The sequence below is a fragment of the Microbulbifer mixtoriginis (SeqCode) genome (genome assembly GCF_052466715.1).
Window position 1 is genome coordinate 4650929 of record NZ_CP174288.1, and the last position, 56217, is coordinate 4707145.

The 56217-nt window shown below is 54.3% G+C and carries 59 protein-coding genes (2 of these 59 only partly in view); 34 read left to right on the top strand and 25 right to left on the bottom strand.

Features of this window, described 5'->3' with window-relative positions; all coding sequences use genetic code 11:
* From mutM to ACJJH9_RS20605, 4 genes are all read left to right on the top strand, one after another.
* Positions 1 to 238: the end of a bifunctional DNA-formamidopyrimidine glycosylase/DNA-(apurinic or apyrimidinic site) lyase gene (gene mutM / locus ACJJH9_RS20590; protein WP_444923855.1), read on the top strand. It extends 578 nt beyond the left edge of the window; only the last 238 of its 816 coding nucleotides appear in the window; the start codon falls outside the window, past its left edge; the stop codon is at positions 236 to 238.
* Between the two features lie 73 nt (positions 239 to 311).
* A complete protein-coding gene (locus tag ACJJH9_RS20595; RefSeq protein WP_444903461.1) occupies positions 312 to 470 on the top strand; it encodes a DUF5993 family protein in 159 nt (52 codons plus the stop codon).
* A gap of 13 nt (positions 471 to 483) precedes the next feature.
* A complete protein-coding gene (locus tag ACJJH9_RS20600; RefSeq protein ID WP_252083874.1) occupies positions 484 to 1023 on the top strand; it encodes a disulfide bond formation protein B in 540 nt (179 codons plus the stop codon).
* Positions 1024 to 1104: 81 nt separating this feature from the next.
* A complete protein-coding gene (locus tag ACJJH9_RS20605; RefSeq protein ID WP_444923856.1) occupies positions 1105 to 2772 on the top strand; it encodes an amidohydrolase in 1668 nt (555 codons plus the stop codon).
* A 22-nt stretch (positions 2773 to 2794) separates the two neighbouring features.
* On the opposite strand, the gene ACJJH9_RS20610 is transcribed toward ACJJH9_RS20605, so the two are convergent.
* The 4 genes from ACJJH9_RS20610 to rsmD form a co-directional block, all read right to left on the bottom strand.
* Complete coding sequence (locus ACJJH9_RS20610; RefSeq protein WP_444923857.1) at positions 2795 to 4432, bottom strand: NAD-dependent malic enzyme; 1638 nt, start codon at positions 4430 to 4432, stop codon at positions 2795 to 2797.
* 148 nt (positions 4433 to 4580) lie between these two features.
* Positions 4581 to 6299, bottom strand: a complete 1719-nt coding sequence (ggt, locus tag ACJJH9_RS20615; protein WP_444923858.1) for a gamma-glutamyltransferase — start codon at positions 6297 to 6299, stop codon at positions 4581 to 4583.
* Positions 6300 to 6361: 62 nt separating this feature from the next.
* Complete coding sequence (gene coaD, locus ACJJH9_RS20620; protein WP_252083870.1) at positions 6362 to 6838, bottom strand: pantetheine-phosphate adenylyltransferase; 477 nt, start codon at positions 6836 to 6838, stop codon at positions 6362 to 6364.
* A gap of 96 nt (positions 6839 to 6934) precedes the next feature.
* Complete coding sequence (gene rsmD, locus ACJJH9_RS20625; protein ID WP_444899485.1) at positions 6935 to 7534, bottom strand: 16S rRNA (guanine(966)-N(2))-methyltransferase RsmD; 600 nt, start codon at positions 7532 to 7534, stop codon at positions 6935 to 6937.
* 268 nt (positions 7535 to 7802) lie between these two features.
* On the opposite strand from rsmD, the gene ftsY reads away from it, so the two are divergent.
* The 6 genes from ftsY (at position 7803) to trmB (ending at position 13096) form a co-directional block, all read left to right on the top strand.
* Positions 7803 to 8945, top strand: a complete 1143-nt coding sequence (gene ftsY, locus ACJJH9_RS20630) for a signal recognition particle-docking protein FtsY (RefSeq protein ID WP_444885937.1) — start codon at positions 7803 to 7805, stop codon at positions 8943 to 8945.
* A gap of 40 nt (positions 8946 to 8985) precedes the next feature.
* A complete protein-coding gene (gene ftsE, locus ACJJH9_RS20635; protein ID WP_252083868.1) occupies positions 8986 to 9672 on the top strand; it encodes a cell division ATP-binding protein FtsE in 687 nt (228 codons plus the stop codon).
* On the top strand, positions 9653 to 10669 hold the full coding sequence (ftsX, locus tag ACJJH9_RS20640; RefSeq protein WP_444923859.1) for a permease-like cell division protein FtsX: 1017 nt from the start codon (positions 9653 to 9655) through the stop codon (positions 10667 to 10669). The genes ftsE and ftsX overlap by 20 nt, the downstream gene beginning before the upstream one ends.
* Positions 10670 to 10906: 237 nt before the next feature.
* Entirely contained in the window at positions 10907 to 11761 is an 855-nt protein-coding gene (gene rpoH / locus ACJJH9_RS20645) for an RNA polymerase sigma factor RpoH (protein ID WP_252083866.1), read from the top strand.
* Positions 11762 to 11863: 102 nt separating this feature from the next.
* Positions 11864 to 12241 (top strand): DUF423 domain-containing protein, encoded by a 378-nt coding sequence (locus tag ACJJH9_RS20650; protein ID WP_444923860.1) that lies wholly within the window; start codon positions 11864 to 11866, stop codon positions 12239 to 12241.
* A gap of 63 nt (positions 12242 to 12304) precedes the next feature.
* Complete coding sequence (trmB, locus tag ACJJH9_RS20655; protein WP_444923861.1) at positions 12305 to 13096, top strand: tRNA (guanosine(46)-N7)-methyltransferase TrmB; 792 nt, start codon at positions 12305 to 12307, stop codon at positions 13094 to 13096.
* A gap of 90 nt (positions 13097 to 13186) precedes the next feature.
* Here the strand turns inward: trmB and ACJJH9_RS20660 are convergent, their stop codons facing one another.
* The gene (locus tag ACJJH9_RS20660; protein ID WP_444923862.1) at positions 13187 to 14191 is read right to left on the bottom strand and encodes a hypothetical protein; all 1005 of its coding nucleotides are present in this window, start codon (positions 14189 to 14191) and stop codon (positions 13187 to 13189) included.
* A gap of 202 nt (positions 14192 to 14393) precedes the next feature.
* On the opposite strand from ACJJH9_RS20660, the gene ACJJH9_RS20665 reads away from it, so the two are divergent.
* A complete protein-coding gene (locus ACJJH9_RS20665; RefSeq protein WP_444883185.1) occupies positions 14394 to 15290 on the top strand; it encodes an outer membrane beta-barrel protein in 897 nt (298 codons plus the stop codon).
* Between the two features lie 89 nt (positions 15291 to 15379).
* Here the strand turns inward: ACJJH9_RS20665 and ACJJH9_RS20670 are convergent, their stop codons facing one another.
* Positions 15380 to 17296, bottom strand: a complete 1917-nt coding sequence (locus ACJJH9_RS20670; protein WP_444923863.1) for an ABC-F family ATP-binding cassette domain-containing protein — start codon at positions 17294 to 17296, stop codon at positions 15380 to 15382.
* 109 nt (positions 17297 to 17405) lie between these two features.
* On the opposite strand from ACJJH9_RS20670, the gene ACJJH9_RS20675 reads away from it, so the two are divergent.
* The gene (locus ACJJH9_RS20675; protein ID WP_252083860.1) at positions 17406 to 17906 is read left to right on the top strand and encodes a TIGR02444 family protein; all 501 of its coding nucleotides are present in this window, start codon (positions 17406 to 17408) and stop codon (positions 17904 to 17906) included.
* A 179-nt stretch (positions 17907 to 18085) separates the two neighbouring features.
* Here the strand turns inward: ACJJH9_RS20675 and ACJJH9_RS20680 are convergent, their stop codons facing one another.
* On the bottom strand, positions 18086 to 19024 hold the full coding sequence (locus ACJJH9_RS20680; RefSeq protein WP_444923864.1) for a hypothetical protein: 939 nt from the start codon (positions 19022 to 19024) through the stop codon (positions 18086 to 18088).
* 455 nt (positions 19025 to 19479) lie between these two features.
* On the opposite strand from ACJJH9_RS20680, the gene bamJ reads away from it, so the two are divergent.
* Complete coding sequence (gene bamJ / locus ACJJH9_RS20685) at positions 19480 to 20268, top strand: FKBP-type peptidyl-prolyl cis-trans isomerase (protein WP_252083858.1); 789 nt, start codon at positions 19480 to 19482, stop codon at positions 20266 to 20268.
* Between the two features lie 212 nt (positions 20269 to 20480).
* On the opposite strand, the gene rsd is transcribed toward bamJ, so the two are convergent.
* The 11 genes from rsd to ACJJH9_RS20740 form a co-directional block, all read right to left on the bottom strand.
* Positions 20481 to 20948 carry a sigma D regulator gene (gene rsd, locus ACJJH9_RS20690; protein WP_252083857.1) on the bottom strand — a complete coding sequence of 156 codons (468 nt, stop codon included), beginning with the start codon at positions 20946 to 20948 and terminating at the stop codon, positions 20481 to 20483.
* A 176-nt stretch (positions 20949 to 21124) separates the two neighbouring features.
* Positions 21125 to 21814: an LrgB family protein gene (locus tag ACJJH9_RS20695; RefSeq protein ID WP_444923865.1), complete on the bottom strand. Its 690-nt coding sequence runs from the start codon at positions 21812 to 21814 to the stop codon at positions 21125 to 21127.
* Positions 21804 to 22199 (bottom strand): CidA/LrgA family protein, encoded by a 396-nt coding sequence (locus ACJJH9_RS20700; protein ID WP_444923866.1) that lies wholly within the window; start codon positions 22197 to 22199, stop codon positions 21804 to 21806. The genes ACJJH9_RS20695 and ACJJH9_RS20700 overlap by 11 nt, the downstream gene beginning before the upstream one ends.
* A 46-nt stretch (positions 22200 to 22245) precedes the next feature.
* Positions 22246 to 22737: a disulfide bond formation protein B gene (locus tag ACJJH9_RS20705; protein WP_252083854.1), complete on the bottom strand. Its 492-nt coding sequence runs from the start codon at positions 22735 to 22737 to the stop codon at positions 22246 to 22248.
* Positions 22734 to 23336: an acyl carrier protein phosphodiesterase gene (locus ACJJH9_RS20710; RefSeq protein ID WP_444923867.1), complete on the bottom strand. Its 603-nt coding sequence runs from the start codon at positions 23334 to 23336 to the stop codon at positions 22734 to 22736. The genes ACJJH9_RS20705 and ACJJH9_RS20710 overlap by 4 nt, the downstream gene beginning before the upstream one ends.
* Before the next feature lie 62 nt (positions 23337 to 23398).
* The gene (gene gshA, locus ACJJH9_RS20715; protein ID WP_444923868.1) at positions 23399 to 24982 is read right to left on the bottom strand and encodes a glutamate--cysteine ligase; all 1584 of its coding nucleotides are present in this window, start codon (positions 24980 to 24982) and stop codon (positions 23399 to 23401) included.
* Positions 24983 to 25063: 81 nt separating this feature from the next.
* On the bottom strand, positions 25064 to 25495 hold the full coding sequence (locus ACJJH9_RS20720; RefSeq protein WP_252083851.1) for a hypothetical protein: 432 nt from the start codon (positions 25493 to 25495) through the stop codon (positions 25064 to 25066).
* A gap of 141 nt (positions 25496 to 25636) precedes the next feature.
* Entirely contained in the window at positions 25637 to 26890 is a 1254-nt protein-coding gene (locus ACJJH9_RS20725) for a malic enzyme-like NAD(P)-binding protein (protein ID WP_444887560.1), read from the bottom strand.
* A gap of 354 nt (positions 26891 to 27244) precedes the next feature.
* Positions 27245 to 27457, bottom strand: coding sequence for a 50S ribosomal protein L31 (rpmE, locus tag ACJJH9_RS20730; protein ID WP_083922744.1), 213 nt, complete (start codon positions 27455 to 27457; stop codon positions 27245 to 27247).
* Positions 27458 to 27612: 155 nt separating this feature from the next.
* Positions 27613 to 27909, bottom strand: coding sequence for a winged helix-turn-helix domain-containing protein (locus tag ACJJH9_RS20735; protein ID WP_444923869.1), 297 nt, complete (start codon positions 27907 to 27909; stop codon positions 27613 to 27615).
* Entirely contained in the window at positions 27906 to 28475 is a 570-nt protein-coding gene (locus ACJJH9_RS20740) for a hypothetical protein (RefSeq protein ID WP_444923870.1), read from the bottom strand. Before ACJJH9_RS20740 ends, ACJJH9_RS20735 begins: the two co-directional genes overlap by 4 nt.
* 155 nt (positions 28476 to 28630) lie before the next feature.
* On the opposite strand from ACJJH9_RS20740, the gene ACJJH9_RS20745 reads away from it, so the two are divergent.
* On the top strand, positions 28631 to 30856 hold the full coding sequence (locus ACJJH9_RS20745; RefSeq protein ID WP_444923871.1) for a primosomal protein N': 2226 nt from the start codon (positions 28631 to 28633) through the stop codon (positions 30854 to 30856).
* 82 nt (positions 30857 to 30938) lie between these two features.
* Complete coding sequence (locus tag ACJJH9_RS20750; RefSeq protein WP_252083843.1) at positions 30939 to 31499, top strand: SPOR domain-containing protein; 561 nt, start codon at positions 30939 to 30941, stop codon at positions 31497 to 31499.
* A 1-nt stretch (position 31500) separates the two neighbouring features.
* Here ACJJH9_RS20750 and ACJJH9_RS20755 read toward each other — a convergent pair whose 3' ends face one another.
* Entirely contained in the window at positions 31501 to 31749 is a 249-nt protein-coding gene (locus ACJJH9_RS20755; protein ID WP_252083842.1) for a DUF2798 domain-containing protein, read from the bottom strand.
* A gap of 166 nt (positions 31750 to 31915) precedes the next feature.
* Between ACJJH9_RS20755 and hslV the strand changes: the two genes are divergently transcribed.
* The 5 genes from hslV to ACJJH9_RS20780 all read left to right on the top strand — a co-directional run bounded on the left by hslV (position 31916) and on the right by ACJJH9_RS20780 (position 37593).
* Positions 31916 to 32455: an ATP-dependent protease subunit HslV gene (gene hslV, locus ACJJH9_RS20760; protein ID WP_252083840.1), complete on the top strand. Its 540-nt coding sequence runs from the start codon at positions 31916 to 31918 to the stop codon at positions 32453 to 32455.
* A gap of 76 nt (positions 32456 to 32531) precedes the next feature.
* A complete protein-coding gene (hslU, locus tag ACJJH9_RS20765) occupies positions 32532 to 33848 on the top strand; it encodes an ATP-dependent protease ATPase subunit HslU (protein WP_444923872.1) in 1317 nt (438 codons plus the stop codon).
* Positions 33849 to 34223: a gamma-butyrobetaine hydroxylase family protein gene (locus ACJJH9_RS20770; RefSeq protein ID WP_444923873.1), complete on the top strand. Its 375-nt coding sequence runs from the start codon at positions 33849 to 33851 to the stop codon at positions 34221 to 34223.
* Positions 34224 to 34466: 243 nt separating this feature from the next.
* Complete coding sequence (locus tag ACJJH9_RS20775) at positions 34467 to 36002, top strand: alkaline phosphatase (RefSeq protein WP_444923874.1); 1536 nt, start codon at positions 34467 to 34469, stop codon at positions 36000 to 36002.
* 16 nt (positions 36003 to 36018) lie between these two features.
* A complete protein-coding gene (locus ACJJH9_RS20780; protein WP_444923875.1) occupies positions 36019 to 37593 on the top strand; it encodes an alkaline phosphatase in 1575 nt (524 codons plus the stop codon).
* Positions 37594 to 37688: 95 nt separating this feature from the next.
* On the opposite strand, the gene ACJJH9_RS20785 is transcribed toward ACJJH9_RS20780, so the two are convergent.
* Positions 37689 to 38501, bottom strand: a complete 813-nt coding sequence (locus ACJJH9_RS20785; protein ID WP_444923876.1) for a CHAD domain-containing protein — start codon at positions 38499 to 38501, stop codon at positions 37689 to 37691.
* A 138-nt stretch (positions 38502 to 38639) separates the two neighbouring features.
* Between ACJJH9_RS20785 and ubiE the strand changes: the two genes are divergently transcribed.
* The 8 genes from ubiE (at position 38640) to tatC (ending at position 44206) form a co-directional block, all read left to right on the top strand.
* Positions 38640 to 39389, top strand: coding sequence for a bifunctional demethylmenaquinone methyltransferase/2-methoxy-6-polyprenyl-1,4-benzoquinol methylase UbiE (gene ubiE / locus ACJJH9_RS20790; protein ID WP_444923877.1), 750 nt, complete (start codon positions 38640 to 38642; stop codon positions 39387 to 39389).
* Between the two features lie 53 nt (positions 39390 to 39442).
* Positions 39443 to 40072, top strand: a complete 630-nt coding sequence (locus ACJJH9_RS20795) for a ubiquinone biosynthesis accessory factor UbiJ (protein WP_444923878.1) — start codon at positions 39443 to 39445, stop codon at positions 40070 to 40072.
* A gap of 2 nt (positions 40073 to 40074) precedes the next feature.
* Positions 40075 to 41685, top strand: a complete 1611-nt coding sequence (gene ubiB / locus ACJJH9_RS20800) for a ubiquinone biosynthesis regulatory protein kinase UbiB (protein WP_444923879.1) — start codon at positions 40075 to 40077, stop codon at positions 41683 to 41685.
* A gap of 55 nt (positions 41686 to 41740) precedes the next feature.
* A complete protein-coding gene (gene hisI, locus ACJJH9_RS20805) occupies positions 41741 to 42154 on the top strand; it encodes a phosphoribosyl-AMP cyclohydrolase (protein WP_444887548.1) in 414 nt (137 codons plus the stop codon).
* Positions 42155 to 42162: 8 nt separating this feature from the next.
* Entirely contained in the window at positions 42163 to 42501 is a 339-nt protein-coding gene (locus tag ACJJH9_RS20810; RefSeq protein WP_252083830.1) for a phosphoribosyl-ATP diphosphatase, read from the top strand.
* A 111-nt stretch (positions 42502 to 42612) separates the two neighbouring features.
* Positions 42613 to 42876, top strand: coding sequence for a twin-arginine translocase TatA/TatE family subunit (gene tatA / locus ACJJH9_RS20815; protein WP_252083828.1), 264 nt, complete (start codon positions 42613 to 42615; stop codon positions 42874 to 42876).
* Positions 42877 to 42905: 29 nt separating this feature from the next.
* Entirely contained in the window at positions 42906 to 43454 is a 549-nt protein-coding gene (tatB, locus tag ACJJH9_RS20820) for a Sec-independent protein translocase protein TatB (protein WP_444923880.1), read from the top strand.
* Positions 43451 to 44206 (top strand): twin-arginine translocase subunit TatC, encoded by a 756-nt coding sequence (gene tatC, locus ACJJH9_RS20825; RefSeq protein WP_252083825.1) that lies wholly within the window; start codon positions 43451 to 43453, stop codon positions 44204 to 44206. The genes tatB and tatC overlap by 4 nt, the downstream gene beginning before the upstream one ends.
* 384 nt (positions 44207 to 44590) lie before the next feature.
* On the opposite strand, the gene ACJJH9_RS20830 is transcribed toward tatC, so the two are convergent.
* Positions 44591 to 44785 (bottom strand): DUF3149 domain-containing protein, encoded by a 195-nt coding sequence (locus ACJJH9_RS20830; RefSeq protein WP_252083824.1) that lies wholly within the window; start codon positions 44783 to 44785, stop codon positions 44591 to 44593.
* A gap of 270 nt (positions 44786 to 45055) precedes the next feature.
* Entirely contained in the window at positions 45056 to 45289 is a 234-nt protein-coding gene (locus ACJJH9_RS20835) for a hypothetical protein (RefSeq protein WP_152455765.1), read from the bottom strand.
* A gap of 77 nt (positions 45290 to 45366) precedes the next feature.
* On the opposite strand from ACJJH9_RS20835, the gene ACJJH9_RS20840 reads away from it, so the two are divergent.
* Positions 45367 to 46503, top strand: coding sequence for an aminopeptidase (locus tag ACJJH9_RS20840; RefSeq protein ID WP_444923881.1), 1137 nt, complete (start codon positions 45367 to 45369; stop codon positions 46501 to 46503).
* A 255-nt stretch (positions 46504 to 46758) separates the two neighbouring features.
* Here the strand turns inward: ACJJH9_RS20840 and gap are convergent, their stop codons facing one another.
* Together gap and tkt are read right to left on the bottom strand one after the other, a co-directional pair.
* Complete coding sequence (gene gap, locus ACJJH9_RS20845) at positions 46759 to 47784, bottom strand: type I glyceraldehyde-3-phosphate dehydrogenase (RefSeq protein WP_444923882.1); 1026 nt, start codon at positions 47782 to 47784, stop codon at positions 46759 to 46761.
* Positions 47785 to 47873: 89 nt separating this feature from the next.
* Positions 47874 to 49874 carry a transketolase gene (gene tkt, locus ACJJH9_RS20850; RefSeq protein ID WP_444923883.1) on the bottom strand — a complete coding sequence of 667 codons (2001 nt, stop codon included), beginning with the start codon at positions 49872 to 49874 and terminating at the stop codon, positions 47874 to 47876.
* 255 nt (positions 49875 to 50129) lie between these two features.
* On the opposite strand from tkt, the gene ACJJH9_RS20855 reads away from it, so the two are divergent.
* The 5 genes from ACJJH9_RS20855 to ACJJH9_RS20875 all read left to right on the top strand — a co-directional run bounded on the left by ACJJH9_RS20855 (position 50130) and on the right by ACJJH9_RS20875 (position 55493).
* Positions 50130 to 51086, top strand: coding sequence for a metalloregulator ArsR/SmtB family transcription factor (locus tag ACJJH9_RS20855; RefSeq protein WP_444889066.1), 957 nt, complete (start codon positions 50130 to 50132; stop codon positions 51084 to 51086).
* A 69-nt stretch (positions 51087 to 51155) separates the two neighbouring features.
* On the top strand, positions 51156 to 52376 hold the full coding sequence (metK, locus tag ACJJH9_RS20860; protein WP_252083816.1) for a methionine adenosyltransferase: 1221 nt from the start codon (positions 51156 to 51158) through the stop codon (positions 52374 to 52376).
* Between the two features lie 95 nt (positions 52377 to 52471).
* Positions 52472 to 53857, top strand: a complete 1386-nt coding sequence (gene ahcY, locus ACJJH9_RS20865; RefSeq protein WP_444923884.1) for an adenosylhomocysteinase — start codon at positions 52472 to 52474, stop codon at positions 53855 to 53857.
* A gap of 61 nt (positions 53858 to 53918) precedes the next feature.
* The gene (gene metF / locus ACJJH9_RS20870) at positions 53919 to 54758 is read left to right on the top strand and encodes a methylenetetrahydrofolate reductase [NAD(P)H] (protein ID WP_444923885.1); all 840 of its coding nucleotides are present in this window, start codon (positions 53919 to 53921) and stop codon (positions 54756 to 54758) included.
* Positions 54759 to 54827: 69 nt separating this feature from the next.
* Complete coding sequence (locus ACJJH9_RS20875) at positions 54828 to 55493, top strand: RluA family pseudouridine synthase (protein ID WP_444923886.1); 666 nt, start codon at positions 54828 to 54830, stop codon at positions 55491 to 55493.
* A gap of 91 nt (positions 55494 to 55584) precedes the next feature.
* Here ACJJH9_RS20875 and ACJJH9_RS20880 read toward each other — a convergent pair whose 3' ends face one another.
* Positions 55585 to 56217, bottom strand: the final stretch of a protein-coding gene (locus ACJJH9_RS20880; protein WP_444923887.1) for a Tex family protein. 1722 nt of this gene lie beyond the right edge of the window; only the last 633 of its 2355 coding nucleotides appear in the window; its start codon lies off the right edge, out of view; it ends in the stop codon at positions 55585 to 55587.

The window sequence follows — 56217 nt, forward strand, 5'->3', positions numbered from 1 at the left end:
AAAAGCCCGCTATCTGCGCCTTGCAGAGGCGATCAAAAAGGTATTGAGTCGTGCCATTGCCCAAGGTGGCACTACCCTGCGGGACTTTATCGGAGGTGATGGCAAGCCGGGATATTTCGCCCAGGAACTCAATGTCTACGGCCGCGCGGGAGCACCTTGCCCCAGTTGTGGGAGCCCGGTGCGGGATATGGTTCTGGGCCAGCGCAGTACCTTCTTTTGCACTCGTTGCCAGCGTTGAGTTTACTTTGCGGTAGGGCATTGGCGGGAATTTACTACTAATCTCAGAGTATTGCTGTCTGTGGAGATGGCCCGTGGTATTGGTACTGCCTTTTCTTACCGTTCTGATTGCAGCCTGGTATATATGGAAGCGCCGCCAGCGCGCGGCCACCGTGTGGTGGTTGTTGACTATGGTGATTTACATCATCTGGTTGATTTATCACTCGAACACAACGCTGGACCTCTCCTTCTAGCCGGGGTGCCGCTATGGTGTATATGGTCCGAAGGCTTGATGCCCTGGCTCTTCTCGGCCTCTCTGCGGTTCTCTGGGCGGCTTTTATCATCGAGCTTTACGAGCACCAACTGCCCTGCCCCATATGCCTGCTTCAGCGTGTAGCCTTTACCATGGCTGGCTTGGGCTTGCTGATGAACCTGCGATTTGGTGTACGTCCCGCTCACTACGGAATTGTTATTCTCTCGAGTATTGCCGGGCTGGCTGCTGCCGGGCGCCAGGTGTTGTTGCATATTCTGCCCAATAACCCCGGATTTGGAGAGCCCTTTCTCGGCTTGCATCTCTATACCTGGGCGGCCGTGGCTTTTTTTGGGCTGCTTACTTATTGCGGGGTCGCAATGATGTTGGGCTTCTTGCGGCGGAACCTGTCACCGCGTCGATTCACCTTTCCCGAGAAATTTATCGCGGTGCTGTTTCTCACCATTGCCATGGCGAACCTGGCCAGCACCCTATTGGAGTGCGGTCTAGGTCCCTGTACGAGAGGCTCTTTCGGCTATCACTGGCTGTGGCCTTGAAAAAATCGTTGAATTGCTAGTCTCGCTGAATTTTTCCACAGTGGAAAATTGAGGGGATAGGGCAAATCCGTGGGAAGCTATATGCGTTTATTCAGTTTGCTATCGATTCTTTTGCTCCTCTCCTGTGATCCTCTAGAAAAGAGCGTGGGCTTCATTCCCACCCCAAGCAAGCCCGCTCAGTTAATTGTCCGTAACGCCACTATTTATACCGCGGATAAAGCCCGATCTATTGCTGCGGCGATGGCAATCAGGGGTGGGCGCATTGTCTTTGTCGGCACTGAAGCAGGTGTTGAAGCTTATATTGGCGGGGATACTGAAATTGTAGATCTGAATGGTAAGCTGGTTTTACCTGGCTTTTTCCAAAGGGCAAAAATTCGGGGGGCGGCATCCAGAATCAACTTATTTTCTGGAGGCTCCATTGAAGATTACCGTTTGGCGGTAGCGCGTTATATTCGAGAGAATCCGCAACAGCAAGTGATTGTGGGTGATGGTTGGAATTTGCAGGCATTTTCTGCTGAGCCTCCGCACAAAGGAATTCTCGATCAAATCAATGACCTGATCCCGATTATTTTATTTTCTTCAGATCGAAACAATATCTGGACAAATTCAGAAGGTCTGGCTGCCGCAGGAATTAATAACGATAGTGTGAATCCTCCTAATGGATTTATAGAAAAAAACGAACACGGCATTGCTACTGGTTGGTTGCGGGGTCCTGGCGCTGTCACATTAATAGAGAAATTGATCCCGCAGGACATAAACGGAGATTACCGAAAAGACTTGCTCAGTATGCAAGATTTAGCGGTTAGTAATGGTGTGACAAGTCTCTATGATTCCGTTGTTGTATTAAAAGATGAGGAAGGCCAAAAGCGTTATTTTGATCAAATATTCAAAATTGAACCCATGGGTTTTCGCGTGCTGGCCTCAATGGCGGTTAGTACAGATTTTGCCGACAGAGATTTTAGTTCGTTGCAGCAAAAGGTTAGTCAAATAGCAATCGATGACTTTAGGCTGACTTCGATAAGTTATATTGGATGGTTGCCGGAAAATTTAAGGGTGTGGATCACTACAGAACCAATCTCAAGGACTTCTGGTTCGATTAAAGAGGTTATTAGCTTGGCGCAAAGGGCTAATGCTCACCAATTTCCCATACAGATTTTAGTCTCTGGAGAAGAGGAAACTGATAAAGCTTTAAATATACTGGAAAAGTTGGAGGGGGACGACACCAAAATACGCAATGCAATTGTTAATGCTTTTTTAGATAAAGAGTCCACTCTGGATCAGCTTTCCCAGATGCATAGTGCTGTATTTATGCAACCAAAAAATATTTTCCTCTTGCATAGGGGCCGAGAAGGTTCAACGGAGGGCAGAAGTTTAAAGGGCGGAGAAAAATATATTCCCATGAGTGTATCTTTATTATCTTCTGACCCCTCTCAGATTAGTGGCATGTTGGATCCAATGGCGGTTATTTATCGGGGGTTAAATCTAGGAATTTCTATTTATGACCTAGTTGAGGCTTTTACAATTAATGCTGCCTATTCCGGGGGCTTGGAAAAGGAAACGGGCAGTATCGAAAAGGGTAAGTGGGCTGATTTTATTGTTTTAGATAGAAATATATTTAATGTTTCTAAAAATCAGGTTGGTGAAGCCAAAGTGATAAAGACTTTTTATAAGGGACGCTCGGTATTTGATCGAAAATCTTTAAGAAATTTAGGTGATGAACCAAGATCAATACAGCTAGACACCTTCTGAACTTTGTTGCATTTGGTTAAATTCAAATATAAGAAAGATATTCAGCTTTATAAGTATGTTTTTCTATAAATTCTAAAAAATCTTTTGGCGGCTCCAGTACACTGAGCCCAAGTTCAAAGATTTTCTTGCTGACTTTTGCGGCTGTATTTTGGGATATTTCTAAAATTTTTGACTGTGGTGGAAACAGACAGCCCTGCTGCAGCAGATCTTGACCGACTTGCTCAGCAACTCCACGGGCGGCCTCAATAAATAGTGAGTCGGGCACACGTTTAGCACTTGTTGCATAAATTGCCATTGCTACCGCGGGGAATATATATAAATTATTCGCTTGGCCTGGCAAATAGGTTTTTCCATGCAGTGTGACCTTGGGGAATTGTACGCCGGCGGCATAGATGGCTCGGCCCTGGCTCCAACTGTAGGCCTGCTCCGCACTGCATTCGGCATGTTTGGTTGGGTTGGACAGAGCAAAAATAATGGGTCGCGGGTTGTGTGCGGCCATAGTTTCCACGACTTCCTGGGTAAATAATTGGCCAATAGTACTGACGCCAATCAAGGTGGTTGGCTTGTGAGTTTTTATGGCCTCCAATAATTGTGAAGTTGGGGATTGGTCGTGTGCGTAGGGGCGCTGGAAGTCGAAAAGGTCTTCGCGACTTTTTACCAGTAGTCCCTTTTCATCGAACATAATAATGCGGGCTTGGGCCTCTTCCCTACTGAGCCCCTCATTGACCAGTTCACTCACAAATAAATCCGCAAGCCCTATGCCGGCAGAGCCGGCACCGGCGAAGAAGATTTTTTCATCCTTTAACGAGCCCTGTTTGATTTTCAGGGCGTTGATCATGCCGGCCAGGGCAATGCCCGCAGTGCCTTGGATATCATCGTTATAGCAGCAGGCCTTGTCTCGATATCGTTGCAGCAGGTGGACGGCGTCACTACCGGTCCAGTCCTCAAAGTGCAGACAGCAGTGTGGATAGCGCTGCTGAACAGTGTCCACAAATTCATCCACAAAACGGTAAAGCGTCTCAGTATCCGGGCGTTTACGACGCAGGCCTACATAGAGAGGGTCTGTGAGTACTTGTTCATTATCGGTGCCGGCATCTAAAAAGAGTGGCAGTAAATGCTCTGGCGGTACGCCCCCGGCGGCAGTGTAAAGCTGCAGTTTACCAATGGGGATACCCATGCCATTCGCGCCGATATCCCCGAGCCCCAGAATTCGTCCGCCATTGGTGACACAAATAAATCGAATGTCCCGGTCCGGCCAGTGAGACAGGGAGTCGGCGATACTGCCCTTCTGTGCAATAGACAGATAGACACCCCTGACCCTGCGCATGATATGGCTGAACTTGGTACAGGCTTCGCCGATAGTGGGGTCGTAAATGATTGGAAGGAAACGCACCGGATCGGACATCACCACTCGGTAAAAGAGCGTCTCGTTGGTATCCAGCAGACCGGTCAGGTAGACAAATCGATCGATATCGGAATGTTTGTGGCTCAGCTGCATCATCACCCGCTCTACCTGGGTTTCGATGGTTTCCAGAGCGTAGGGAATCAGGCCGTTAAGGCCAAACTTGTTGCGTTCCACTTCTGTAAAAGCAGTGCCCTTATTGGTGCTGGGGTCGTGTAGGAGTTCGATGCCAGTGGCATCTACTTTGCGGTGGTCCAAGAGGGGCCCTCCAGTTGCTTACGCTAGCTAGGGGGAAGTATGGACCACTCTAAAGAAGGGGCACGCTATCCGGAAAGCTGGTTTATGAATGGCAGCTTTCTAGGGGGGATGGTTTTGAGGAGGCATGCAATATGCCTCCTCCAGAAAATCAGTGCCCCAGCGCACTGCCTTCCCGACGGGGGTCGGCACCGCCGTGGAGTGCATTGTTTTTTACCGCGATTGCATGAATGCCACTGTTGAGATCGCGCTCGACGACCTCGTGCCCGCGTGCCCTGAGTTTATTGATGGTGTCTTGGCTAAAGAAACCGGGTTCAAGTTCGACACGCCGCCCGATAGCGCCAATGTTGCCGGCTGCGATGGCATCGGCAATGGGCATGTTCAGCCCCAGGTGGTAGAGAATGGTGCGGGCGGTGTAGTCGATAATACGTGACCCCCCGGGTGAGCCCACCAGTAGGCGCAGGCTGCCATCTTTATTAAATACCACCGTTGGCGACATGGAAGAGCGAGGTCGTTTGCCGGCCTGGATACGATTCGCCACCAACTGCCCTTTGGCTGTTTTTGGGGTAAAGGAAAAATCGGTCAACTGGTTATTCAGCAGAAAACCCTTTACCAGCAGGCGAGAGCCAAAGCCCGTTTCGATGCTGCTGGTCATGCTGACGCCATTGCCGTAGCGATCCACAACGACCAAATGGCTGGTGTTGGGCATCTCAGGTGATTGGGCCGTGAGGCGCTTGGTCGCCCCAGTGTTCGGATTGCCGGGCTTGGCTATGTTGGCTATGTCAGGGTCAATTAGGGTCGCACGTTCGCTCAAGTAAGCGGTGGATACCAAAGCCTTACTGGGCACTTTGATAAAATCTGAGTCGGCCGAATAGGTGTTGCGATCGGCAAAGGCCAGTTCTGAGGCTTCGATAAACAAATGGGTGAGCAGGTCGTCCCCGGCTTCCATTTCAGCGATGGGAAAAGCTTGCAGCATGCCCAAAATGCCGCCCACGGTGGTGCCGCCCGATGAGGGGGCATCCGCACCACAGATCTGGTATTCGAGAAAAGCGGAACAGAGGGGCTGGCGCTGTTTGGCCCGATAATTGGCCATATCCTCAAGGCTGAGCAGACCGGGGTTTTCAGTGTCGCCGCGAACGGCCTTGACGACCGCTTCGGCGATCTCTCCTTTATAAAAAGCGTCCGCACCATCGCTGGCAATCATGCGCAGGGTGCGGGCATATTCCGGATTCCTCAGCCGGTGGCCCACCGGCAGGGGCCTGCCGTCGCTGTCAAAGAAATAACTGGCGATCGCCGGTCTTGCATCTACATGGGGTAGCCTGCTCAACAATTTGTGCAGACGTGGAGAGACTTCAAAGCCGCTTTCGGCTAGCTGGATGGCTGGCTGGAATAAAACTTCCCATGGCAGTTTGCCATCGCGCTGGTGCGCCATTTCCAACATGCGGATGACGCCAGGGACGCCCACTGAGTAGCCGCCAATAACCGCCTGCATAAATGAACGCGGTCTACCGTCGTGCATAAAGTAGTTTTCATCCACCTCTGCCGGAGCGGTTTCCCGGCCATCGTAATAGCGCAGCTGTTTATCTTTGGCGTCGTAGCTCAGCATAAAGGCGCCACCGCCAATACCCGATGACTGGGGCTCCACCAACCCGAGCACCAACTGAGCGGTGATGGCTGCATCCACGGCACTACCGCCCTGCGCGAGGATTTGTTCGGCGGCGCGACTCGCGTGGGGGTTGGCGGTCACCGCCATATAGGATTTGGCCGTGGCAGACTTGATTGCACTGCGGCCGGTATCGACTTCCGGTTGCGGCTCATCGGCCATGGCCGGAGATAGAACAAGGGCGAGAGCGAGGAGAATGTGACGCACGAAACACTCCGCGGATTGTGGAAAAATCCGCTCGAGTGTATCAGAAATAACCAATTCGGGAGTTAGCGGAATTTCTCTTCCAGTGCCGCTTGTACAGCACTTGGAACAAATTTTGTGACATCTCCACCGAGAGAGGCAATTTCTCTAACTAAAGAGGAAGAAATATAGGACAAGTGTTCTGCTGGGGTCAGGAACAGGCTTTCCATATTCGGCGCCAGTTGGCGGTTCATATTAGCCAGCTGAAACTCGTATTCGAAGTCGGATACTGCGCGCAGGCCGCGTAGAACCCCGTAGGCATCCACCTGGCGCACCAGGTCAGCCAGTAGGATATCGAAGCCGATGACTTCCACATTGGGCAGATGGCCGAGTACGCGCTGGGAGAGCTCCACCCGCTCATCCAGGGTAAACAGAGGATTCTTTCGATTACTGGCGGCTACGGCCACGATGACGTGGTCAAACAGGCGACAGGCCCGCTCCACCAAATCGAGATGACCATTGGTGATTGGGTCGAAAGTTCCGGGGTAGACAACTTTTTTCATACGCCAAGGATAAATGCGGGCTGAAAGGGATGCGAATGGTAAACAATTTACGGCTAAGGCTCAAAACCGAATGCGTTAACCTGACCCGCTGACCGGTCAGTGTTCAGTGGTTGCATCGGAGTTATTACGAAACAGTCGCATACAGACCTGACCAGCGCGCTTTTCCTTGATTAACGACCAGTCGTTCGCAGCAGAAATAACAATGTCTCGGGGTGTCTCGATATAAATCAGAGCACCTTCTGAGAGCCTGCCAGTGAGAGCGCCGAGACTCTCCTGCCACAAATCGTCTGCAAAGGGCGGATCGATAAAGACAATATCGTAAGGCTTGCCGCCACCGACCAAAAAATCTGCTGCCCGGCAGTTATGCACCTCGCCATCTGTGGCTTCGAGTAGCTGGAGTTGCTGGTTTAGGGTGCGTGCAGCCTGGGGATTCAGTTCGACGAAATCCACTGAGGCCGCGCCACGGGATAGAGATTCCAGACCCAGGGCGCCGGAGCCGGCGAAGAGGTCGAGGCATTGTGCGCCAGGTAGGTGAAACTGCAACCAGTTGAACAGGGTTTCGCGCAGGCGATCGCCGGTAGGTCTCAATCCCTCAACCGGCGCAAATTGCAATTTGCGCCCGCGCCACTGCCCTCCGATGATACGCAATTGGGAAAGGGGCTGTGTGCTTTGCTTGCGCGATGAACTTCTGGCCAAGGTAACTCTCTACTGGGGGCTTAGCGATGCTAAGATTAGCGTCTTTCTGCAAGCGGTACACCCGGATAAACGAATGATCTTTGATTTCCTGCGCAAAAAGAAAAAGCGCAAGCCCGAACAAAGCGAGCCCCAAGGGGAGCAGGCCGAAGCGGTTGGCTCACCAGAGGAGGCCCCGGCGGAAGAGTGGCAGGAGCCATCTGTCACCGATAAAGAGCCCGCTGCACCCCAGGAGGCCGCTGCCGAGTCAGCAGAGGCGCTCGCTCCAGAGATGGAACAAGCGACTGCTGATGTGCAGGAACCTTCCACAGAAGCTGTTGAGCCGTCGCCCGCTAGTACAGCCAATGCGCAGCCCGAAATTCCGTCTAGCCCTGAATCTGAGTTGCCAGCCGATACTGCAGCAGCAGCGTCAGAACCGGCTCCTCGGGTTCAGGAGCCAGCGCCCAAGCCCACCCCCGTGCAGGAAAAACCCGTAGCGAAAAAGAAAGAGGGTTTCTTTGCACGTATTCGCCGCGGGCTCAGCCGCACCAGCAATCAGTTTGTCGAGGGCATGGGCAACCTGTTCCTCGGAGCCAAAGAAATCGATGAAGATCTGCTGGAAGAGCTGGAAACCCAGCTGCTGATGGCAGATGTGGGTGTCGAGGCCACCAGTGAAATTGTTGAGCGCCTCACTGAGCGCGTCTCACGTCGCGAGCTGGCCGATGGGGATGCGCTCTATAAAGCGCTGCAGCAAGAGTTGGCAGAGCTGCTCGACAGTGTCGACGCGCCTTTAGTGTTGGATACCAGTAAAAAGCCCTATGTGATTTTGGTAGTCGGCGTTAACGGCGTTGGTAAGACCACCACTATTGGCAAGCTGGCGCACCGTTTCCTCGGCGAAGGCAAATCGGTGATGCTTGCCGCCGGCGACACTTTCCGCGCCGCTGCGGTAGAGCAGTTACAGGTTTGGGGACAGCGCCACGATGTGCCGGTGGTGGCTCAGCATACCGGTGCGGACAGCGCCTCGGTAATTTTTGATGCCGTGCAGTCGGCCCAGGCCCGTGGTATTGATGTGGTGATCGCCGATACAGCCGGCCGCCTGCACACCAAGTCCAACCTGATGGAAGAGTTGACCAAGGTGCGCCGCGTAATGGGCAAGCTGGATCCCAGCGCTCCCCACGAGGTGCTATTGGTGCTGGATGCCGGCACCGGCCAGAATGCAATTAACCAGGCTGCGCAATTCCGTGAGGCGGCCGGTGTCACCGGCCTGGTACTCACTAAGCTTGACGGCACCGCCAAGGGTGGCGTGATCTTTGCTCTGGCGCGGCGTTTCGGTATTCCTGTGCGCTTTATCGGTGTGGGTGAACAGGCTGAGGATTTGCAGCCGTTCCGCGCGCGCGAATTTGTCTCGGCGCTGTTTGGCCGCGATACCGCTTGATCGCCACTAAACCCTCTTAGGGAATAACAAGAACAAAATCGTGATCACCTTTGACAATGTGAATAAGCGCTATGCATCGGGGCAGGACGCCCTGGTGCGTATCAGCTTGGAAGTCCCCCGCGGGGATATGGTGTTTCTCACCGGCCATTCAGGTGCGGGTAAGAGCACACTTTTGCGGCTGTTGACCGCCATCGAGCGCCCCACTAAAGGCTCGATTTTGGTCGCAGGGCAGAATCTCAACCGCCTGCGAAATAGCCAGATCCCCTATTATCGCCGCAACCTGGGTATCGTTTTTCAAAACCACCAGCTGCTGTTTGATCGCAGTGTGTTCGACAATATCGCTCTGCCACTGGCAGTGGCCGGCTGCAGCAAACGCGAAGTGGGCCGTCGGGTGCGCGCCGCTCTAGACAAGGTAGGCCTCCTGGACAAGGAGAAACACAATCCCATTACCCTGTCTGGAGGGGAGCAGCAGCGGGTGGGTATCGCCCGCGCAGTAGTGAACAAGCCGGCGATCCTGGTAGCGGATGAGCCTACAGGTAATCTGGACCCTCAGCTGTCACAGGAGATCATGCAACTGTTTTCCGACTTTAATGCTGTGGGCGTCACTGTACTGGTGGCAAGCCACGACCTGGAATTGATAGCGCGCATGCGCCGGCGGGTATTGACCCTGCAAGCCGGTCAGTTGATCTACGACGGAGTCCCGAGCCGTGAAGCACACCCAGTCTAGAGCCCAGCGCCCGGCGAGCAGTGGCATTGAAAAGCGCCCGCGTAGCAGTGGCGCGGTGGCTGCTCGCACCGGTATTTCGGATCGCTGGCAGTCCTGGCTCGACCACCATCGCCAGGTAGCGCGGGAATCCCTGCGTCGTTTTTTCGCTACGCCCATGGCTAGTGCTATGACCGCCCTGGTAATCGCTATCGCCCTGGCTCTGCCCGCCGCTTTGCAACTTGGGTTGGCAAATTTTCAGCGCGCTGTGGCCGGCTGGGATGGCCAGCCGCAGATTTCAGTATTTCTCAATAAGAGAGCGCAGAAAACGGCAGTAGACTCCTTCGCCGCCAAACTGCGCAGCGACCCGGCCATCGCAGAGGTGACTTATATTTCTCCGGAAGCGGCGCTGGCGGAATTCGAGCAGGCATCCGGGCTCGGCGACCTCCTGGTGGGGCTCGATGCCAACCCTCTGCCGGCAGTATTGCTGCTGCGCCCGCGAGATACCCATAACAGCGAAAAATTGCAGCGCATTGTGGATAACCTACAGGAGCACGCCCTGAGTGACTCGGTGGTGCTCGATCTGGCCTGGGTACAGCGCCTAACCCAGCTGACGGAGCTGGGGCAACGGATGTCCGCAGGGCTCGCGCTGCTGTTGGCGCTGGGGGTTATCCTGGTGGTGATCAATACGATTCGCCTGCACATTGAGAGCCGCCGGGAGGAAATCCTGGTGGTAAAGCTTGTAGGTGGCACAAATGCTTTTGTGCGCAGACCTTTCCTCTACAGTGGTCTCTGTTATGGGGCTTTTGGCGGACTGCTGGCATGGGCTCTGTTACTGGGGGCGGTGTTGCTATTGTCCGGGCCGATCTCAGGCCTCTCCTCCAGCTACGGCAGTAATTACAGCCTAGTGGGGCCCGGTTTCAGCTATTTTGTTGGCCTTATCGGTGGCGCTGCTTTGCTTGGGCTGCTGGGGGCCTGGTTGGCGGCGGGCCGTCACTTGCGCGAGATCGAACCCAGCTGAGATGAGTGTTTACACGCCTTGGTTTAGCCAAGAAGCGTAAAGCTGTAGCGAATTGGGGAACCTAGGTGGGATTTGGTCCCTCTAAACGGCTGCAATACAAGGGAATACGGCAGTTGGCGGCGGACTTTCTTAACCGCTCGTGCAAGTGCTACACTGAGTCCAGCCTGTTGCCGGATAAAGTGTCCGACGACAGCGGCCGCTGGAATCGGCCGACTAATAATGAGAGGAGAAACCTGAATGGGAACCAGCCTACAGCCAGTGCATACGCTGTCTCCGGGCGCCAACCTGGGAGCTTACATCCAGACCGTCAGCAGCTTCGATGTGCTGTCCGCGGAGGAAGAAAAGCGCCTGGCAGAAGACCTCTATTATCGCGAAGATATTAACGCGGCCCGCCAACTGGTCATGTCTCACCTGCGCTTTGTCGTACATATTGCCAAGTCTTATTCTGGCTATGGACTCAACCAGTCGGATCTGGTGCAGGAAGGCAATGTTGGTCTGATGAAGGCGGTTAAACGCTTTAACCCCGAGAAAGGGGTGCGTTTGGTCTCCTTTGCGGTGCACTGGATCAAAGCGGAAATTCACGAATTTATCCTGCGCAACTGGCGCATCGTAAAGATCGCTACCACCAAGGCACAGCGCAAGTTGTTCTTCAACCTGCGTGGTCAGAAGAAGAAACTGGCCTGGCTGAGCAACGATGAAGCCAAGGCGGTGGCTAAAGATTTGAATGTAGATGTCGCCCAGGTCCATGAGATGGAGGGCCGCCTTGCCGCTCATGATGCCGCATTTGATGCGGGGGTGGACGACGATGACGACACCGCCTGGCAAGCGCCGGCACACTACCTGGAAGACCGCAGTTATGACCCGGCAGCTCAATTGGAGCGGGATAACTGGCAGGAAACCAGCTTCAACAGTCTGGCCAATGCTATGGAGCAGCTCGACGAGCGCAGCCGCGATATTATCCAGGCACGCTGGCTGAGCGAGGAGAAATCCACTCTGCACGAGTTGGCAGATAAATACGGAGTCTCCGCCGAACGTATCCGTCAGCTGGAGAAGAACGCCATGAAAAAAGTGCGTGCGGCTATGGAGGCCTGATAGCGCACTTTGGCAGTTCGGAAAAAACCGCGCAGCAGCGCGGTTTTTTTATTTCTGCGATGCATGGACCCGCTTCGTCGGGCGCAAAAAAAGGGATAAGCCATGGCTAAAGTTTACCTTCTACTCGCCGCATTATTTGGCGCCAGTGGCGTTGCTCTCGGTGCCTTTGGCGCACACGGCCTGCGTGGCAAGGTCGCCGAGCCGCTATTGGAAGCCTACAAGACCGGTGTGCAGTACCAGATGATCCACGCCCTGGCGCTATTGGCTGTGGCGCTGCTGATACAGAATTGGGGAGAACGTCTGTCACTCACTCTGAGCGGCGCTTTCTTTGTATTTGGCTTGGTGTTTTTTTCCGGTAGTCTCTACGCCCTTACCCTGGGTGGGCCGCGTTGGCTGGGGCCGATTACACCGATTGGTGGGTTATTGATGATCGCCGGCTGGGTGATACTGTTTATTGCCGCCGTGAATGCCCCTAAATAGCCGGGCTGTCGCCTATCAAAACCCGAATAAGAGAAAACCGATTCGCATAAGAGGTCGCGAACAATGCAAGACGAATCCGCGGAAGAGTTTCCCTACCGCACCGAGTACAAGAAAAAATCTATCCGCAGCTACGTGATTCGTGCGGGGCGGATGACTGAGGGGCAGCGCCGCGCCTTTGATACTTACTGGGGAAAATATGGTCTGTCGCTCTTCGATGGCCCTCTGAATCCAGTTGAGGCATTTGGCCGTGAGGCTCCGCTTGTGTTGGAGATCGGTTTTGGTATGGGCGACTCACTGCTCGCCATGGCCCAGGCCGAACCGGATAAGAATTTTATTGGTATTGAGGTGCATCCTCCCGGTGTGGGTCGGCTGATTAACAATGCCGGTAAAGCCAGGATTGATAATCTCAAAATTTATATGGCCGATGCGGTGGATGTTTTGAATGACTGCATTGGGGATGGCATTCTGGACAGGTTCCAATTGTATTTTCCCGATCCCTGGCATAAGAAGAAGCACCATAAGCGCCGCATCGTGCAGCCGCAGTTTGTGCGCCTGATTTGCAGCAAGCTGAAAACCGGCGGTGTTATGCATATGGCTACGGACTGGCAGAATTATGCCGAGCATATGCTGGAAGTGTTGCAAGCGGAGTCGCTGCTGGAAAATACCTCCTCCAATGATGACTATGTCGAGCGTCCAGAGTGGCGCCCGGAAACCAAGTTTGAGCGCCGCGGCCAGCGCCTTGGGCACGGTGTCTGGGATCTGGTGTACCGCCGCCTGCCCGGAGAAGCTCCCGCCCTGGCGTCGAGCGAAGAGACAGTTGAAAAGCCTTCCAAGCCGGCACCGGAGGTCGAATAACATCCAATTTTCCACTTGGAGAGTTTTAGCAATAAGCGCCGACTGTAAGTCGGCGTTCTCCCCCACCTACGGCAGTACCCCACCCTTTCTTTAAACGTACAGCTGCCAGTTCTTCTTGAAAGATTCCCAGCGCTGTTTGTCTGCGGTGATACGGATATTTCTTACCGAGTTTTCGTTGTAGTACATCCAATCCGATAACACGATATTGTTTTGGCTGCCGGCGTAGTAGCGCATGCGGAAGCGGCGAATATATTGGTTGGGTATTGCCAGGAAGGCTACCTCACGACCGGGGGTGACGTTGGCGACCTCAACGCATTCATGTCCAGTTTTGTCGAACTCATAGACAAATCCGGCGATGGCTTTATCCACCCTGTCGGTTTGGTGCAGGTAGTAGTAACGCACCGGACAGTAAGTTTTGTTGTGCCAGGCAAAGCGCGCTACCACGTTGGGATCGTCAGTACTGGATATCACCTGGCAGGAAGCGCCGCTACCGAGATGGGGGTCGTGGCGGTTGTTGTTATCCATTTTTGGAAAAAATCCCCCTGACTGCCACAGCATTTGCGGCGGCCGGGTATCCCCCCGGTACAGGCGCCCCGGTGTCATATGCAGGTTGAAACCCGAGCGGCTAAAGCGATAACGATACAGATTGAAAGGGATGTCATTGTGGTTCTGAATATTGCCCAGAGCCAAAGGTTCTGACAATGCGGCTTCACTGGCCTGGCGATACCAGCAATAGGCGCCGCCCAGCAATGTGGTAATGGCGTTTTGACGTCGCTGTATTCCATCCGAGGTGAGCTGTTGTACCGGGTTAGAGGGATTGAAGCCGGTCAACCAGGTATACATTGCCTCTATAAGGCTTTGGGATGTGTTGGATATGCGGGTGTAATCCAGAGTCTGGATCAATGCAGCCTGAGTCACTAACTGATCAATTCGGGTTAGTCCATCTTTACTGCGGCTGTACTTCCAACTGCAGCGAGAATTCCGTTGAAAATCGGTGGCGTATTCTCGAATAGTTTTTGGTGGGCGGCACGAAGTTTGAATCAACTCTGGGCGAACCAGGTTTCTTACGTAGTTATCTATGTTTGGCGCCAGCATCGGTTAACTCTCCGCTGTTTATAAGTATATTTTTTATTTCCCGTCTATGATTTTCATATTGGGCGCGGCATTAAATAGTAGTTTTATTAAAAATGCAGAACAAATAACACAAAGATAATAGAATTAATTTGAATTTAAAGTAGTTAATCAAATTAATAAAAATTGAAAGGGGGGTAGTTTTAAAAAGATTTCGGTGTCAGTAATGGGTAAATGCCATACTTCCATTTCAATCCTCTGCGGTGTTGTATTGCTTTTTTCCGTCAGCAATGTTTCGGCCGATTTTGTCGGTACCCTCAATCTCTATGCCAATGGCGGTAAATACTGGTTTAACAGTGACCGTTTAAACGGAACTCCTTTTCACGGATTGACTTTGCAGGATACCACCGGTGGTGGTGGCGGCCTGGGATTTAATATGACCAATTACTGGGCGATGGAGGGGGTGGTCGATTACTTTATTGTTGGAGTGGATGATTTTCCCGAAAAACTCGAGATTTACAATTACCACCTGGACCTCCTCTACCAATTTGGTGGGCAATTCTGTGGTGATTTTTGTTGGCAGCCATATGTGGCTTTTGGCGTTGGCGAGATGCGCATTAATTATGATAAAGCGCCGAAAAAACGTTACAGGAGATATTACACGGACGAGGATGGGATAGAACGTTACGACTGTAAATATCGGTATAAACACGGTTATAAATATCCTGACTGGCACCCCTACCGGAGATATCTGTGCAACTGGCATGATCGCCAAACCATGGTCAATCTCGGTCTGGGGATAAAATATAGCCTCGGTCCCCGCTGGCAGGCCCGTGCGGATGTGCGACTTTTTCAGGGGGTGGATCACGGTGGGTTGGATGGTTTTGCCAGCGTTGCGATTGGCTACCAGTGGATCGAGTACCCGGACTTTTGGTACGACGAGGATGCGGACGGGATTATCGATGCAACCGATCAGTGCCCACAGACCCCGGTAGGTGTGGATGTTGGCCCCGATGGCTGCCCCATGGATATCGACTTTGATGGCGTGCCGGCCTATATCGATCAATGCCCGAATACACCGGTCGGTACCGCCGTGGATGAATATGGCTGTATTCGCAGATAGCTAATGCCTTTTTATAGGCTTTCTGGGTAGGAGCCTGGAGGGCAGTGAAGATGCCCTCCAGGAGCTACTTTGATAGACAAACGGTCGAATTACTCCCCGCGCAACTGCTCAAGTTGCTCAGAAATTTCCAACCACTCCATTTCCAGAAGGTCGAGAGCTTCGCGATATTCGGTTTGCTCTTTATTGAGACGTGCAATTTCATCTTGCTGACCTCCCATGTAGAGTTGCTCATCGGCCAACTTGCCTTGAACTTTTTGAAATTTTTCCTCTGTTGCAGCCATTTGCCGCTCAATATTTTTTAATTTATTGGTTAGGGGTTTTAGTTGTTCTCGCAAGGCGGCAGCGGCACGGCGTTGGGCCTTTTTATCTTCTGCAGGTTTTTCCTGATTATCACCGCTTTCTACTGATTTTTCCTCACGTCGCTTTTCCCGGTTAAAACCCAGTAGCCACTGTTTGTAGTCATCGAGGTCACCGCTATAGGGTTCCGCACGACCATTTGCGACCAGAATAAATTCATCGGCGGTATTGGCGAGTAGATGGCGATCATGGGATACCAAAATAACCGCACCGGGGAACTCAGCCAGGGCCATGGTAAGAGCATGGCGCATTTCCAGGTCTAGGTGGTTGGTGGGCTCGTCGAGCAGTAGTAGGTTGGGTTTTTGCCAGGCGAGGATCGCCAATGCCAGGCGGGCCTTCTCTCCACCAGAGAAGCCGGCTACGGTTTCAAAGACCCGGTCGCCAATAAAGCCGTATCCGCCGAGGAAGTCGCGCAGAGATTGCTCACTGGCCTCGGGACTCAGTCGTTGCAGGTGTAATAAAGGAGAGGCCTTGCCATCCAGAGCTTCGAGCTGGTGTTGGGCAAAATAGCCAATAGCCAGATGTTCGCCACACTGGCGCTCACCGCTCTTGGGGGCAAGCTCGCCGGCGAGGGTTTTAATTAGCGATGACTTACCCGCGCCATTGGGACCGAGCAGGCCGATACGGCGGCCGGGCTGAATACCCAGTTGTACTTTCCTCACGACCACTTTGTTGGCATAGCCGATATCAGTTTCGCGCAGATCGATCAGCGGATTGGAAGTTTTATCCGCAGATGGCAGGGTGAAGTGAAAGGGTGAGTCCACATGGGCTGGGGCGATTTGTGCCATGCGGTCCAATGCCTTTAAACGACTCTGAGCCTGTTTGGCCTTGCTGGCTTTGGCGCGAAAGCGCCGCACAAAGTCTTCCATGTGGGCGCGTTCGGATTGCTGTTTTTCGTATTGTATTTGTTGCTGGGCTAAGCGCTCGGCGCGTGTGCGTTCGAAAGCGCTGTAGTTGCCGCTATAAAGCACGAGCTTTTGCTGTTCAAAACTGACAATGCCATCAACCACTGCATCGAGGAAATCGCGATCATGGGAAATAATTAACAGGGTGCCGGGAAAACGCTGCAGCCACTGTTCCAGCCAGAGGGTCGCGTCTAGATCCAAGTGGTTGGTGGGTTCGTCCAGCAGCATCAAATCCGCAGGGCACATCAATGCTCTAGCCAAATTGAGGCGAATGCGCCAGCCACCGGAAAAGCTGCGCACCGGGCGCTGTTGCTCCGCGTGCGCAAAACCCAGGCCGTCGAGTAACTGTGCGGCACGCGCGGGCCCGCTATAGCCGTCGATGCTGGCCATACGCTCGTGCAGCTCGGCCAGTTTGTGGCCATCGGATTCCCCGCTGGTCTCAGCCTTTGTGAGCTGGTCTTGCAGGTTGCGCAGTTCCTGATCGCCGTCGAGTACATAGTCGAGGGCCGACTGATCGCTAGCTTCCACTTCCTGGGCCATATGGGCAATTCGCCAGCCGCCGGGGATATCCACCTGTCCAGCGTCGCTTTCCAGTTGACCCAGTAGCAACTTAAACAGTGTTGACTTACCACAGCCATTCGCGCCGATAATTCCCACCTTGTGGCCGGGGAATATACGGCAGTCTGCACCGTTTAGCAGGTCGCGCTCGCCTCGATGCAGGGAGACACCTTGCAAATTAATCACTGGAAAAAACCTCTTATGAACAGGCCGATGAATGCTAGGCTATTCGACGTATTTGTACGTATTCGCCGCCGCTTGAGCGCGCCGAACCGCAAAGGGCCTGGATTTTAACGTGACAGATAGCACACCTCCATCCTCTTCCAAGGAAAACCCACTGTGGCAGTTCAGTCTGGACTTCTATCGTCATCAAGGGGTTGAAGACTTCTTGCTCGACTGTCAGGACACGAAGGGGGCCGACGTGTGTTTAATGCTTTGGGCTAGCTATGCAGCGGTTTGTGGACACCAGTTGAGTGAGGAGGGGTGGCGTGTGGCTGATCGCGGTTTGGCACCGCGTCGTAGAATGATTATCAGTGTACGCCACCTGCGTCGCTTACTGGGGCGCTTTCGCCCTCATACAGTGCGCGTGTATGAAATGTGTAAGCGTTATGAATTGAACTTGGAACGCTTGCAGCTGGCGGCACTTTGGAAAATTTGCCTGGAGGCATGGCCGGGAGATAAGCCTGCTCTACAGCTTGCGGGACAGCAATATGGGCTTTTACAAAAAGATCAGGTTCACTGGGCAGGTCTGATTGAGAGTTTTATGGCTTCGGTCGAAAATCTGGATGCCGTCTGAATTTTTCAGGCAGCGGCTTTAGCAAACACAGTGTGCAGCCAACAAAATTGGAAGGTTTCTACCTATAACCTACTACCAATCCCATACTTCCAATAAATTACACCGTAATGGACTGGCTACTTGGCACCCACCTTAATAGAACCGGCCGGGTGCCAATGTTTACAAAATATTAGGAGCGCCTATTCGCCACGGTGACCCTCTGTGGAAAACAGGCTATTGGCCGGTGTAGTTGGCGTAATCGATGGTGCTGGTGGAGTTTGCTCCAGTGGTTTTTGCTGCTCTTCAGATGCCAGGTTCTTTGCTTCTTCAGTGGGTTTTTCCTGAATTTTGCTTTCACTGGGTGCGGCTTGCTTGGGTTTTTCCTGTTGCGGCTTTCCTTCTTTGGCCTTTACCTGCTCAGGTTTAGCAACTTCAGAAGTTTTTGTCGCTGTTGCGGCTTTAGTTTGGGTTGCTTTCTTGCTGGCGGGTTTTGCTACTTTTTGCTTGCTCGCGGTGGTAGTTTTTGCCGGCTTGGTAGCGGTTTTCTTTGTGCTACTAACAGCTGCCTTCTTAGACGGTTTAGCAGTGCTAGCCTTTTTCGCAGCAGCTTTCTTTTCGCTGGCTTTTGCTGCTACCGTCTTTCTCGTAGATTTTGCCGTGCCAGCTTTTACAGACTTACCAGAGGTTCTACTGGCGGCTTGCTTAGTGGCGGTGGGTTTTTTCGCCTTAGGTTGAGTCTTAAGCAGCTCTTTTTCCGTTTTTGCTGCGACTTTACGTACGGTTTCCGCCGCTTTGAGCTCTGCTTTGGCTCTGGCTTGCAGATACTTGGCGTCGGCAGCAGCTTGCTTAGCCTGTTGAAATACCTCGTTAAATTTCTCTACATTGCTTTTAGCGGTTTCCACACGCTTTAGGGCTGCGGGCGTCTTGGTGGTTTTTGCCTTAGCGCGGGCTTCACCCAGCTTGTCCTTTGCCTTACTCAGCTTGTCTTTTGCTGAGGTCAGGTTTTTTCCGGCCTTGAGTACCGCTTTGCCGGCATCGGTGATTTTCTTATTGCGGGCTTTGTCCAGTTTTGCGGCGAGTTTGGAAATTTGTGCTTCCAGCTCTGCAACCGGATTGACAGCTTTTGGTTTGGCAGCCATGAGTAAATGTCCTGACGTTTATTATCGATTGGCACTTCCGGATAGTGCGCTCTTCTTCCTTTAAATACGATGGATACCGCTCTAGCAAGAGATATGCGCACTGCGCACTGCCCCAAACTGAAAAGCACTTCAAACAGTCCAGAACAATAACCGGTTACTGGCCGATAATAGCGCTGTTTTTAAAAAAAATGTATGCCGTGTACTGCGAAAAAAGCGTTGTCTGCAGATTTTTTGTGAAGCGGCTGGAACCTGCAAGGGGAATGTGGTGTCCTGCACAGTGTGCGCGTCATCAGTATGCACTGGGAGTCGCCTTGGGTTAGACTTGGGCGCACTGGCGGAAACTGTGCGCCTGGTGGCTTAGGGCCGGAACAGAGTTGCTTGAAATACCGCTGTTGGCGTTGGACCAAGGTCAAGCGCGAATCTATAAACGCAATACGGACAAAGAGACAACACCCATGAATAAATACCCTTTGGCTGCAGCAATTGCCCTTGGCCTGGCGCTGACCGGCTGTAACGAACAGGGACAGAAGCAGGAAAAAGAAGTTGCCCTGGACACTCAGGAGAAGAAGGTCAGCTACATCATTGCCGAAGACATGGCTAAGCGCCTCAAGGCTCAAGATGTGCAGCTGGATCCCAAAGTGGTTGCGATGGCACTGAACGACGTTGCCAGTGGCCGCGAGGATCGCTTGTCCGATGAAGAAAAGCAGCAGACCATTGCCGCTTTCCAGGAGCAGATGCAGAAGAAACAGCAGGAAATGCTGGCTCAGCAGGAGAAAGAATTTAAAGAGAGCGCCGACAAAAATATGCAGGAAGGCAAGACTTTCCTCGAAGAGAACGCGAAGAAAGATGGTGTAGTCACCACTGATTCTGGCCTGCAGTATAAAGTGATTAAAGAGGGTAGCGGCAGCAAGCCAAGTGCTACCAGCACCGTTGAAGTTGATTACAAAGGCACCCTGATTAACGGTGAGGAGTTCGACAGCTCTTACGCGCGCGGTGAGCCGGTTCAGTTTCCGGTAAACGGGGTAATCAAGGGCTGGACAGAAGCTCTGCAACTGATGAAAGAAGGCTCCAAGTGGGAACTTTATATCCCCTCTGAGCTTGCTTACGGTCCCGGTGGTGCAGGCGGTAAAATTGGCCCCAATGCCACTCTGATTTTTGAAGTGGAACTGCACAAAGCAAATGTTGCTGGTGATGAGGGTTCCGAGAAAAAAGAAGAAAAGAAAGAAGAAGCTCCATCTGAATAATCTGACTTTTCGAACTTTACTGAAAAAGGGCGCCAATAGGCGCCCTTTTTTTGTGCTTGAATTTATTTCACTTGGCTACCTGGTTTTATTTAAAGATTAAATGCATTCGCAGATATATTCCGGCTAACTGGTCGTCAGCCGGCGAGTGAAGGCGAGCAGAAAATAGGAGTCCCTGGGCAAAGAAAAATTGCATGCAACAAGAGGCGGCTGTGCTAGGCGATCCGATTTTTGTGAGCGGTGTGTAACAGGGCGATCATTCTATCTTCGGAGCTAAAGCGGGTTTCTAGCGCCTCTCCCAGTTCGGACAGATCCGGTGCCAGGCTGGAAAGGTCGTCCGTCTCCAGATATTTATCGTTGAAATCAACGGCGATATCTGTAGTCCTATCGATATCATCGTAGAGTTCACAAGCTTTTTGCAGACCTTGTTTATCATCGAAGGCCTGCCCCTCACGCATCAGTTGTTCATAGACCTCAAAATGACCGGCCGACACATAGTCCACCAGCAGCTGGCATAGCTGACGGACTCGGTCTTCGGTTTCGGGGTCATCCTCGCTGAATTCCTTTTTTTCGGAGAGGTGGTAGAAACTCACTAATAGGTTTTGTCGTGACTGAAGCCAGCGGTCAATAATTTCGCTGACACCACCCCAGCGCTCCCGCGCCGACTTGCAATTTTCCAGCATCGCCAAGATGTCCTTTTGTTACTGTTGCTGCAGTGGCAGCTTATTAGCTTTTTGCTGATCTCGAAGGCCCTTAGGAAGATAGGAGATTCCCCCGCCGGCAGCAAGGAGTCAGGCGCAAAGTACGTCAGAATGCTGTGACGGCTGTGTAAATTTCACTGCTCGCGTCGGCAGGTGACTCAGGGGGCGATAATTAGCGGTAACAATAGCGCGCTTAAGGCGCCACAGAGTCCCATAGCGAGGGCGGCACAGGCGCCACATAGCGCACTGATTTCCAGTGCGCGCGCCGTGCCCACGGCGTGGGCATTGATACCGAGCACCACGCCGAGAATCCGCTCGTCGCGAATACCTAGGCGGCGCACCAGCGGTGGTCCGGCCAGGGCTCCTACTACGCCGGTGAGCACCACGATTGCTGCGGTCAGGCTTAAGCTCGCGTGAACTTTTTCGGCAATTGCAAGTGCGATGGGTGTGGTAATGGATTTTCCACTAAGGGCGAGTAGTACAGACTTCCCCACTCCGAGTAACAGTGCGATCCCCACAGCAATTGCTGGGGCCAATAGGGCTCCGATGGTGATGGTTACCAGCAGGGGCCAGCCAGCGCGGCGAATCACTGTCAGGTTTTGTTTCAGCGGTACGGCCAGCGCGACTACGGCCGGACCCAGTAAGACGTAGAGTAGACCGCTGGCATCCTGGTAGTCGCGGTAGGGAATATCCAGGCTATAGAGAGCTGCGAAAACTAGCAGACTTGCCGTGATTATCGGGTGTAACAGTACCGTACCCGTGCGTCGGTACAGCAGTACCCCAAACCAGAAGGCACCGCAGCTCAATGGCAGGGCAAACAGCGGGCTGTGTAGTAACTCACTGCTCATTGTTGTGCACTATATCGGTTTTTCTGAGTAGGCGGCGCAGCAACAGAGTGCACAGCGTAAGGCTGATCAGGGTGCCAAAAAGAATTGCGGCGAGCAGGCCCAGCCAATCGGATAAGGAGAGATCGCGCAGAAAGAAGACCCCAGTGGCGGCGGGTAAAAATAGCAGCGGCAGTAAAAAGAGCAGCTGTGCACTGACTTTTGCCAGGCCGCGGGGCACGCTACCGTAGACCATTAGGCCCACCAGTAGCAGCAACATCCCCACTACAGCACCGGGCACCGGTAGGGCGAGCGCCTTTCCGATCAGGCTACCGAGCCGTTCGCAGCCAAACAGGATTGCGATACCGAGCACCCAATGGGCTAGCTCGCGTAGGGATGGTGCTGTCATTGGCAAAGGGCAGCTCCGCTGAGCCGCGGTTTAGTGTCCGGTTGATTCAGGCTTTGCGAAATGCCTGCCAGCCGCCAAATAGGATCAGTCCGGCAAAACCGATAGCGGACCAGCCGGGGATACTTAGGCCCATCATGGTCCATTGGACTTCGGCGCAGTTGCCGTCGCCGGTGAGCAGTGCCTTGAGGACATCGGCCATAGGAAAGACCTCCATCATGTAGCTGACACTGGGTCCGCAGGCGGGCACCTGGCCCTCCGGCAGACTCTGCAGCCATAGCTGGCGCCCGGCAAAATAGAGGCCGCCCAGAGCCCAAATGGAAACCAGCAACCCATAAACGCGCCGGCCGATCGTTGCAGGATTGTGCAGGAAGGCTATGAGAGAGACCAGTCCAATGCCAAGTAACATCACCCGCTGGGTAATACACAGCTTGCAGGGCTCCAGGCCCCGAGCGTACTCCAGATAAAATGCGGAGCCGAGCAAAAAGACGACAATTAGAAATACCAACAGAAAGGTAATGCGCGGGTTGGGTAAGGTCATGGTTTATCGGATCCTGAATAGTGCTGCCGAAAGCGCTGGGCTTCGAGATTCAAGTCGGTTAGTAGTTTATTGAAATTGTTTTCCAGTTTTGCCCGCCCGCTACTGAGCTCAGGCAGTATTTCCTGCAGCGCAACCGGTTGGCGCAGGCGCTGACCTACCCGCTCCAGGGTGAGGCCGATGATGCGTTCCTCGCGGTAACTCTGCAGTAATTTAATTTGCTCGGCACGGGCCATAAATGCCCGTGCCTGCGGCGGAATATACCGGCTGTGGCTGCGAAAGTCTCTCCAGCACTGGTCGCAAAATTCTTCCAGGCTCTGTGGATGCCACTCCTGCCAATGCTGTGCCAACAGATGGTCGAACCAGATATCCAGTGCGATACCGGCATAGCGGCGCCAGCTGGGATTCAACTGCGCCAGGGCCTCACGATAAGAGGCATTGCTGTCGGTGCTGGCATCAATCCGGCGGTGCAGTTTGATACCGGCCTCAATGGCCTCCGGTCGCTCGCCTTTGAGTGGACCCTTCACAAAATCTCCGAGCAGCCCACCCAGGCGCCAGCGGGTGTCGGGACCAGAAAGCAGCAGGTGGGCGAGATAGTTCATGCGCTCAATCCCTATGGGGCAGATATCCGGACCCTGCGCCGGTGCTCTATATTTTGCCAGGGCTAGCCCTGGCAACACATATATTGCGCGTAGTAGTGGCTGAGGAATTCCTCGAAGGAGCCCTTGTCCTCCGCTTCCACGCGCTTTTGTCTGAGCAGGGACTCCTCGGCTTCACGAGAGAAATCCCGCACCGACTCGCTGTCGAGAGGGCGCTCGAGAAAGTAGCGGCGATGTTGCTCGGCTTTGTGCATAGCCCAATGGTAGAAGTTCAGGTTTTGCTCCTGCATTTCAGCCAGGATCTGCTGGGCCGGGGTGGGTATCTCCCCTTTGACCTTGGCGCGCTGAACTCCTACGGCACTTCGGTACTGGTCGCCGCCCCAAGCGCTGTCGAGCAACTCGGCTACAGTATCCACCTCTCCGAGTAGCTGGGAAGCCCACTCACTGAGCTCCCGTTCGCTTCCGTTGCAGCGCAGCTTGAGACCGGGCTCGTGGCCGCGATAGACGATACGCTGTTGGTTTTCCTGGGTCGAACGGTAATCGACCTCATCGGTCTCCGGGCTCTCTGTCAGCAGGCAGTGCAGCAGGAAGCTGTCGATAAAGCGCATTTGTTGCGCATCAATGCCCAGCGGCATAAACGGGTTTAGGTCTAGGCAGCGCACCTCGATATATTCGACCCCGCGATTATCCAGTGCCGCCAGGGCGGTCTCACCGCGTTTGGCGGGATTTTTTGGCCTGATCGGTGAATAGAATTCATTTTCGATTTGCAGCACGCCGGCGGAAAGCTGCTGATACTGTCCATCGCTATCCTTAACTCCAAGCTCGTTGTAGGGGCCATAGGGCCGGCTAATCGCTGAACAGAGCGTGGACAGGTAGCTACGCAAGTTGTTGTAGCAAACCACCAGAGACTGCTGCACTTCGCTGTTGTAACCCAGGTCGCCCATGCGCAGGGAGGTGGCGAAGGGAGCGTGTAGGGTGTGGCCGTCGCCGTTAAAAGCTTCGAGCTTATGCTGGCGTCCTTCGACAAAAGAGGAACACACCGCAGGTGCGGCTCCAAACAGGTAGATCAGCAGCCAGTAGTTGCGGCGGAAATTACGGATCAGGTCGAAGTAGCGGCGGGTCTTGAATTCGCACAGGGCTTCACTGCTGCCCTCGAACTCGTGCAGCCACAGCCAGAATTCATCCGGCAGAGAAAAATTGTAGTGGATACCGGCGATGGTCTGCATGGCGCGGCCGTAGCGCAGGCCGAGTCCCAGCCGATAAATGGTCTTCATAGTGCCGCTGTGGGAATCACCGTAGCGGGCCACCGGGATATCGCTATCGGCGCCGATAACACAGGGCATGCTGTTGACCCACAGGCGCTCGTCTCCGATCTGGCTGTAGGTAAAGCGATGAATGCGGTCGAGAATCCGCAGGGCTTCCTCCGGGGTAGCTACCGGAGGGGTAATAAATTCCAGCAGTGCCTCAGAAAAATCGGTGGTGATGCTCTCGTGGGTCAGCGCGGAGCCCAGTGTCTGCGCGTGTGGCGTCTGCGCCAGGGTGCCGTCGTGGGCGACTCGCAGACTCTCTTTTTCCAGGCCGCGACGTATGCCCTTGAGCAGTTGCACGGGTTTGGCCTGGGATAGGGCAGCCAGGTGGGGAATAGGCACTCGAATCTCCTTGGTACTACCGGAACTCTTTCTTGTTGTCGCCGTTGGGGCTACTTGTGCCGGTGCTAAAAGAATCTCCGCTCAGGCGGCAGACTCCGATTCCGATTTGTGCTCGCCGGGTTGTGCGGGCGTCTCATCCGGGGTTTGTGCTGGCGCGACCTCAGGAGCCTGTTCCGGGGCCACTTCCGGCTCTGGCTGTGGTTCCAGCTCGGTGGGCTCTGCAGCCGGGATCTCCTCTGGTACACCGGGCTCGATCTCCGGATCCTCGGGCGCCGAAGATTGCTCAGCGAGAGCTTCTTCCGGTATCAGTGGCTGGGCCTTGGGGTTCAGCGCACACTGCAGCAGTTCGATACGCAAGCCGACATCACGGGTATTGGCCTCGAACATCTGGTTGATGGCGACATCTTTATGCTCGCTGCGAAACAGTTTGTTGGGCTCGCGGCCATCAAGCCATTCGCCGCTTTTGCTCAGGAACTGCTGGTGCTGGTTTGTCAGCACATACACGTGACTCATTGTGTTGGGCAACTTTGATGCTGTGACAGAAAGGCAGTTTAGCGACGGGTGCTTTATGGCTCAAGAAGTCTGTGGGGGTGAAAGCGGCAAACGCCCGCCCCGGGAGGATAAGGCGGGCTTCTAGGGATGAATTAACCGGCCCTAGAGTGTTTGCAGCGGGTAGTTTTCGGGGTAAGGCAGGCGGGCACAGCCGCTGTCTACCGCTGCGCGCGCTACTGCGGCGGCAACTTCCGGAAGCAGGCGTGGATCCGTGGGTTTGGGCAAGATATAACTTGGGCCAAAGCTCAGTTCTACCCCACCGTAGCCCTCGCGTACCGAGTCTGGCACCGGTAAATGGGCGATCTTACGGATGGCTTCAATTGCGGCCAGCTTCATCTCTTCATTGATACGCGCCGCACGCACATCCAGCGCGCCACGAAATATAAAGGGAAAGCAGAGTACATTGTTGACCTGGTTGGGGTAATCCGAGCGCCCGGTAGCCATGATCAGGTCGTCGCGTACGCTGTGGGCCAGCTCTGGTTTGATCTCCGGATTTGGATTTGAGCAGGCGAATACCACTGGCTTCGGCGCCATGCGCTGCAGCTGTTCGGCGGAGAGCAGGTCTGGGCCCGATACCCCGAGGAATACATCGGCACCGGTGATAGCGTCATCGAGAGTGCGCATATCGGTATCCCGCGCCCACTCACCTTTATAGGCATTAATATCGGTGCGGCCCGAGTGAATTACCCCACGGCTGTCGAGCATGGTGATTTGATCTTTGCGCGCGCCGGCGGCCAGCAGCAGTTTGCAGCAAGCGGTGGCGGCGGCACCGGCTCCCAGGCATACCATGCGCACGTCGCTGATTTTCTTACCCTGGATCTCCAAGGCATTGAGCATACCGGCGACGGTCACAATCGCAGTGCCGTGCTGGTCGTCGTGGAACACCGGTACCGGGCAGCGCTCGATTAATGCCTCTTCAATATGAAAGCACTCTGGCGCCTTGATGTCTTCGAGATTGATACCACCGAAGGTATTGGCGATGGCGGCGACCGTCTGAATAAACTGCTCCGGGCTGTTGACGTCCACCTCGATATCTACCGAGTTGATATCGGCGAAGCGCTTGAACAGTAGTGACTTGCCCTCCATCACTGGCTTGGAGGCCAGTGGACCCAGATTGCCGAGTCCTAGGATGGCGCTGCCATTGGAAATGACTGCCACCAGATTACCTTTTCCGGTATAGCGATAGGCGGCCTCTGGGTCCTTGGCAATTTCACGCACAGGTTCCGCCACACCGGGACTATAGGCCAGCGACAGGTCCTCCTGAGTTTCAGCGGGGGTGGTCAGCTCGACTGAAAGTTTGCCGGGGCTGGGGAGTGCGTGGTAATCGAGCGCTGCCTGGCGCAATGAATCCGTCATTTGGGGGCTGTTCTCTCGAAAACGGGGGGCGACACTTCAGGCGTCATCCCGGTTACTGCGGGTTTCAGAGAATAACCGAGGGGTGCTTGCGGTCACAAGCTCACAGAGGCAATGAAACAGCCACTTATTACTATTTTGCCCTTAACATTTGGCCAAATTCAGGATGATCAGCCGTCTAATATTCAATTTGAAGGATAAATTTACTGCTAATAACGAATATATTAAGCGATACAAATCGATTTCGCCCTAGCGCTCTGGATCTGTGCAGAGCGCTGAATTTGCAGCACAAAAAAGGGCGCCGTGGAAAATTCCAGGGCGCCCTTTCTGAAGTACCAAAGTACCTCTTTATTCGGATTACTTGCCGATGCGGCTGCCAAAACGCTTCTTGAAGCGGTCCACGCGTCCACCGGTAGTAGCCTGCTTCTGCTTGCCGGTGTAGAAGGGGTGGCATTGGGAGCAGACGTCGATCTGCAGGTCTTTGCCCAGGGTGGAGCGGGTCTTAACAACATTGCCGCAGGAGCAAGTAGCGGTGATGTCGGTGTAGTTAGGATGGATATCTGCTTTCATGATTGCCTCTTTCCGAAACCGCCACTCGATCTGTTGCCGGGCACGGCATCGTCGTTGGAGCAGGAACCGGATTGGTTCCAGGCTGATTAAAAAGTCGGCGCATACTATCAGATTAGCGCCGGGGTTCAAGCCCAAATAAAGGCCGGGCAATGGTGTTATTCCGCTGCGGCGATAAGTTGCTGCAGAGCCTGTAGGTGCTTGTTCAGCGCCTCTCGCCCGCTCTCAGTGAGGCGGTACCAGGTGACGGGCTTGCGCTCTACGAAGTCTTTGCGCAGGGCGATATAGCCCTGCTCTTCCAGGCGACGCAGCTGCGCGCCGAGGTTGCCATCGGTCACCTGCAGTTGTTCCTTAAAGCGGGAGAAACTGATTTCCTCATACTTCGCTAGTATCACACAAATTGCGAGGCGTACCCGGTGTTCGAGGACCGGGTCCAAGTCCGCAAGGGCTTTCATTGCGTCGCTCCATTAGTTTGCCTGGCCCGCTGTACCAGGCCGGTCCAAACAAGTCCAAAGCCGATCGCCAGGCCGCTCAGTACCCAGGCGTAGGGCGGTGACAGCAAAATGATCAGAAGGTAACTGGCCAGCATCAATATACCGCTATAGAGCAGTGGGCGGATCAGGTGGATACCGGCGAGGCTATAGGAGAGTCCGGCTAAAAGCAGAAATTGCTCCGGGCCAGCAGCGTTGGGCTTGGCGATCATTGTGGCCAATATCAACAGGAAACCGATCCCAGTTACCATCCAGTGCCTACCATACTTGCGACCAAAGGTACTGTTATTGATGCCAGTGCGGCGTGCTGTTCGCTCGCCCAGCCACCAGCTGAACAGTCCGCCGGCGGTACTCGTCACCAGGAAGTAATACACGGTGAGCTGCGGGGCCAGGTCCGCCAAAGCGAATCCGATAAAAATTAGTAGCCCCCACAAGAAATAGAGTGATGGGATGCCGTTCTCCATTTGGTTGCTGCGCACGGCATCGCTGACAAAATCCAGGCTGTCTTTGAGTTTTTCCATATCGGTCATGGCTGTCTTCCTTGCTAACTTAGTGAACTCTAAATATTAGAGTTGAGTTATAGAGTACTCTGAATTTTAGAGTTGGCAAGTAAAATTTACAGTCTCTGTACCTTGTCGTAACAGCCAGTACACTAGCGCCTTTTAGCGAGGTTATTGGGGGCGGGGTGCAGCAGACGGTACCAAAGACAGTGCAACAGGGAGTTATCCTGCGGTTGGCGGTGCCAGTGCCACTGCGGCGTCTCTTCGATTATCTGCCCCCGGAGGGCTTCGATCCCGCTGAATTGAAACCTGGCCAGCGCTTGTGGGTACCTTTTGCTGGGCGCAAATTGGTAGCCGTGTTGGTGGAGTTAGTGCCGGAGTCGCCGCAGGCACAGCTGAAACCGGCGCAGGAACTGATCGATAGCAAAGCCCTGTTCGACAGTGGCGCGCGCAAATTTCTCAACTGGATCGCCGACTATTACCAGGCCCCGGTTGGAGAGGTTTACGCCGCCGCCCTGCCCGCCGCGTTGCGCAAGGGCAAGCCGGCTGATCATTGGGCTGAGCAGTGGTTACAACTCACTACTGAGGGCAAGGGGCTACCGGAATCTGCACTGGCGCGGGCGCCCAAGCAGCAGGCCCTGTTGCAACAATTACTGCGCGCCGGCCAGCAGAGCCGCACCTACCTGAAAACCCAGGGACATACTCCGGCGGTGATTCGCGCCTTGCAGGAGCGTCAACTGGTGGAGTGGGTCTCGGGCCCTACGGTGCCGCCGTCGATGCCGGCTGCGGAGGCCACTCCGCCACCGCAGCTAAACAGTGAGCAGCAGCAAGTGCTCGAAGCGGTGGATTGCAGTTGCTTTTCCGCCACCTTGTTAGAAGGCACCACTGGCAGTGGCAAGACCGAGGTCTACCTGCGGTTGATGGAGCGGGTTCTGGCCGAAGGGCGCCAGGCCTTGTTGTTGGTACCGGAAATCGGTCTCACTCCGCAGACTTTGCGGCGTATCGCCGCGCGCTTTCCCGAGCACAGTATCGCCGCCTTGCACTCGGGGCTGGCCGAGGGCGAGCGCGCCCAATCGTGGCTCGCCGCCTCTGAGGGCCAGGCGGATATCGTTATTGGCACCCGCTCGGCAATTATGACGCCACTGCCGAGACTCGGTGTGGTGTTGGTAGATGAGGAACACGACGCTTCATTTAAGCAACAGGATGGCGTGCGCTATTCCGCCCGTGACCTGGCGGTGGTATTGGCGCGCAACAGTGATGTGCCGGTGCTGCTGGGTTCTGCAACGCCCTCCCTGGAAACCTTGCACAACGCCCTTAATGGTCGCTATCAACATTTGCGCATGCGCCAGCGTGCCGGCGATGCGCGCCCGCCGCAGATCCACGTGGTGCCGACCCTACGCGAGCCTCTGGAGGAGGGTTTTTCGCCTCAGGTTTTACGTCATATCGGCGAGACCCTCGTCCGCGGAGAGCAAGTGCTGGTATTTATTAACCGGCGTGGCTTTGCACCGGCACTCAACTGTGATGATTGCGGCTGGATTGCCGACTGTCCGCACTGTTCCAGTAAACTCACCATGCACCGGCGCCAGCGCCAGCTGCGTTGTCACCACTGCGATTATCGCCGCCCCCTGGTGGATACTTGTCCGCAGTGCCACAGCCGCTCAATCTCTGCTCTGGGAGGCGGCACCGAGCGCAGCGAAGAGTTGCTGGCGCGGCGCTTTGCCGATTACCCGGTAATTCGCGTTGACCGGGATACCACCACCAGTAAGCAGGCTCTCGATCGCTTGCTGGCGCCGGCCCGTGATGGCGACCCCTGTCTGTTACTGGGCACTCAGATGCTGGCCAAGGGGCACCATCTACCGAGGGTGACTCTGGTGGTGATTCAGGATGCCGATGGCGGCTTGTTCAGTGCCGATTTTCGCGCGCCCGAACGCACAGGCCAGTTGCTGGAGCAGGTGGCGGGGCGCGCCGGGCGCGGCAGCTTGAGTGGCCGCGTATTGGTGCAGAGCCGCTTTCCGGAGCACCCGCTGCTGCAAATGTTGTTGGAAAAAGGCTACGGGACTTTTGCGCGTCAGCTGTTGCGCGATCGTGCGGTGGCACAGCTGCCTCCGACCCACGCCATGGCACTGGTGCGGGCCGAGTGTGAGGAGCCCGCCTGGGCCGAGGAATTTCTGCATAATGCACGCCTATTTATGCAATCCCTAGTGCCGCCCTCACCCCAGTTGCAATATCTGGGTCCGGTGCCGGCGCTGCTTGAGCGCAAATCTGGTCGCTACCGTTTTTATGTTCAGGTGACCGCACAAAATCGCGCCCAGTTACAACCCCTGCTGGCCCGGGTATGTGCCTGGGCCGAGAGCAATAAGAATCGCCGCTTGCGCTGGGCGGTGGACATGGATGCGCAGGAATTGTCGTGAATTTTGCGAGAGAGCAATGCCCTTGTGTAAATTGGCGGTACAATTTGCCCGCTGAGTAGACTATCCAGGGAAGAATTCCACCATGAGCCGTCGCAACACGAAACGCCGAAGCAAAAGTGCCTCGGGCAAACCCGCATGGGTGTGGTTTGTACTGGGCAATGCCGTGGGTGGCTTTGCGGTGTTCTTGCTGCTGCAGTTCGGTGTGGCCGGCAATGGCAAAGGTGCCGCTGGTGACAGAGCTCCAGCAACCAAACCGACGGCGCAGGCGCCGTCCGAACCGCGCTTTGATTTCTATACCATGCTCAAGGAAAACGAAGTTTCGGTACCGCCACCCAAGGTGGCCAAGCCCGCCATTCGTGGGGAGTCTTCCTCCAATAAACAAGGGGCTGCTGATAAGGTCAAAGCGCAGGTTTATATCTTGCAGGCCGCCTCCTTCCGCGAGGCGGCGGAAGCCGAGCGCCTGCGCGCCCAGCTCACCCTGGCCAATCTGGATGTCAAAGTGGAGTCTGCCAGTGATAGCCGCGGCACTTGGCATCGGGTCTTGGTTGGACCCTTCGACAACCGCTCGCGCATGGCCAAAGCCCGCCAGGTTCTGGCAGAACATCGCCTGATGCCGCTGGTATTGAAGCGACCTGCAAATTAAATCAACCGCTGGATTCCTCGTCTGGCGCCGCCAGTTTGCCCAGCAGACTTTTTATTACCGGTCTGATCAATGGTGGCAATCCCAGTGAAATTATCCAGGCCAGTAACCAGGCCCGGCCCCATATCGGCAGAAATCCTTCGCTAAATCCCTGGTGGGAGTAGGTGATCGCCCCAGAGATTACTCCCGACATCACGCAGGTCATAACCAAGGTGAAAAGCGGCTTGAAGTAGCGGGAGGGAAGCAGAGCCAAGAGGCGAATCCGCAATGGATGACGGGTTCTCAGTATAGCAATTGGCCCTTCTCTTATTGAAATCGGTACGTCCCGTCCTCACTTATCTAATCTGACTAAATTTCCCGGCGCGTAAGGCAACAGGCCTTGCACAGCCACAGTACACGCGTAATCCGAGAGGTCTCCATTGGAACAGTATCGCGGAACCACCATTTTATCCTGTCGCCGCAACGGCAAAGTTGTGATTGGCGGCGACGGCCAGGTGTCTCTGGGCAACACCATTATGAAAGGCAATGCCCGCAAGGTGCGCCGACTTTATAAAGATAAGGTTATCGCTGGTTTTGCCGGTGGCACCGCCGATGCCTTCACCCTGTTTGAGCGTTTTGAAGCCAAGCTGGAAGCCCACGGTGGCCAGTTGACCCGCGCTGCGGTGGAGCTGGCCAAAGACTGGCGCACAGACCGCGCCCTGCGTCGCCTGGAAGCTCTATTAGCGGTGGCAGATGACAGCGCCAGTTTGATTGTGACTGGCAACGGCGATGTGATTCAGCCGGAAGATGACCTGATTGCTATCGGTTCCGGCGGCCCCTTTGCCCAGTCGGCGGCGCGCGCGCTGCTCGACAATACCGATATGGACGCGCGCTCGATCGTTGAGCAGGGCTTGAAAATTGCCGGTGATATCTGCGTCTACACCAACCACAACAACACTATCGAAGAATTGACTTACTGACCGGGCGCTCTCAGAAGAAGCACCTGAGTCCAGCGGGCTGCAACCTGGCCCGCACAACCGTTTTGCAGGAATTTGTATGTCCCAGATGACCCCCCGTGAAATCGTCCATGAACTCGATCGCCACATCGTTGGCCAGCAGGATGCCAAACGCGCGGTAGCGATTGCGTTGCGCAACCGCTGGCGTCGTATGCAGGTGAGCGAGGATCTCCGTGCCGAAATCACCCCGAAGAATATCCTGATGATCGGCCCCACCGGTGTGGGTAAAACCGAAATCGCACGCCGTCTGGCAAAGCTTGCCAATGCGCCTTTCATTAAGGTTGAAGCGACTAAGTTCACCGAAGTGGGCTATGTTGGCCGCGATGTAGAATCTATCGTGCGTGATCTTGTCGAGATGGCAGTGAAGCAGGAGCGCGAACTGGCCATGGCTGGCGTGCAACAGCGCGCTATGGATGCAGCCGAGGAACGTATCCTCGACGCCCTGCTGCCACCGGCGCGCTCGACCGAGCCGAACGACAAGGATTCCAGCACCCGCCAGTTATTCCGCAAGAAGCTGCGCGAGGGCGAGTTGGACGACAAAGAAGTGGAAATCGATATGGCCGCCGCGCCCATGGGGGTGGAGATTATGGCCCCTCCGGGTATGGAGGAAATGACCAACCAGCTGCAGGGTATGTTCTCGAATATGTCCCAGGGCAAGACCCGCAAGCGCAAGCTGCCGGTCAAGCAGGCGATGAAACAGCTTACCGATGAGGAAGCCGCCAAGCTGGTGAACGATGAAGATATCAAAACCCGCGCGATTCGCGCTGCCGAACAAAATGGCATTGTCTTTATCGATGAGATCGACAAGGTGGCCAAGCGCCAGGAAAGCGGCGGCGCCGATGTCTCCCGTGAAGGGGTGCAGCGCGACCTGTTGCCGCTGATCGAGGGCAGCACTGTCAACACCAAGTACGGCATGATCAAGACAGACCATATTCTGTTTATCGCCTCCGGTGCCTTCCACCTGTCCAAGCCCTCGGACCTGATTCCCGAGTTGCAGGGGCGTATGCCGATTCGCGTGGAGCTGAGCTCGCTGACTTCCGCCGACTTTGAGCGTATTCTCACCGAACCCTCCGCGTCTCTGACTGAACAGCAGAAGGCTTTGCTGGCGACAGAGGGTTTGGAACTGCAATTTACCGAAGACGGCATTCGTCGTATCGCCGAAGTGGCTTACGAAGTGAATGAACGCACCGAGAATATCGGCGCACGCCGTTTGCACACGGTGCTTGAGCGCCTGCTGGAGGAAGTTTCCTTCGATGCCGGCGACGCCGACAAGTCACTCAATGTCGATGCGGCTTATGTGGACAGCCACCTGGGTGAGCTGAGCCAAAACGAGGACCTTTCGCGTTTTATCCTGTAAATGAAACCGCAAAAAATACGATTAAATCGCGCAGAGAAAACCCTGCAATTGCTGTTTGCCGATGGCGAGTTCAGCCTGTCGGCAGAGTATCTGCGTGTCTACTCCCCCAGCGCCGAGGTGCGCGGCCACGGCAATAGCCCCGCCCTGCTGGTGGATGGAAAAATCCATGTGGGTATCGACAGGGTCGAAGCCGCCGGTCGTTACGGCCTGAAAATCAATTTCGATGACGGCCATGACACCGGCATTTACACCTGGGAATATTTGCGTGAACTGGCTGAAAAATACACCATCAATTGGGAGGCCTATCTGGAGCGCTTGCGCGCGGCGGGTAAAGGGCGTGACCCGGATGAAAGTGTGGTGAAATTTATCGGTTAGTTGCCAAGTGCGCCCTTCAGTGGCGCACTTTACTTTCCCTACAAAGCATTAAAAAAGCGAGAAAAAACAATAATTCTCTGCATTTTTTCGCAATACTGTAACAATTGCGCGGCTGCTTTTTATTGTTGTGACAAGCGCACAATATTTTTGACAAAGAAAACAAGATGTTAATCGGCGCGTAATTCTTTTGTCATATTTCCGGACTCTAATGCTCGCCAAATTCACGAGTTCCGGAGGCCCACCGTGGCAAAAAAACTTGCCCGCGCACTCAGCGCCTTTTGTTTGATCCCTCTCGCTTCTGCAGTTTCTGCCGCGAGCCTGCCCGATTACCAAACCAATAGCGACTGGTTCACTGAGGCATCCGATCGCCTGGAAGAACGCACTTCTCTCTCCCGTGAAGCCAAAACTGCAAAAAACGTCATCCTGTTTGTGGGCGACGGTATGGGAATATCCACCCTGACCGCTGCCCGCATCCTTGAAGGCCAGCTGGCCGGCGAAAGCGGTGAAGAAAATGCCCTTTCCTTCGAAGAGTTCCCGCATACCGCCTTAATCAAAACCTATAACACCAACCAGCAGACCCCGGACTCCGCCGGCACCATGACTGCGATGATGACAGGTGTAAAAACTCGCGCCGGTATAATCAATATCGACGGCGACGCACTGCGTGGCGATTGTGCCAGCACCGAAGGTAGGGAATTGAATACCTTCCTGGAAATGGTGGAGAGCCGTGGAAAAGCCACCGGCATTGTTTCCACAGCGCGCCTGACCCACGCCACGCCTGCAGCGACTTACTCCCGCAGCCCCGAGCGCAACTGGGAGTATGATGCCGAAGGTAATTGTTCCGATATCGCCTCGCAAATGGTTGAGATGGCTGCTGGTGATGGTATTGATGTCATGCTAGGTGGCGGCCGCCGCAGCTTTGTGACCATTGACAATGGCGGCAAGCGTGAAGATGGTCGCGACCTGACCAGTGAATGGTTGGAGCGCTATGATGGTGATCAAACTGCTGTGTATGTAAGCAGCGGTTCCGAGCTGAAAGGTGTTGATATCGCCTCTACCAATAAATTACTGGGGCTCTTCACCGGCAGTCACATGAGTTACGATGCAGACCGCATCTTTAAGGGTAGCGATGAGCCGAGCATCGCCGAGATGACCGATACCGCCATTGAGCTGTTGGAAAAAGACAGCGATGGCTACTTCCTGATGGTAGAGTCCGGGCGAATAGACCACGGCCACCACGCCGGCAATGCCTACAACGCTTTACACGATGCGATCGCTTTTGCCGATGCGGTTCAGGTTGCCCTGGATAAAGTAGACCTGGCGGACACTCTGATCCTGGTGACCGCAGATCACAGCCATGTGATGACTATCGCCGGCTACCCGACACGCGGTAACCCGATTCTCGGTAAAGTGGTTGAGAATGACAGCACCGGTGCAGCGCAATCGGAAGTGGGTCTTGCTGCGGACGGCAAACCCTACACCACGTTGAACTATGCCAATGGCCTGGGCTTTGCCGATCTGGGTGAAAATACCGACGCGGATGAGCGATACAAAATCGCCGCTGATACCGGACGTAAGGATCTCTCCAAGGTGGATACCGAAGCGCCAGGCTTCCACCAAGAGGCGCTGGTGCATCTGGAGTCAGAGAGTCATGCCGGTGAGGACATCAGTCTGCACGCTATTGGCGCTGGCGCTGAGCTGGTACAAGGTAGCCTGGAGCAAAGCGCAGTATTCCACGTGATGACTACTGCGACCGACCTGTCGCTGACAGAAGAATAACTGGGGGTAATTCACCATGAGACATTTTAAGAAGACAATATTGGCTTTCTCTGTCGCCCTGCTGGCCACCGCCTGTAGCGATGACAACTCAAATTCTGACGACGTAGTGGAATTACCCGATGAGAAAGCATACGTAGGAGTTTCCTCCGCTCAAAGCAGCAGCAGCTGGTTCCAGGAAGCCCAGCAGGCTATCAAAGAGGCGGGCGCTGAAGAAATTAACAACACCCCTGGTGCTGCGAAGAATATTATCCTATTTGTCGGCGACGGTATGGGTATTTCTACAGTTACCGCCGCGCGTATTCTGGCCGGCCAACAGCAGGGCCTTGATGGTGAGGAATACCAGCTGAGCTTTGAGAGGATGCCATTTGCCGGTCTGGTCAAAACCTACAATACCAACCAGCAGACCCCAGATTCCGCTGGCACCATGTCCGCGTTGATGACCGGTGTGAAAACCAAGGCCGGTGTGCTGAGTGTTGCACAAAATGTTGCGCGCGGTGACTGTGCTGCCAGCTTGGAGTATCCACTGACCACTGCGATCGAATTGGCTGAAGACTTGGGCAAGAGCACCGGTATTATCAGTACTGCACGCATCACCCACGCGACTCCGGCAGCCACCTATGCCAAGGTGCCTGAGCGCGGCTGGGAAGAAACCGCCCCGGATGGTTGTATGGACATTGCCGCTCAGCTGATTGAGTTTGAAGCTGGTGATGGTATTGATGTCGTTATGGGGGGTGGTCGTCGTAACTTTTTGCCTAGTAATGTTACAGATATCGAAGGGAAAGGCGGACTTCGCGAAGACGGGCGTAATTTAGTTGATGAATGGAAGGCCCGCTACGACGATGGCGTTAGCAATATTGCTTACGTTGAAGAGACTACCGCTTTTGAAGCCGTGGATGCCGCCGCAACTGACAAGCTGTTTGGTCTGTTTAATTCCTCACACATGGAATATGAGGCTGTTCGTGAGGACGACACTGCCGGCGAGCCCTCTCTGTCAGAAATGACCGCCAAAGGTCTCGAGATGTTGCAAAAAAATGAGGATGGCTACTTCCTGATGGTGGAATCCGGTCGTATCGACCACGGCCACCACGCAGGCAACGCACATCGCGCTCTGACGGATGCGGTGGAGTTTGCCAATGCGATTCAGTATGCCATGGATAATACCAGTGCAGAGGACACCCTAATTATTGTCACTGCGGATCATAGCCACGTAATGACCATCGCGGGATACCCGACACGTGGTAACCCAATTCTCGGCAAAGTAATTAGCAATGACAGCAGTGGTGAAGCGGAAAATGCTCACGCTCTGGCCGAAGATGGCCTGCCCTACACCACTCTTAGCTATGCTAATGGCCCGGGCTACAGCGCTGGTGGTAGTGGATCGCGTCTGAACTTGCTCAGCACGGATACTGCTGCGCTGGACTACCAGCAGGATGCCCTGGTTCCTATGAGTAGTGAATCTCATGCTGGCGAAGATGTAGGCGTCTGGGCCCGCGGACCCGGTGCCCATCTGGTGAGCGGCACCAATGAGCAGAACTACCTGTTCCATGTGATGGCTCGTGCCGGCGGCCTGCTGGAGCAGAGCGCCCAATAAATCGGCGATCTTCAGGCGCGGGAAATACTCCCGCGCCTTTTTCGTTTTTATGACGAATAATCTCGAATCCCTTTATGCCTGCATGCCTGCTCAACTTAGATCACAAGTATTTTGTGGGCGAAGAACTCAGCGCAGCCTTTTTCTATTTCCAAGCGCAATCGCACCTTGTGCCAGTCGCACATTTCTAAAAGCTTGATTAACTCTTTCCCCAATGGTTCTCCAACCGTGATGGCAAAACGGCAGAGCAGGTAGAGATCGCGCCAGTCTCCCAATAGTTGCGCGAGTTGTTTTAGCGGTTCACAGCGTAGCGCTACAGATTGGGGGTGCCTCTCTCTGAGTAGGCGGCTGTGGTACCAGTGATCTTTTACTCTTTTGCGCAATTGGTGCAGTTGATGGGCGTTGTCTCCTTCTCGTGCTTCCAGCCAGGCTTTGCGCGCGCGCTGGTAGCCACGTAAATATCCGGCATCGATATCACCCCAGCGAATATCGTGCAGGGGCCATTCTTCAATGCTCTCCCGCGCTTCATTCAACAACCCTTCGACCCGAATAAGATGCTCTTCGTCTCGCAGTGACTGCTGTATCTGACGCAGTACCCTATGCGTTTTTTCAAAGTGATTGGGTGGAGCCAGGGTGAGAAGCGCGGTGCGCATGGAGACCAGGTCGCGGCCAGCTGACAGGCATCGTGCCAATTTCCGGTAGCGATCGTTCTCGCGGCGGAACAGTGGATTTTTATTCGGGTAAATCAGGCGCAGCAGGGCGCGCAGTTTCTTGCAGTGTTTGCGCAGTTCGTGCACGGCGTGCTCATCTGGCAACAACTGGGCATTACCGTTGGCGGCGTGTATTTCTGTGCGTGCTGCACGGCGCAGACTCACTACAACGGGCGTGTCGCTATCGAGCCGGTAATCCATGAAAGAACCCTGGGTCCCGTTGTTACTCTTGTGTGAATTAATTTTAGTGAGTTGCCGCTGGGGGAATCATGGGCGCTGTTCCGCCGGCTTGGTCGATGTACAATGGCGCACTGAATTTGGCTCAGCAGGCAGCACAGTATGAAGGATCGCAAGACCACCCACTTCGGCTACCAAGAGGTCCCGGTGGAGGAAAAGGCCGGTCGTGTGGCGGAAGTGTTCCACTCAGTGGCGGCGCGTTACGACGTAATGAACGACCTGATGTCCGGGGGTATCCACCGCCTCTGGAAGCGTTTCACTATTGAATTGTCCGGTGCGCGACCGGGACAGAAAATCCTGGATATCGCCGGGGGCACTGGCGATCTCACCGCGCGTTTCTCGCGTATTGTGGGCGCCAGTGGTCAGGTGGTGTTGGCGGATATTAATGAATCGATGTTGCGGGTTGGCCGCGACCGCCTGCTCGATCGCGGCATCGCCGGCAACGTAGTGCCGGTACAGGCGGACGCCCAGTTCCTGCCCTTTCCGGACAATACCTTCGACTGTATCACCATCGCCTTTGGCCTGCGCAATGTCACCGATAAAGACCTGGCACTGCGCTCCATGTTGCGGGTACTGAAACCCGGTGGGCGTTTACTGGTATTGGAATTCTCCAAGCCAGAATCGAAGTTGTTGGAAAAAGTCTACGATCAATACTCGTTCCGTCTGCTGCCATTTATGGGCAAGCTGGTGGCCAACGATGCGGAGAGTTACCGCTACCTGGCGGAGAGCATCCGTATGCACCCGGATCAGGAAACGCTCAAACAGATGATGGTGGATGCCGGTTTTGTCGATTGTGAATTTCACAATATGACCGGTGGCATTGTGGCGTTGCACCGTGGCATCAAGCCCTGAGAGGTGCCCGGCGTGATTGACTCCCAAGTGATGGCACGAGGCCAATAACCACCATGAGCGATCCCACCTATCGCGCGGGTTTTGATGCCGCGCTGGAAACCGCTATTAATGCCGCCCTGCAATACGATCCCGCGACCCGAGCGCGCCTGCAGGAGTTGGACGGCAAAACCATGGAGCTCGACCTGACGGCTCCGAAATTGCAATGCTGTCTATGTATCGAGGGCGATCAGGTGCGCGTGCGCCAGCACTGGGAGGGAGATGTAACGACCACCATCAGTGGCTCGGCTATTTCCCTGGTGCGACTACTAAAGGACCCCGATGCCACGCCTGCGGCGCTGGGTGTCTCCATTAGTGGCTCCAGTGCCCTGCTGGCGGAGTTGCAGTGGATCATGAGTGACCTGGATATCGACTGGGAGGCGCCGCTTGCGCAAGTGATTGGCGATATTCCCGCCCACTCCATCGGCGATGTGTTGCGCAGTGCCGGTAGCTGGTTAAGTGCCAGCCTCAGCCGCGCCCCGGTTGCGGCGGCAGAGACGATCAGTGAGGAATGGCAGTTGACGCCTCCACAGGCACAATTTGAAGCCTTCGCGGATGACCTCGCCGAGTTGTCCCTGGCCACCGAGCGCCTGGAGGCGCGGGTGCGCTTGCTGCAGGAACAGTTTTCCCGAGGGGAGGCCGAGTAGTCTTGCCTATATCCCGTACTGTTACCATCGCGCGGGTTTTCCTGCGCCATCGCTTAGATCTGTTATTACCGGCCGAACGCCGCCCCCTGTGGCTGCGCGGCTTACTGGCTCCCCTCAAACTGTTGCCGCAACCAAAGATGGAGCGCGGCGAGCGACTGCGCCGCGCCCTGGAAGAGCTGGGACCGATCTTTGTGAAATTCGGTCAGCTGCTCTCCACTCGCCCGGATTTGTTGCCGCCAGATGTGGTTGAGCAGCTTGACTACCTACAGGACAAAGTACCGCCCTTCCCCAGTGATCAGTGTCGCGCATTGATTGAGGAAGCCCTTGGCGCTAGTGTCGATGAAGTCTTTGCCAGCTTTGAGCACGAGCCCCTAGCGGCAGCTTCGGTGGCACAGGTTCACGCCGCCGTGCTTAACAGCGGCGAGTCAGTCGTGGTCAAGGTGTTGCGCCCGGGCATCGGCGAAGTGATTCAGGAAGATTTGCGCCTGTTGCGGGTGATTGCCCGGGCTATCGAACGCTTCGTGCCAGAGGGCCGGCGTCTGCGCCCGGTGGAAGTGGTGGAAGACTACCGTCATACCATCGAGGGCGAGTTGGATTTAACCCGCGAGGCGGCCAACGGCACCCAGTTGCGGCGTAATTTCACTGATTCCCCACTGCTATATATCCCCCAAGTTTACTGGGATTACACCCGCGAAAACGTGCTGGTGCTGGAGCGTATCAATGGTATTCCTGTCACTGATTTAGCGCAGCTGCGCGAGCAGGATACCAATATGCCGCTGTTGGCCGAGCGCGGCGTGGAGATCTTCTTCAAGCAGGTTTTTGAATACAACTTTTTCCACGCGGATATGCACCCGGGCAATATTTTTGTCTCCCGGGAACACCCGCAGCGTCCGCAGTATATCGCCATCGACACCGCCATTGTCGGCAGCTTGTCGCGAGAAGATCAGTACTACCTGGCGCGCAACCTGCTCGCCATGTTCCGGCGCGATTACCGCATGGTGGCGGAGCTGCATGTACAGAGTGGCTGGGTTCGTGCGGATACCCCTGTAAACGCCTTCGAGGCGGCAATTCGCGCCGTGTGCGAGCCGATCTTTGAGAAGCCGCTGGGGGAGATTTCCTTTGCGCGGGTATTGATCAGCTTGTTCCAGACTGCGCGACGCTTCGATATGGCGGTGCAGCCACAGTTGGTGTTATTGCAGAAGACCCTGTTGAATATCGAGGGTTTGGGACGCCAGCTTTATCCGGAATTGGATCTGTGGAAGACTGCTCATCCATTTTTGGAGCGTTGGATGCGTGAACGCATCCACCCCAAAACACTGGTGGGCGAGATCAAGCGCTACGGTCCCGAGTGGTTGGAGAAGTTTCCACAGATGCCGCAATTGGTCTATTCAGCCCTTGAGCAGTCGCGGGAATTGGCGCCACAACTGGAAAATATCGGTGAAAAACTGGCGAGTAGTCAGCGCCGTGGGCGCTGGCAGTATTTGCGTCGGCTCGGCGGTGTACTGCTCGCTGTAGGCGCCCTGGCCTTAAGCCGGCCGCAGTGGCTGGAGCAGTTGCCACCCTCTGGTTGGGTATTGGGCATCGCAGCCCTGATTTTACTGCTCTGGCCCTAATGACACTGGCGGCAGTATTTTGCCGGCGTCGCGCCGGCCTACACTTGGAATTCTGATGGAAGAGACATTGACTCAAGCTGTGCCAGCAAGCGGCTTTATTGATCAGGTCAGCTGGAACAGCGATGGCCTGGTACCCGCCATTGCCCAGGATTTTAAAAGCGGTCGCGTGCTGATGATGGCGTGGATGAATCGCGAGTCTCTGGCACTGACCGCTAGCGAGGGCTATGCGGTCTACTGGTCGCGTTCCCGCAAGGGCCTGTGGCGCAAAGGGGAGTCATCCGGCTTCCTACAGAAAATACGCGAGATTCGCCTCGACTGTGACGGTGACACCGTGCTGTTAATGGTTGAGCAAGAGGGCGGAATTGCTTGCCATACGGGCCGTAGTAGCTGTTTTTACAACCTCTTGCAGGACGGTGAATGGCGCGTTAGCCAACCGGTATTGCAAGACCCCAAAGCCATCTACAAGTGAGCCCGGAAATGAGTGATCTGCTGCAACAACTCGATGCGGTTCTAGAGAGCCGCAAGTGCGCAGAGGATGCCGATAAATCCTATGTGGCTAGCCTGCATAGGAAGGGGCTCAACAAAATACTGGAAAAGGTGGGCGAGGAAGCCACCGAAACAATTCTCGCCGCCAAAGATGCGCAGGCCAGTGGCGACAACCGGGATATGATCGCCGAGACGGCGGATCTCTGGTTTCACTCATTAGTGATGCTTTCGCACCTGGGAGCGGACTCCCAGGATGTAGTGCGTGAACTGGGTCGACGCTTTGGCCTCTCTGGCCTGGAGGAAAAGGCATCCCGCAGTAAAGAGGGATAAGAATTCAGTTGGAAGGACTGGCGTAACAGTCCTCTGATAATTTGTGGTTTTACCCATGGTGGCCAATGGCAATGCAAATCGGCTGCCGTATTAAATGACATGGAGACAATTATGGGATTCGGTGGAATTAGCATCTGGCAGCTGTTGATTATCTTGGTCATTGTCCTGCTGCTTTTCGGAACCAAGCGCTTGAAAAACCTCGGTGGTGATCTGGGCGGTGCACTGAAAGGCTTCCGCAAAGCGGTGAAGGACGATGATAAGGATGAGGACAAAGATAAAGACAAAGACCCTGAGCGTCTTCAGCACGATGAGGAAGAAAAGCCGCAACAGGGCAGCACCTCGAAAGAAAAAGACAAGCAGTCCCAGGACAAATAATTCTGCACTGTTAACGCGAGTAATGCCCCGTGTTTGATATTGGCTTTTTTGAACTACTACTGGTCGCGGTAGTGGCACTGCTTGTGGTGGGCCCGGAGCGCCTGCCCGATGCCATCCGCACGACAGCGCGCTGGTGGTCTGGCCTGAAGCGAACCTTGCAAGGTGCGCGTGAGGAACTGGAACGGGAAGTCGGTGCCGACGATATCCGCCGAGAACTGCACAATGAGCGCATCCTCAAGGAGATTGAGGAGAGTCGCCGGGAAATGGAGCGTACCTTTAGTGAGGCTAACCGCGAGGTGAATGAATCCCTGCAGCAGCAGGAGGAGCCCCAGCCCAGCGAGTCGGCCAAACCTAAGGAAAAAGCTCCAGCCAAAGTGCCCCAGGAGCCCGATCACCCGCGCGCGGAAAAAGAAGACTATTTACCGGAGCAGGATGAAACCGTTGAAGAGTTGCAGGACCCGGAATACCCGGAGCACTGGCACGATTTAGGTGATCCCGAACTGAATCCGGAGCACCCGGAAAATACGCCTAAAGACCTAGAAAAAGAGTCGCAAGAGGAAAAAGACAAGCAACCATGAGCGATCAATCACAAGACAGCCATCAGCCCTTTATCGATCACCTGATCGAGCTGCGGGATCGGCTGCTGCGCACTTTACTGGTTGTAGTGGTTTTGTTCGCCTGCCTGGTACCCTTTGCCTCGGATATCTACAACTTTATTGCCAATCCGCTACAGGAACGTTTGGTCGGCGATGCAGGCATGATTGCCACAGAGGTGACTTCCACCTTTCTTACGCCATTTAAGACCACCTTTATTGTATCGTTTTTTATCGCCATTCCCTTTGTGCTCTATCAGGCCTGGGCTTTTATAGCTCCCGGTCTTTATAAAAATGAAAAACGTATTGCGATTCCAATCTTGGTCACCAGCGTATTTTTGTTTTACGCCGGTGTGGCCTTTGCCTATTTTGTAGTGTTTCCTATTTTATTTGATTTCTTTGTTGGCTCGGCCCACGCCGATATCAAAGTTATGCCGGATATGCGCAGCTATCTGGATTTAGTATTGAAGTTATTTTTTGCCTTCGGCTTCGCTTTCGAGATCCCTATCGCCACGGTGTTATTGATTTGGAGTGGCGCAGTGGATGCCAAAACCCTGGGGAGCAAACGTCCCTATGTGATTGTGGGCTGCTTCCTGATCGGTATGTTGCTCACCCCACCGGATGTTATCTCCCAATCCCTACTGGCCGTACCCATGTGGTTGCTGTTTGAGGTGGGAATATTGTTTGGTCGCTGGATTACATCGCGCCGGTCGAAAGAGCAAGCTGAGCAGTCTTGATTTGCGGATTTTTAAAAAATTACATTTCCGCCATCAGTTAAACGGCTCGAAGTAGTTTTTCAAATCAACATTTTGCTTGCGCAATAAAATGCCCCGACTGCTTTCGCAGCCGGGGCAGTCGCCCTGTTGTTTTACCTGCCCTAACCAAAATCCAACGCCGTGCTCTCAAACAGAGCTGGTTGTGGATAGACAGTCTGCGTTCCATGCAATAAAAAGCCGAACGATATTGGTTTTTGCGCCACTACTGGCAAGCCCCCATCGCAACAAAAACCAAACGGTCAGCTGAGGAAATTAGCGATTAAGATCAAAAACTCCTGTTTCTTAAAATAACCGCCTACGCCGCAAAAAACTTGCGGCAATGGTACTACCCTGAGACCCCAGGTATTAGCGAGATGCAGCCGCCGTTTTATTGACACGTGTGGCTGCAGCGCGCTCTTTCTTTTCCTGCTCCGCTACTGCTTTTTCCACATTGTTGCTAACCAGTCGATAAAAATAGAATGCCATCAGGAATATAAACCCGATTACGGCCAGACTGAGCAAGCCGGAAAAGCTGGTAAATAGATCAATTAAGGCATCCATCTTTCTCTCCAGTACGCCAATGCTTCAGTTATGCAGTGTATGGCGTTGTGCTACAAACCTCTTGACCTAAATCAACTGGGCTTGAGTTACTGGAGAAGAGGAGGTTCGGTGGTCTCTGGCTGGGCGTATATAAGCCGATACCAAGTGCTGGTGTTCTTAGGGGGCTACTTTTCCTAAAGGAAAAGGTGCAGTACTGCGACTGACCGGTATTTTGCTTGGTAGAGTTAGCTAGGTTCATATATGCGCTTTAGAGCATAGGGAATTTTTTCATCAGTGCAGCACAAAACTTAATAGCAGGCAGGCAAGTGCTGCGCCCCATAGTAGATATAACTCCTGCTCCTGGCGCCAGCGAGGGAGAAGCAGCATGAGTGCCAAGGGAGGTATAAAAAGAGCGAGGAATCCAGCTATAGTGCTGTCGTCAAAGCACACTTTCACTAATCGCAGCCATGCAATGGCGGCAAAAGCCAGGGCAAATACTGTCAGAACCGCGCTAACTGGCATCATGCTATAACCCTTAGAGGCTATTGAAGGGGAAGAAAAGGCCCTGGCCAGATCACATTAAAATGACAATAGGAAAGGAAGTGTATAGCAGATTGCTTGTCACGGGCCTGCCAAAAAAATGGCTTAATTTGCGCTTATGGCTGCTTATCATCCCACTGTATTTGGCGGGGTGTGAAACCGTCGGGTATTACGCCCAAGCAGCTTCCGGCCAGTGGCGTATTTTGTCTGGGCGTCAGCCGATAGAAAAAGTCATTAATGAACCGGGTACCAGTGAGCAATTACAACAGCAGCTACAACTGGTATTGCAGATTCGTGCCTATGCAGCTGAAGTTTTGCAACTGCCGGTAGGTGATGCCTATAACGCTTATGTACAGTTAGATGACACCTACCCGATTTGGAATGTCCTGGCAGCGCCGGAGTTTTCCCTTGAGCCTAAGCGCTGGTGTTACCCTATCGCTGGCTGCGCCAGCTACCGAGGTTATTTTCGCAAGTCTGCGGCAGAGGCAAAAGCGAATCAACTGCGTGGACAGGGCTATGATGTATATCTGGGCGCGGTGCCCGCTTACAGCACCCTCGGTTGGTTTAACGACCCAATATTATCCAGTTTTGTTAATTGGTCTCAGGAACGCCTAGCCGGTCTTTTATTTCATGAGCTGGCCCATAGAAGGGTTTATATCTCCGGTGATACCCAGTTCAACGAGAGCTTTGCCACCGCCGTCTCAGAAATTGCCCTACCCGGCTGGCTCAGTATTCAGGGCCTGGTCAGCTCCGCAGCTCAGGCCCGCGCAGAAACCTTGTCTGTGCGTCAATTGATGGCAGCCGCACGCAGCCAATTACAAACAGTCTATCAATCTTCACAGCCAGATGATTTAAAGCACGAACAAAAAGCCCGGGTTTTATCCCGATTACGCCAATGCTATAGAAAGCTATCTGCAAACTGGCCCAATCCAACTCGCTACCAGAGCTACATCGAAAAAACGAATAATGCCACCCTGGCTCTAGCCGCCGAATATGAATCCCAGGTGCCGGCCTTTAAGCAGCTTTATTTGGATAGTGGTAGTTGGGAGGCTTTTTATAATGCTGCGCAAAGGTTGGGGGATTTAAGTAAGGTTAATCGCGAAGAACGTTTACGCCAGTTGGGGGATGAATATCGCCAGTCAAACTCAGAGATAAAGCAAGGAGGGCTAGATGAAATGAGTTGCATTTTACATGATTAATATAAAAATTTCTTAGACGACCCTTTCTTGGTAAAGGGTTTTTATTGGGAATTTTTCTAACCATAAGAAGGGTCAAACCTGATCCTATCACTATCAACAAGTTAGGGCGGTAAGGATTTTCTGCCTTTATTGTCCTTATCCAGAGCATGCTAAGTTGGTGAGCTCTATACTTGGAGCTGATATTTATTAGGTGTCGATTTTCCTATTAACGCAAAATCGGTATTTTAGTGCTAGAAGTAAATGGCTTTTTTAGCCCTAATGGGAGGTATTCTTTTGGGTTAATTCTCTGGCCACATCCAACATCCGATTCGCAAACCCCCATTCATTATCAAACCAAATCAATATCTTCACTAATTTTCCGCCGGCAACCCGTGTCTGGCTGGCATCAATAATTCCCGAGCGCGGGTCGTGATTAAAGTCGCAGGAGGCGAGGGGTTCTTCGGTGAAGCCGAGTACGCCTTTAAACTCGGTCGCAGCTGTGGATTTTAGTAAAGCGTTGATCTCACTTTGACTTACGTCTTTTTGTAATTGAACCGATAGATCAATAGCGGAGACATTGACCGTGGGTACGCGCATAGCCTGGGCTTCGAACTTTCCAAATAAGTGCGGCAATATGCGCTCGATGCCGCGGGCCAGTGCGGTGTCGACGGGAATAATTGAGGTAATGGCGGAGCGTGTTTTTCTTAAATCGGTGTGGTGATAGGCATCGCTTACCGGCTGATCGTTCATGGCGGAGTGGATGGTGGTCAGCACGCCCGCTTCTATACCAAACGCCTTGTCGAGCGCTGCGATTACCGGCACGCTGCAATTGGTGGTGCAGGAGGCGGCAGAAATAATAGTTTCATTGCCGTTCAGGGTGTGATCGTTAACCCCATAAACAATGGTGGCATCCACATCGCGGCTGGCGGGCTGGGAGAATAAAACTTTTTTTGCCCCTGCGGCCAAGTGCAGTTCGGCACAGCGCCGCTCTTTAAAACTACCGGTGCATTCAAGCACGATATCGACATTTTCTTCGCGCCAATTCAGGTCTTCCAAACGCTCGAAATGCGTAACTGCGATGGAATCGCCATTAACTGTTAGTGTGTCATTTTTCACTGAGACATCACCGGCGAAGCGACCGTGTACCGAATCGTACTTGGTAAGGTGGCCGATGGTAGCGCAGTCTGCCAGCTCGTTGATGGCGACAATCTGTAGGGTATCGCGGGCGCCGGATTCGTACAGAGCGCGCAGAACGGAGCGGCCGATACGGCCATAGCCATTAATGGCGAGTCGGGTGGTCATAGCGGTACATGCCGGATAGGAATTGAAGGCGTAGCCGAGACGCCCCTCGCGATATTGTGTGCAAGGGGCGCCCGGCTAGAGTGCTGAAATTAGTTCAGCACTTTCTCGACGGTTTCCACCACATTTTCCACGGTGAAACCGAAGTGACGCATCAGCTCGCCGCCGGGGGCGGACTCACCGAAGCTGCTCATGCCGATAATGGCGCCGTCAAAGCCGACGAACTTATACCAGTAATCCTGGTGGCTGGCCTCTACGGCCACGCGTGCGCGCACGGCGGAGGGCAGTACCGATTCGCGGTAGGACTCGTCCTGCTCCATAAAGGCTTCGGCGCAGGGCATGGAAACCACACGCACCTTCTTGCCCGCGAGCTTCTCTTGGGCGGCCATGGCCAGTTCCACCTCAGAGCCGGTGGCGATAATGATCGCTTCCGGGGTGCCGTCGCAGTCGGACAGTACATAGCCGCCTTTCTCTACCTGGGCCAGCTGTGCGGCATTGCGGGGTTGCGGCGCCAGGCCCTGACGGCTGAACACTAGGGTGCTGGGGCCATTTTTACGGGCGATAGCCATTTTCCAGCTCACCGCGGATTCGGTGGCGTCGCAGGGGCGCCAGGTGTGCAGATTGGGGGTAGAACGCAAAGCGCTCAGCTGCTCAACTGGCTGGTGAGTGGGTCCATCTTCACCAAGGCCGATGGAGTCGTGGGTGTAGACAAAGATCACGCGCTGCTTCATCAGTGCGGCCATGCGCACGGCGTTGCGGGCGTATTCCATAAACATCAGGAAAGTGGCGCCATAGGGGACGAAACCGCCGTGCAGGGCGATGCCGTTCATCATGGCGCTCATGCCGAACTCACGCACGCCGTAGTAGACGTAGTTGCCGGAGGCATCTTCTGCGCTGACGCCCTTGGAGCCGGACCAGATGGTGAGGTTGGAGCCGGCCAGGTCGGCGGAACCACCGAGGAATTCAGGCAGCAGTGGACCGTAGGCGTTCAGTGCATTCTGGCTCGCCTTGCGCGAGGCGATTTTCTGCGCATCGTCCTGGCACTGCTGAATATAGTCATCGGCCTTTGCAAAAAAGTCTGCGGGCAGTTCGCCGCGCATACGGCGCTCGAATTCGGCAGCCAGCTCGGGGAACTCTTCGCGGTAGTCGGCGAAAATGTCTTTCCACTCGTCTTCCTGGGCTTCACCTTTGGGTTTGGCGTCCCAGTCGGCATAGATCTCCGCGGGGATTTCGAAGGGGGCGTGGGCCCAGCCGAGGGTTTCGCGTACCAGGGAGATTTCATCGTCACCCAGAGGTGCGCCATGGCATTCTTCGCGGCCCTGCTTGTTGGGGGAGCCGAAGCCGATCACGGTTTTACAACAAATAATGGTTGGCTTATCGCTGTTCGTGCGGGCCTCTTCGATGGCGGCTTTAATGGCGGTGGCGTCGTGGCCATCCACATTGGGGATTACGTGCCAGCCATAGGATTCAAAGCGCTTGGGCGTGTCGTCGGTAAACCAGCCTTCGACTTCTCCGTCGATGGAAATGCCGTTGTCGTCATAGAAGGCGATCAGTTTGCCCAGGCCCAGGGTGCCGGCCAGGGAGCAGGCTTCGTGGGAAACACCTTCCATCAAACAGCCGTCACCCATAAATACATAGGTGTGGTGGTCGACCAGCTCGTAACCCGGACGGTTGAACTGTGCCGCCAATACTTTTTCAGCCAATGCCATGCCAACGGCATTGGTAATACCCTGGCCGAGAGGGCCGGTAGTGGTTTCTACGCCCGGCGCATAACCGTACTCCGGGTGGCCCGGAGTTTTGGAATGCATCTGGCGGAAATTTTTCAGCTCTTCGATCGGCAGGTCGTAACCGGACAGGTGCAGCAGCGAGTACAGCAGCATGGAACCGTGGCCGTTGGAGAGCACAAAGCGGTCGCGGTCGGCCCACTCGGGGTTGGCTGGATTGTGCTTCAGGTAGTCATTCCACAGCACTTCGGCGATATCCGCCATACCCATAGGCGCACCGGGGTGGCCGCTGTTGGCTTTCTGGACGGCGTCCATAGACAGGGCGCGAATAGCATTGGCCTTGTCTGTGCGAGAGGGAGTAGAAGACATAGGAAGAACTCTCTGATTTTCGGATGGCCGCGGGGTGCTCTACAGGCGCTTCCCGCAGCGACAAAATGGGGGCGTATTTTCCCGTAAAGGTGTGTCTCACGCAAAGGCTTGCGGAGGGAAATTGCTATTAAGTGAAGCAACAATTGCCCAGGTTTATGTGCAGATGGTGGCCATAAGCACCTACATCAAAATAATTTTATGAAGCTATATCAAAATTCTTTGATATAGGGTGGTGTGCCTGATAGACTCACCCGCATGTCTGAAATCCAGCCCATTTCTCAATCCGGCACCGGCGCGGAAATTCCCCAACTGGCGGCGACCCTAAAAGCTGCGGGGGATCCCCTGCGCCTGGAGATTCTGCGCCTGCTTAGCCAGGACTCCTACAGCGTGCTGGAACTCTGCCGAATTTTTGATCTGCGCCAACCGGCCCTGAGTCACCACCTCAAGGTGCTTGCCCAAGCGGGGTTGGTGAGCAAGCGCCGCGAGGGTAACAACCTCTTTTACCGGCGCACAGGCAGCACACCGCTGCTCGCTCAGCTGTTTGCCAACCTGGACCAGTTGCCGCTATCAGACGCGCGGGCTCAATCGGTGGCGCGTATCTCGGAGGAGCGCGCCGAAGCCTCGCGTCGCTTCTTTGCGGACTACGGCAATCGCTTTCGCGAGCAGCAGGAGTTGATCGCCAGTTACAGCGTGTATGGCCCGCAGGTGGCACAGCTGCTCAACTCTGGCCGCCATGCCCTGGAGGTGGGGCCCGGCGAGGGGGAGTTCCTACAGGAGTTATCCCTGCGTTTTGCCACAGTCACTGCGCTGGATCTGTCCTCGGCCATGTTGGAGCGCGCCCAGGCATTCGCCGATGAGCAGGGCCTGGCCAATATCGAATTTGTCTGTGGTGACACCCGTGCTGCAGCGGCACGCCCAGCCAGTGCGGACAGCATTGTGGTGAATATGGTATTGCACCACACCCCCGACCCCGCACAGATTTTCCAGGACTTACAAGGCGCGCTGAAAAGTGGTGGCCAGTTACTGGTGGCAGAGCTACAGGAGCACGGTCAGGACTGGGCGCGGGAAGCCTGCGGTGATCTATGGCTGGGATTTGCCCCCGAACAGCTGAGCCAGTGGGCACAAACTGCCGGTTTAAGAGACGGCCGCAGTGTCTACAGTGCGCTGCGCAATGGCTTTCAGATTCAGATCAGAGAATTTGTAAAACCCTGACAACTGCAGTCGATTGTCAGGCCCAGAATTTTGCTAACCGCCCGCGGCGGAACACATGGAGACTCTCACATGAGTGAATACAAACTGTTTACCTCGGAATCCGTGTCTGAAGGGCACCCGGATAAAATCGCCGACCAGATTTCCGACGCGGTATTGGATGCTCTGTTGGCTCGTGACAAGCAGGCGCGCGTTGCCTGTGAAACTCTGGTAAAGACCGGTATCGCGGTTATTGCCGGGGAAATCTCCACCTCCGCCTGGGTTGACCTGGAGGAATTGGTGCGCAAGGTGATTACCGATATCGGCTACACCTCCTCCGACGTGGGTTACGATGGGGAAACCTGTGGTGTGATCAACGTTATCGGCAAGCAATCCCTGGATATTGCCCAGGGTGTCGACCGCGCCAAGCCGGAAGATCAGGGTGCTGGCGATCAGGGCCTGATGTTTGGCTATGCCACCAATGAAACACCGACTTTTATGCCGGCGCCTATCTATTATTCCCACCGCTTGGTGGAGCGTCAGGCTGAGGCGCGTAAGTCCGGCCTGCTGCCCTGGTTGCGCCCGGATGCCAAGAGCCAGCTTACTTTCCGCTACGACGACCAGGGCCGTCCCTGCGCTATCGATGCGGTGGTGCTCTCCACCCAGCACAATCCCGATGTGAGCCAAGCCGACCTGCGCGATGCGGTGATGGAGTTGATCGTACACCACACCCTGCCGACAGAGTGGCTACACAAGGACACCAAATTCCATATTAACCCCACCGGTAATTTTGTGATTGGCGGCCCCGTCGGTGACTGTGGCCTGACCGGGCGCAAAATTATCGTGGATACCTACGGCGGTTCTGCGCGCCATGGCGGCGGTGCCTTCTCCGGTAAGGACCCGTCCAAAGTGGACCGCTCTGCGGCCTATGCCGGTCGCTATGTGGCCAAGAATATTGTCGCCGCAGGCCTGGCCAAGCGCTGTGAAATTCAGGTGTCCTATGCCATCGGCGTTGCCGAGCCTACCTCGGTTGCCATCAATACCTTTGGCACTGGCGTGGTTTCCGAAGAGAAACTGGTGGAGCTGGTGCGCGAGAATTTCGATCTGCGCCCCTATGCCATTTCAAAATCCCTCGATCTGCTGCACCCCATGTATCAGCTGACTGCAGCCTACGGCCACTTTGGTCGCGATCCCTTTACCCACACCTATAACTGGGTGGATGGCAACGGCCAAGCGCGCAGTGAAACTTTCACCGCCTTCCCCTGGGAGAAGACTGACAAGGTCGATGCGCTGCGTGCGCAGGCGGGTCTGTAATCTACTGGATAAACGCGGCTCCATATCGTGAGTCACTATCAGGGGGCGCCGTGGCGCCTCAGTGAGTGAAAAGAACATTACTGGAACTCAAAAGAATGAATCAAATGAGCACTGAATTTAAAGACTTTAAGATCGCGGACATCTCACTGGCCGAGTGGGGCCGCCGTGAAATTGAAATTGCCGAAGGTGAAATGCCGGCGCTGATGACTCTGCGGGAGAAATACCGCGCGGAACAGCCTCTCGCCGGTGCGCGTATTATGGGCTGTATCCATATGACCATTCAGACCGCAGTACTGATTGAAACCCTGGTTGCCCTGGGTGCTGAAGTACGTTGGTCTTCCTGTAATATTTTCTCCACTCAGGACCACGCTGCCGCCGCTATCGCCGCACGCGGAATTCCTGTGTTTGCCTGGAAGGGGGAAACGGAAGAAGAGTACGAGTGGTGTTTAGAGCGTACCGTGGGTGCCGATGTTGCCGGCTGGCAGCCGAATATGATTCTCGACGACGGTGGTGACCTCACCGAACTGCTGCACCGTAAATACCCCGCCGTCCTGAACAATTGCCACGGTATCAGTGAAGAAACCACCACCGGCGTACATCGCCTGCAGGACATGTTGCGTGAAGGCACCCTTAGAGTTCCGGCGATCAACGTCAACGACGCCGTAACCAAGAGCAAAAATGACAACAAATACGGTTGTCGTCACAGCCTGAACGATGCAATCAAGCGCGCCACTGATCACCTGCTGGCGGGTAAGAAAGCGCTGGTTATCGGTTACGGTGATGTGGGTAAAGGTTCCGCCGCTTCGCTGCGCCAGGAAGGCATGATCGTAAAGGTTTCTGAAGTGGATCCCATCTGTGCCATGCAGGCCTGTATGGATGGTTTCGAGCTGGTTTCTCCCTACATTAATGGTATTAACTCCGGCACCGCCGAAGGCATTAATAAAGAGCTGCTGGCCAATACTGACCTGATTGTCACCACCACCGGCAATGCCAATGTCTGCGATAAGCATATGCTGGCGGCACTGAAGAGCGGCGCTGTAGTTTCCAATATTGGCCACTTCGATAATGAAATCGATACCGCCTTTATGCGTGAGAACTGGGAATGGCAAGAAGTGAAGCCCCAGGTGCATAAAATAGTGCGCAATAGCGAAACCAATGATCACCTGCTGTTGTTGTCCGAAGGCCGTTTGGTAAACCTGGGCAACGCCACTGGTCACCCCAGCCGTATTATGGATGGGTCATTTGCCAACCAGGTTCTCGCGCAAATTCACCTGTTTGAAGAGAAGTTTGCCGACTTGGCCTCCGATCAAAAAGTGTCTGCACTCTATGTCAAGGTACTGCCCAAGCACCTCGATGAGGAAGTCGCGCGCTATATGGTGGAAGGTTTTGATGGAGTAATTACCCGTATGACCGAGGAGCAGGCCAAATACATTGGTGTTTCTGTCGACGGTCCATATAAGCCCGAAAGCTATAAATATTAATACCCTCATAAAAGATGCCGGCTGTGCTGGCATCTGAATTTCGGAGGGCCTGGAAAATATAATGAAAAATCCCATTCGCATCAGTTTCGAATTTTTCCCACCCAAAACCCCCGAAGGCCGCGTCAAGCTGTATAAAACCCGCGAGGCTTTACAGGCGTTTAATCCCGAATTCTTTTCAGTCACCTATGGTGCTGGTGGTACCACACGTGAAACTACCGCCAATATTGTTACCAATATGCGCAAAGATGGTATTTCCATCGCGCCGCACCTGTCATTTGGCGGAGACAATGAAGAGACCATTCTAGGATTATTAGATATATATAAAGAGGCCGGTGTAAATCGTATTGTGGCCCTGCGCGGGGATATGCCCTCTGGAATGGGTGCGGTGGCGCAACTGGTCTACGCGAATGAGTTGGTGGCTTTTATTCGCCGCCATACTGACGATCATTTCCACCTGGAAGTTGCCGCCTATCCGGAAATTCATCCGGAGTCCAATAGTTATGATGATGATATACGCTATTTAAAAGGAAAGTTTGAGGCGGGAGCGAATAGCGCCCTGACTCAATACTTCTATAACCCGGATTCATATTTTTATTTCATAGATCAGTGTGAGAAAGCCGGTATCGATGCACCGATCTATCCGGGGATTATGCCAATTATTAACTTCGATAATTTAGTGCGTTTTTCGCGTAACTGCGGCGCAGAGATTCCGCGCTGGCTGAAAAAACGTATGGAAAGTTATCGCGACCCGGATGATATCCGTAAGCTGGGTCTCGAATTAGTTACCGACTTATGTGAAACCTTATTGGAGGGGGGCGCACCGGGATTGCATTTTTATACGATGAATCAGATTGGTGCCTCAGAGAGTATTTTAAAGGACCTGGGCCTTGAGGCTCGCTAGTCCTCCTTGATATTTTATAGTGCCACCGGGTGTGGGCATTAGTATTTAGCAGGTTGTAAGAGTTAAATAATGCGTAAATATTGCCCACCAACCGAGCCTTTTTTATCGGTCATTTATCAGGATTCCTCCCTTCTAATTTTAAATAAACCCAGTGGTCTCCTCAGTGTGCCTGGCAGAGACCCGGCCCATAAAGATAGTCTGGCAAGCAGGGTACAAAAAAACTACCCGGAAGCACTGATAGTGCACCGCCTGGATATGGATACTTCGGGCCTGTTGGTAATGGCGCGGAGCCCGGAAGTTCACCGCAAACTCAGCACACTCTTCCAAAATCGCAAGGTCGATAAAACCTATCTTGCTAGAGTGTGGGGGGTACCCACTGCAGACTCAGGTGAGGTGAATCTGCCTCTGATTTGTGACTGGCCAAACAGGCCAAAACAAAAAGTGGATCATGAGGTGGGTAAGCCCTCTCTCACGCGTTGGGAAAAAATATCTAGTACAGCAGACAGCAGCTTACTGCGCCTCTTGCCGGTTACAGGCCGTTCCCATCAGCTGCGGGTGCATATGCAGGCGATGGGACACCCGATATTGGGTGATCCATTCTATGCACACTCAGAAGCCTTAGCTGCGGCCCCGAGATTATTATTGCATGCGAGTGCTTTGGAATTTGTGCATCCGGAGACGCAAGAGCGCCTGAGTGTTACCAGTGAATTACCAGAGGCATTCTCAGCTGAATAATCGTTAATGCTAGTTTTACAACCGGCTTTGATTTTTCATTAAATAAAAAAGGGCGATCTGGTGATCGCCCTTTTTTTGTTGGTCTGCAGTATTATTTTTTATTCTTCATTGCCGCCATTAACAGATCGCCCATGCTGCCACGGCTATTCCCTTGGCCGCCCTTCTGTTGCCGATTGCCCTGTTGCTTGTTATAGCGCTGGGCCTGGCGGTTTTCACGCTGGTCTCCTTTGTTGATACCGCCGCTGCCCTGCTCGCCGGGCTCGTCGGAGAGGCGCATGGAAAGGCCGATGCGTTTGCGCGCGACATCCACTTCCATCACTTTCACTTTGACGATATCGCCGGCTTTAACCACCTCGTGGGGATCTTTCACGAACTTTTCTGAAAGCGCGGAGATATGGACCAGTCCGTCCTGGTGCACGCCGATATCCACAAACGCACCGAAGTTGGTGACGTTGGTAACCGTGCCTTCCAACACCATGGCCGGGCGCAGGTCTTTGATTTCCTCAACGCCCTCTTCGAAGCGCGCAGTGCGGAATTCCGGGCGTGGGTCGCGGCCGGGTTTTTCCAGCTCGGCGATGATATCGGTAACGGTGGGCACACCGAATTTTTCATCGGTGTAATCCGCCGGGTTGAGGCGGCGCAGGAAGGCGGAGTCGCCGATCAGGCTGTTGATCTCGCGGTCGTTTTTCTCGGCGATGCGTTTCACCACGATATAGGATTCGGG

What these genes read in the sequence shown, in the direction of transcription:
- ACJJH9_RS20600 (WP_252083874.1), top strand. Translation starts at nt 484, where the DNA reads ATGGTGTATATGGTCCGAAGGCTTGATGCCCTGGCTCTTCTCGGCCTC.
- ACJJH9_RS20605 (WP_444923856.1), top strand. Translation starts at nt 1,105, where the DNA reads ATGCGTTTATTCAGTTTGCTATCGATTCTTTTGCTCCTCTCCTGTGAT.
- coaD (WP_252083870.1), bottom strand. Translation starts at nt 6,838, where the DNA reads ATGAAAAAAGTTGTCTACCCCGGAACTTTCGACCCAATCACCAATGGT.
- ftsY (WP_444885937.1), top strand. Translation starts at nt 7,803, where the DNA reads ATGGAACAAGCGACTGCTGATGTGCAGGAACCTTCCACAGAAGCTGTT.
- rpoH (WP_252083866.1), top strand. Translation starts at nt 10,907, where the DNA reads ATGGGAACCAGCCTACAGCCAGTGCATACGCTGTCTCCGGGCGCCAAC.
- ACJJH9_RS20650 (WP_444923860.1), top strand. Translation starts at nt 11,864, where the DNA reads ATGGCTAAAGTTTACCTTCTACTCGCCGCATTATTTGGCGCCAGTGGC.
- trmB (WP_444923861.1), top strand. Translation starts at nt 12,305, where the DNA reads ATGCAAGACGAATCCGCGGAAGAGTTTCCCTACCGCACCGAGTACAAG.
- ACJJH9_RS20660 (WP_444923862.1), bottom strand. Translation starts at nt 14,191, where the DNA reads ATGCTGGCGCCAAACATAGATAACTACGTAAGAAACCTGGTTCGCCCA.
- ACJJH9_RS20665 (WP_444883185.1), top strand. Translation starts at nt 14,394, where the DNA reads ATGGGTAAATGCCATACTTCCATTTCAATCCTCTGCGGTGTTGTATTG.
- ACJJH9_RS20680 (WP_444923864.1), bottom strand. Translation starts at nt 19,024, where the DNA reads ATGGCTGCCAAACCAAAAGCTGTCAATCCGGTTGCAGAGCTGGAAGCA.
- bamJ (WP_252083858.1), top strand. Translation starts at nt 19,480, where the DNA reads ATGAATAAATACCCTTTGGCTGCAGCAATTGCCCTTGGCCTGGCGCTG.
- rsd (WP_252083857.1), bottom strand. Translation starts at nt 20,948, where the DNA reads ATGCTGGAAAATTGCAAGTCGGCGCGGGAGCGCTGGGGTGGTGTCAGC.
- ACJJH9_RS20695 (WP_444923865.1), bottom strand. Translation starts at nt 21,814, where the DNA reads ATGAGCAGTGAGTTACTACACAGCCCGCTGTTTGCCCTGCCATTGAGC.
- ACJJH9_RS20700 (WP_444923866.1), bottom strand. Translation starts at nt 22,199, where the DNA reads ATGACAGCACCATCCCTACGCGAGCTAGCCCATTGGGTGCTCGGTATC.
- ACJJH9_RS20705 (WP_252083854.1), bottom strand. Translation starts at nt 22,737, where the DNA reads ATGACCTTACCCAACCCGCGCATTACCTTTCTGTTGGTATTTCTAATT.
- ACJJH9_RS20710 (WP_444923867.1), bottom strand. Translation starts at nt 23,336, where the DNA reads ATGAACTATCTCGCCCACCTGCTGCTTTCTGGTCCCGACACCCGCTGG.
- ACJJH9_RS20720 (WP_252083851.1), bottom strand. Translation starts at nt 25,495, where the DNA reads ATGAGTCACGTGTATGTGCTGACAAACCAGCACCAGCAGTTCCTGAGC.
- ACJJH9_RS20725 (WP_444887560.1), bottom strand. Translation starts at nt 26,890, where the DNA reads ATGACGGATTCATTGCGCCAGGCAGCGCTCGATTACCACGCACTCCCC.
- rpmE (WP_083922744.1), bottom strand. Translation starts at nt 27,457, where the DNA reads ATGAAAGCAGATATCCATCCTAACTACACCGACATCACCGCTACTTGC.
- ACJJH9_RS20735 (WP_444923869.1), bottom strand. Translation starts at nt 27,909, where the DNA reads ATGAAAGCCCTTGCGGACTTGGACCCGGTCCTCGAACACCGGGTACGC.
- ACJJH9_RS20740 (WP_444923870.1), bottom strand. Translation starts at nt 28,475, where the DNA reads ATGACCGATATGGAAAAACTCAAAGACAGCCTGGATTTTGTCAGCGAT.
- ACJJH9_RS20750 (WP_252083843.1), top strand. Translation starts at nt 30,939, where the DNA reads ATGAGCCGTCGCAACACGAAACGCCGAAGCAAAAGTGCCTCGGGCAAA.
- hslU (WP_444923872.1), top strand. Translation starts at nt 32,532, where the DNA reads ATGTCCCAGATGACCCCCCGTGAAATCGTCCATGAACTCGATCGCCAC.
- ACJJH9_RS20770 (WP_444923873.1), top strand. Translation starts at nt 33,849, where the DNA reads ATGAAACCGCAAAAAATACGATTAAATCGCGCAGAGAAAACCCTGCAA.
- ACJJH9_RS20780 (WP_444923875.1), top strand. Translation starts at nt 36,019, where the DNA reads ATGAGACATTTTAAGAAGACAATATTGGCTTTCTCTGTCGCCCTGCTG.
- ACJJH9_RS20785 (WP_444923876.1), bottom strand. Translation starts at nt 38,501, where the DNA reads ATGGATTACCGGCTCGATAGCGACACGCCCGTTGTAGTGAGTCTGCGC.
- ubiE (WP_444923877.1), top strand. Translation starts at nt 38,640, where the DNA reads ATGAAGGATCGCAAGACCACCCACTTCGGCTACCAAGAGGTCCCGGTG.
- ACJJH9_RS20795 (WP_444923878.1), top strand. Translation starts at nt 39,443, where the DNA reads ATGAGCGATCCCACCTATCGCGCGGGTTTTGATGCCGCGCTGGAAACC.
- hisI (WP_444887548.1), top strand. Translation starts at nt 41,741, where the DNA reads ATGGAAGAGACATTGACTCAAGCTGTGCCAGCAAGCGGCTTTATTGAT.
- ACJJH9_RS20810 (WP_252083830.1), top strand. Translation starts at nt 42,163, where the DNA reads ATGAGTGATCTGCTGCAACAACTCGATGCGGTTCTAGAGAGCCGCAAG.
- tatA (WP_252083828.1), top strand. Translation starts at nt 42,613, where the DNA reads ATGGGATTCGGTGGAATTAGCATCTGGCAGCTGTTGATTATCTTGGTC.
- tatC (WP_252083825.1), top strand. Translation starts at nt 43,451, where the DNA reads ATGAGCGATCAATCACAAGACAGCCATCAGCCCTTTATCGATCACCTG.
- ACJJH9_RS20830 (WP_252083824.1), bottom strand. Translation starts at nt 44,785, where the DNA reads ATGGATGCCTTAATTGATCTATTTACCAGCTTTTCCGGCTTGCTCAGT.
- ACJJH9_RS20835 (WP_152455765.1), bottom strand. Translation starts at nt 45,289, where the DNA reads ATGATGCCAGTTAGCGCGGTTCTGACAGTATTTGCCCTGGCTTTTGCC.
- gap (WP_444923882.1), bottom strand. Translation starts at nt 47,784, where the DNA reads ATGACCACCCGACTCGCCATTAATGGCTATGGCCGTATCGGCCGCTCC.
- tkt (WP_444923883.1), bottom strand. Translation starts at nt 49,874, where the DNA reads ATGTCTTCTACTCCCTCTCGCACAGACAAGGCCAATGCTATTCGCGCC.
- ACJJH9_RS20855 (WP_444889066.1), top strand. Translation starts at nt 50,130, where the DNA reads ATGTCTGAAATCCAGCCCATTTCTCAATCCGGCACCGGCGCGGAAATT.
- metK (WP_252083816.1), top strand. Translation starts at nt 51,156, where the DNA reads ATGAGTGAATACAAACTGTTTACCTCGGAATCCGTGTCTGAAGGGCAC.
- ahcY (WP_444923884.1), top strand. Translation starts at nt 52,472, where the DNA reads ATGAATCAAATGAGCACTGAATTTAAAGACTTTAAGATCGCGGACATC.
- metF (WP_444923885.1), top strand. Translation starts at nt 53,919, where the DNA reads ATGAAAAATCCCATTCGCATCAGTTTCGAATTTTTCCCACCCAAAACC.
- ACJJH9_RS20875 (WP_444923886.1), top strand. Translation starts at nt 54,828, where the DNA reads ATGCGTAAATATTGCCCACCAACCGAGCCTTTTTTATCGGTCATTTAT.